This is a genomic window from Clostridium sp. AM25-23AC, from assembly GCF_003435125.1.
Classification (GTDB): Bacteria; Bacillota; Clostridia; order Lachnospirales; family Lachnospiraceae; genus Pilosibacter; species Pilosibacter fragilis.
Window position 1 is genome coordinate 1 of the sequence record NZ_QWGI01000012.1, and the last position, 57,671, is coordinate 57,671.

The following is a 57,671-nucleotide window of genomic DNA, read 5'->3' on the forward strand; positions in this document are numbered from 1 at the left end:
AGAGATAGAAAAAAGAGTCATCCGATGGATGGCTCTTTTTTGTATGTTCGAGCCCTGCCGGGCTCGAACGGTTCGAATGTCTCCGCTCCACTGCGGTCGTAGCAACAATTTCAAATGCTTGTAAATCATAGGATTGCATGGTATGATAAAATATGTTCGGAAATGCTGGCTGAATGTATCAGCAGAAATTGCCGACAGCACGCGATAGAGTTCATGCATGAGGGTCACACGCTCAAAAAAGTTTAAACATGAATCATGAGAAAGGGGACATAGCTGTTCTAAGGCAGTTGTAAGTGTATGGGAAAACATAGAGATGGCTTTAAGAGCCGGACAGGATTTGTACTGGCCTGCATTGGGTCGGCTGTTGGTATGGGGAATATCTGGAGATTCCCATATATGGTTTCAGAATGGGGTGGAATGACGTTCCTGCTTCCATATGTTCTGTTTGTTATTTTGATCGCTTCTACCGGAGTGATCGAGGAAATGGCGCTTGGCCGCGCGGCAAAGAGCGGACCGATCAAAGCATTCGGTAAATGTACGGAGATCCGCACCGGAAATAAGCGGATAGGAGAGGTGATCGGTGTGATTCCGGTTATCGGATCCCTGGCATTGGCGATCGGATATAGCGTGGTCGTAGGATGGATCTTTAAATATACATTTTTTGCACTTTCCGGTGGTCTCTTCCACTTAGGGCAGGACGTAGCCGCGATCGAAGGCTTGTTTGGAGGTACAGCCGCCGCATTTGGAAATAATGTATGGCAGGTGGTCGCAATGCTTGTAACCGCGGTGATCATGGCATATGGAATTTCCGGCGGAATTGAGAAAGCGAATAAGATCATGATGCCGATGCTTTTTATCCTGTTTGTTGGGCTCGGCATATATATTTTTACACTTCCAGGTTCGGAACATGGATATCGTTATATTTTTACACTGGATCCCAAAGGGCTTTTTGATCCAAGACTCTGGATCTACGCGTTCGGCCAGGCATTCTTTTCGCTTTCCATCGCAGGAAATGGAACAGTCATTTACGGTTCTTATTTGAGCGAGGAAGAGGATGTGGTCAGCTCAGCAAGAAATGTAGCATTTTTTGATACATTAGCGGCGCTTCTTGCGGCACTCGTCATTATACCGGGCATGGCAGTGGGAGGCGCAGAACTATCGTCAGGCGGACCGGGGCTGATGTTTATTTATCTGCTGAATGTGTTTAATGGCATGCCGGGCGGATGGTGTGTAGAGATAGTCTTTTATGTCTGTGTTTTGTTTGCTGGCTTAAGCTCTCTGGTAAATCTTTATGAGGCACCGGTAGAGATGATGCAGGAGCGGTTTGGGTTCAGGCGGAAAATTGCGGTTGCAGTGATCGCGATGCTTGGCGGTATCATTTCCCTGATGATCCAGGGAATCGTTTCCGGATGGATGGATGCGGTCTCCATTTATATCTGTCCGCTTGGCGCGATGCTTGCTGCTATCATGTTTTTCTGGGTAGCCGGAAAGGATTTTGCGCTTACAGCAGTTAACAAAGGAACGAAAAAAACGATCGGCAGCTGGTTTATGCCGCTTGGAAAATATGTATTGGTTCCGGCTGCGCTTCTCGCACTTGTGGCGGGGGCGCTGCTTGGGGGAATTGGCTGATAAGAGATACTTTCATGTTTCGTTAGGAGAAATCTGAGGACGGCATGTGGAAAACTTAATGGAGGAGATGACTAAAAATGAGCAGATTAAACGAATTGCTCCAACAGGCGGGCAATATTGGACGGAACGAAGATGGTTCGATCACAAGACTGGGATTTTCAGAAAAATATTTTCAGGCGCTTGAGTTTTTAAAAGGACGCATGCAGGAGCTGGGAATGCAGGTGGAGACTGACCCGGTCGGAAATCTTCATGGCGTATTGCAGGGGAGTGACCCGGCAGCAAAATCCATCGTGATCGGCTCCCACATGGATACAGTTATGCAGGGCGGTGTTTATGATGGAATGCTGGGTGTGACCGGTGCATTGGAAGTTGCAGCCCGCTTAAAGGATGAAGGACGTACCCTGCGCCATCCATTGGAGATCTGGGGATTTAATATGGAAGAGTCCAGTATTCTTGGCGGTACATTTGGAAGCAGATGCGTGACAGGGATGCTCGATCCGGATATTCCCGGATATGCGGAAAAATTAGCAAAGTTTGGCTGCAGTCCGGAAAAAGCAAAAGCCGCAAAGAGAGATATCAGCAAGTATGAGTGCTACCTGGAGTATCATATCGAACAGGGCGATAAACTCGATCATACGGGAATCGATGTGGGAGTTGTCAGCGGAATCGTCAGCATCATCGACTATAAGGTAACGGCAAAAGGCATGAGCAACCATGCGGGCACAACGATGATGGCTAACAGAAAAGATGCGCTTGTCGGAATGGCAAAGCTGATCGTGGCAGCAGAAGAGCGGGCAAGAGAACTGAATGACACACTTGTATTTACGGTCGGAAAGATCGCTGTATCCCCCGGACAGGAAAATGTAATTCCGGGACAGGCTGTGGCGAACTTTGAGATGCGTCATATGGACAAAGCTGTAACTGATCAGTTCTATGCAGATATTCAGGCATTTGCAAAAGAGATTCCGAACTGTGAGTTTGAATTTGTAAATACCAGTGCCAAATATTCCACACCGTGTGATCCGAGATTGATCAAACTGATCGACGATGTCTGCACGGAAAAGGGAATCAGCCATATCATCATGCCAAGTGGTGCAGGTCATGACGCGAATTCGATGGCCCACGAAGGTGTCCCGATCGGTATGATCTTTGTTCCGAGTGTCAAGGGCATCAGCCATCAGGGAGACGAATATACAAAACCGGAACATATCGATATGGGGGCGGATGTTCTGTATCAGACGGTGTTAAAACTGGATGAAAATGGATTTTAAGTTTTACAGATGCTCAAATGAAGAACTGAATTTTATCTGGCAGAACTTGAAAAACGATATAAACATAGGAGGTATTTTATCATGGCAAAGGAAGCGAATCCGATTCCACAGGGAAAGTATGTACCGGCAACGAGATTTGGCAATCTGATCTTTACAGCAGGTATGACACCGAGAAACAATGGTGTTCTGATCAAGACAGGAAAAGTAAAAGCGTCAGATGATATTGCTGATTATAAGGACGCTGTTGTACAGGCCGCGAAGAATGCGCTCACAGCTGCAAAAAATAAGCTGGAAGAGGGCGAGAAGATCGTACAGATCATGCAGATTACAGTTTATGTAAATTCTGAGCCGGATTTTACAAAGCAGCCGAAGATCGCGGATTTCGCGTCTGAGTATTTCTGCGAGGAGCTTGGGGAATCCGGAGTTGGAAGCCGCGCGGCTGTCGGTGTTGCGGTTCTTCCGGGAGAAGCTCCAGTGGAGATCGCGATCATTGCGGGGGTAGGCAAGTAAAATAAATTCATGCTATAAAAGAAGACCACTGATGGGAAAGATCCTGCTCAGTGGTCTTTTTTGTGTAACAGGAAATTCCGAGGAATTTCCTGTTACATAAAAAGGCACTGACGTGCCAATGATGCACGCTTGCGCGAAGATGTAGATTGTCGCAAGCAGCCGCGGGAGGCACGGAAATGTGCCAAGTCACATTCTTTTTTATTATTTTAAATATTAATGGCAATAAACATATGATAAACAGATGTATTATATTTGATATTGATATGTTTTATGCGGCGTTTTGAATTGACAAATAGTCTCTGGTTGAATATAATAAAAATACAAATATATGAACGCGTTCCAATATAATGAATTTAGAAGCGATTGAATCACGATTTCCGATTGACCAATTTTGGCTGTTTCTGGCCGACTCTATGTGGCCGATTCTACCCAACGCTAACAATGAGGAAGAATTATACGTAAAGAAACAAAAGAAGATTCGGAAATGAACAACAGAAGGGATGGATGGTTATGTTTGGTGTTTCTGGCAGTTGTGTATTTTTATGGTGTGTTTATTTGTTTTTAGGTATTTTTCCGCTGATTTATGTCACGGTTAATGACAAGAAGAAAGGGGGAAAATAAGATATGTCAAATAATGCTTTGTATATGATCGTTACGGTCATATTTATGGTCGGTCTGGCAGTGATCGGTATCTTAATTTCCCGCGGAATCAAGGACACGGAAGATTGGATGGTTGCCAGTAAATCATTAGGAAAACTCCCGATGGCTGGTACCTACTTTGCAACAATTATTTCTGCAACGTCAATTATGAGCTACATGGGCTATTATTACCTGAACGGTTGGTCTGGATGGTGGAATGCAGCCGGTACGCTTCTGACTTCTTTCCTCGCATGTATGTTCTTTGCAAGAAGAATGCGTCAGAGTGAATGTAATACTCTTCCGGAGCTGATTGAAAAACGTTACAGCGGAAAGTATTCCATCGTTATGAGTCTTCTGATCGTTGTAAGCTGTACTGCACTGTTAGGTGCACAGGTAACAGGTGCAACTATCATTTTACAGACTTTCTCCAATTGGAGCACATTAACATGCTGTGTTATTTTACTTGCAGTGTTTGTCGTATTCACATGTATCGGTGGTATGAAAGCGGTTGCATGGACAGATACGATCTGCTCCTTCGTAATCATCATTGGTATTTGGCTGATCGCAATCCAGTTCCTGTTAAAGGTTGGCGGATTCACAGCTATGAACGAAGGTATTGCGGCTCTGAATCCGGAATTTGTAAAAGGATTCAGTGTTAAGATCCCGCCGATCACAGCGTTAAGCTGGGTAGTTACATGGGGTATCTGTAACTTTGGTGCACCGCAGTTCGTAGCACGTTTCATGTCTGCTGAGAGCCCGGAAGTTGCTTCTAAGAGCCAGGGTATCACAGGCATCGGTTTATTACTTTTCTATGTTCCACTTGCAATCACTGGTTTATGCGGTATGCTGATCCACCCGGGTATCGAAAAGCAGGATATGGTATTTACAACATTAGTATTTAGTGAAGTAAATCCGATTATCGGAGCAATCATGCTTGCATCTGTTGTAGCAGCTATCATTTCTACAGCAGACAGCTTACTTCTTTTGATCGCTACAACATTTGCACATGACTTCTATTCCAAGGTAAAGAGCAATGTATCGGATAAAGAAGAGTTATTCGTATCTCGTGTTTCTACAATCGTATTTGGTATCGGTGCCGTTGCCCTTACATTCGTTATGAGCGACACGATCCAGATCATTCAGGCGAAAGCCGTTACTCTTATGGGTGCTGCAATGGCAGTCCCGATTATGGTCGGCGTTGCATGGAAGCGTGCAAATAAAATCAGTGCCATGATCGCAGCAGCGGCTGGTTTTGTGACAGCACTTGTTTGGTACGGCCTTGGACAGCCAGCTGGTATTATGGCAGCTCTTCCGGCGTGTCTGGTATGCTTTATCGTAATCATGGTTGGCTCTGTTATGACTCCGGAAAGTGCAAATGAATCTGCTGATAAGGAGACAATGGATCACTTATTTGGAGAGACAAAATAAAAAATAGAATTAAGAGATTTGCCTGCGCCGTCATAATGATCATTCTGACGGCGCAAGGAGATCTCAGTGAAAGAGGTGGATCATCGATATGAGCAGATTAAATGAATTGCTGCAGCAGGCTGGAAACATTGGACGGAATGAAGATGGTTCGATTACCCGGCTTGGATTCTCAGAAGGATACTTTCAGGCACTTGAGCTTTTAAAAGCACGCATGAAAGAAATAGGAATGCAGGTGGAAACTGACCCGGTTGGAAACCTTCATGGCATTTTGCCGGGCAGTGATCCGGAAGCAAAAGCAATTGTAATCGGTTCTCATCTGGATACAGTTATTAAGGGCGGTGTTTATGATGGCATGCTCGGTGTGACCGGTGCAATGGAAGTTGCAGCTCGTTTAAAGGACGAAGGCCGTACACTGCGTCATCCATTGGAAATTTGGGGATTTAATATGGAAGAGTCCAGTATCCTCGGTGGAACCTTCGGAAGCCGCTGTGTGACAGGAATGATCGATCCGGATCTTCCGGGATATCCGGAAAAATTAGCAAAGTTTGACTGTAGTCCGGAGAAAGTTAAAGCTGCAAAGAGAGATATCAGCAAGTATGAATGTTATCTGGAATATCATATCGAACAGGGCGATAAACTCGATAATGCGGATCTTGATGTCGGTGTTGTCAGCGGAATCGTCAGTGTGATCCGCTATGAAGTGACAGCTAAAGGCATGAGCAATCATGCAGGAACGACGATGATGGTAAACAGAAAAGATGCACTTGTCGGAATGGCAAAGCTGATCGTTGCAGCAGAACAGCGTGCAAGAGAACTGAGCGATACACTTGTATTTACCGTCGGAAAGATCGCCGTATCTCCGGGACAGGAAAATGTAATTCCGGGACAGGCAGTGGCAACCTTTGAGATGCGTCACATGGACAGAGCTGTTACAGATCAGTTCTATACAGATATCCAGGCACTCGCAAAAGAAATTCCGAACTGTGAATTTGAATTTGTAAATACCATCGCAAAATACTCTACACCGTGTGATCCGAGGCTGATCAAACTGATTGATGGTGTCTGCACAGAGAAAGGAATCGGTCATGTCATCATGCCGAGCGGTGCTGGCCACGACGCAAACCCGATGGCACACGAAGGAGTCCCGATCGGTATGATCTTTGTTCCGAGTGTTAAGGGCGTCAGCCATCAGGGTGATGAATATACAAAACCGGAACATGTGGACATCGGTGCTGACGTTCTGTATCAGACGGTACTGAAACTTGATGAAAACGGACTTTAAAGCCTGACAGATAAAATGGAAAAGGAGAATGAGACTATGATGGATCTTGCTGTAATCAATGGACTTGTATTTATTGAAGGCGGCTTCCGCAAAGCGGATGTCGGAATTAAAGATGGGAAATTTGCTTTGATCGCAGAGCCGGGCTGCCTGCCGGAAGCTGAGCGCACAATTGATGCAGGCGGAAAATATGTTCTTCCTGGTGGAATTGATACTCATGTACATTATCGTGATCCTGGCCACTGGGAGCGTGAGACATTTGAGGTTGGTACACGTGCAGCAGCAGCCGGTGGATGTACAACATTCTTTGAGCATCCGATTTCTATGCCGCCGCAGTGGAATGGAGAGATTTTAAAGAACCGTATCAGCATCTGTAAAGGTGAAGAAAGCGCAGCGAATGACCGTCATGAGAAAGGAAGCTGTGTAGACTTCTGCTTCTTCGGAGCAGCAGGCGGTGAGCATCCGGAAGCAATCGAGCCGCTTTCCCATGAAGGAATTATCGCATATAAGACATTCTTACATGAAGCTCCGGAAGGAAGAGATGCAGAGTTTGAAGGTCTGACAAGTGCAAACAACGATCAGTTATACCGTGTCCTTGAAGAAGTTAAGAAGACAGGTCTGGCAGTTGCGGCACATGCAGAGGATAATGAGCTTGTAACAGGTTTCATTAAACGCCTTAGAGAACAGGGACGTCAGACAGAAAATATTGCTCACTGTGAGTCACGTCCACCGATCGTAGAGATCGAAGCAATCTCCAAGATGCTGAAATTTGGTAAGGACGTTGGATGCCCGATCGAATTAGTACATGTTTCCACCTGGCAGGCAATGGAACTTGCAAAGAAAGCAAAAGCAGAGGGACAGCCGGTTATGGTCGAGACCTGTCCGCACTATCTGCTTCTCGATGAGAGCTATGTAGAAAAATACGGTGCATACGCAAAGTGCAACCCGGCGCTTAGAAAAAAAGAGGATGTAGAGCGTCTCTGGGATTATGTAAAAGACGGTACCGTTGATTTCATCGGCAGTGATCACAGCCCGTTCTTAGTTTCCGAGAAAGAAAAGAAAGATAAAGATGGAAATAAGGATATTTTCCTTTCTCCATCTGGATTCCCGGGAATCGATCTTCGTCTCCCGTTAATGATTACAGAGGGATTAAAGCGTGGCGTCAGCCTTGAAAAGATTGTAGAACTCTTAAGCGTTAATCCAGCTAAGTTATTCCATATCTTCCCACAGAAAGGAACGATCTCTGCAGGAGCAGACGGCGACCTTGTTATCGTTGATATGAATAAGAAGGTTACCTGCCATGCTGAGGACAGCTATTCTCAGGCAAAAGGTATCATGAAGGTATACGAAGGCTGGCAGCTTGACTGTGCAGTTGACAGTACAATCGTTCGTGGACGTGTTGTTTACGAGAATGGTAAAGTTGACGAGAGCGCATCTGGCTGGGGCGAATTTGTAAAACCGGTATTAAAAAAATAATTAAATCATGATTTTATGAGAAAATTCCCTGTGAATAAAAGTTTCAGCTGTTCAACAGGGAATTCTCTAACTATTATGTTTATTTCTATTTAGGGAAAAATGATCAGAACAGCCGGGGGATACAGCTGGTCTGATCTGCAAAATGTATAATGTCAAAGGGGAAATTATTATGACAAGAGAAGCAAATCCAATTCCGCAGGGAAAATATGTTCCGGCAACAAGATTCGGCAATATGATCTTTACAGCAGGTATGACACCGCGCAATAACGGAGTACTGTTAAAAACAGGAAAAATTAAAGCAACAGACGAAATTGCAGATTATAAAGAGGCTGTTGTCCAGGCAGCAAAGAATGCACTGACAGCGGCGAAAAATAAGCTGGAGAACGGTGAAAAAATTGTACAGATCATGCAGATCACCGTTTATGTAAACAGCGAGACAGATTTCACAAAACAGCCAAAGATTGCAGATTTTGCATCGGAGTATTTCTGTGAAGAACTCGGAGAATCTGGAGTCGGAAGCCGGGCTGCGGTTGGGGTTGCAGTTCTTCCGGGGGACGCACCGGTTGAAATATCTATTATTGCTGGAGTTGAAAATTAAAAATTAACAGGATGTAATAGAAAGTGACTGCTGTCAAATAGAAAATTTGTGCAGCAGTTTTTCTATTTACATATGTAGTGAATGGAAAATCAGAAAATACATGCGAGTATATATGTAGGGGGAGTATATATGTCATTATTTCCAGAAAGCGCTTATCAGTTAGAATTACCCAAAATGCATAGAGTCCTGCAAAAATTTGATACAACACAGTTAGAAAATGTAGAGGAGACTTTGCGTGCCGAAATGCATAAGAAGGAAATCAGCAGTCTTGTAAAACCGGGAATGAGGATTGCTATGGCCGTGGGAAGCCGCGGAATTCAGAATTTGGCGTTGATCGTCAAAACTATTGCGGACGAATTGCAGAACATGGGAGCAATGCCGTTTATCGTTCCGGCTATGGGATCGCATGGAGGAGGAACCGCTAAGGGACAGACAGCGGTTTTGGAAGGCTATGGAATTACGGAAGAGGCAATAGGAATCCCGGTTAAATCCAGTCTCGAGGTTGATGAAATTGGAACCGTAGAATGTGAGAGTGGAACGGTTCAGGTTGTAGTTGATCATTATGCAGCTCATGCTGATCTGATCATTCCTATTGGAAGAGTAAAACCGCATACAGATTTCAGAGGTCCTATTGAAAGCGGATTATGTAAAATGCTTACGATCGGGCTGGGAAAATTTGAGGGCTGCACGAGACTGCACCATATGGGAGCAATACATTTTCCTACGCTTCTTCCAGTTGCCGCAAAACTTGTAATTGACAAAACTCCGGTAGGTTTTGGAGTTGCAATTATTGAAAACAGCTATGATCAGACGTACCATATTGAGATGGTTCCTGCAGACAAGATCCACGACAGAGAGCCGGAATTGTTAAAAATCGCGCGTTCAAAGATGCCAAAGATCCTGGTGAAGGAAATTGATGCATTAATTGTGCAGGAAATGGGAAAAGATATTTCCGGAGCAGGTATGGATCCGAATATTATAGGACGTGCGGCCAGAGGAAGATTGAAAGACTTTGATGGTCCGGAAATACAGAGAATTTTAGTGAAGAGTCTTACAAAAGATACACATGGAAATGCAAGCGGCATTGGATTAGCGGACTATGTTTTAAAGCCGTGTGCGGAAACAATCGATTTAGGGGCAACATACACCAACTCGGTGAGCTGTGGTAATCCGGAAGGTGGCCGGATTCCAATTCAGGTGACAGATGTAAAAGAGGGAGTTTTAGCCTGTCTGCGGAGTGGTGTGGGTGTAGAGCTGAATGCTCCGAAGCTTGTGTATATAAAAAATACACTCCAATTAGGGGAGATATGGGTCTCAGATGCACTTATCGAGGAAGTGAGAAGAAATCCTCAGCTGATATTATGTGATGAAGAGCAGTCGATCGAGAAGTTACAAATGTCATAAAAGAGGAGAAAAATGATAAGTCTCCTGTTATTGCAAAATTTGTTTGTTTTTCCATGCAGAATGCATTATACTAAAAAGAGGTGAAAAAGAAATAAATGGAAATAATCCTTTTTGGGGGGTAAAATGAATGCAGGAAAAGGAACCTCAATATATAAATTCAATTATAAGGGCAACTGCGATATTAGAGTTATATGAAAAGCTGAATGTACAGTATCTTGGAATCGCCGAGATCAGCAAAGAATTGGGAATTCAGAAAACAACGGTATTTAATATTGTAAAAACACTGGTGCATCAGGGATGGCTGATTCAGGACAATCCGAACGGAAAATACCGGCTTGGGACCAGAATTCTCAGGGTATCCACGATGATCACGCGGAGTATCACGACGGAAGAACTCATAGAAAAGGAAATGAGGCGCCTGAGAGATGAGTACAATGAGGATGTTGTACTGACTGCTATGGTTGACGGGGTTCCAATCTGTGTAGAGAAAGTAAAATCTGCAAATTATCTCCAGATCCAGTCAAAAGTAGGACGTGTCGGAAGCTATGTAAAGGGTTCCACTGGAAAGACCGTGTTTGCATGGCAGCCGGAGAATTTTATTCAGGAGATACTGAGAAAGATATATCCGGAGACGGAAGCGGGATTGCGGGAGAAAGAGCAGGTTGAGGAACAGCTAAAAAAAATCCGGGAGCAGGGATATTGTATCAGTATTTCAGAGCAGGATAAGGGCGTTGCATCTGTTGCGGTTCCAATCTTAAATGATAAAGGGTATGCAGTATACTCACTGGCTGTGGTCGGAGAGGAAAATCGAATGCGGCAGAAGGGGCTGGATGTGATCCGGCAGGAGCTTGTGAGAGTTGCACGGAGTCTTGGAAGAGAACAGCATTATATGAAAGGGTAGCAGCTTTTTACAGAAAATTTATCCCACAACAAATATAGAAAAACACTGTTTTGCATGAAGGGGGTAATCAAAAATGCGAAACAGTGTTTTTTCTATTATCAGTAAATAAGGAGGTAATCAATAGTGGTGTGGATCGTATCGGGCATGTAAGAGGGAATAATCCAATTTGGGTGCATTTGGATTAGATTATGCGCGGTAGATATCGACCATCTTGCAGATTCTCTTTACAGCATCAACGGCCTTGTCGTGATCCTGAGAGAAATTCATACGGATAAAATCACCGTACTGTTTGCCGAACTCTGTACCCGGTGTTACAGTAACACTTGCCTGTGCGCGGCAGAGCTTTGTAAACTGGAAAATATCAACTTTTAATTTCGGCAACTGCATGAAGATATAGCTTCCGCCTTCTGTTGGACGAGCCCAGCATCCAGGGCAGCTGTTGATGACGGCAAGAATATCATCGCGGATCTGTCTGTGATCAGCAATACGTTTCTCCATCCATCCATCCGGCTCAGAGAACCATCTGTAGAAAGCTGCCTGATTGTAACCTGCACAGCGTAAGGAAACGACGGCCTGAAGTTTTTCCATGCGGGTGATGATTTCAGGTGTACCATAGCCGACACCGAGACGGAAACCACTTAAGGACTCTGTTTTGGACGGACCCATAATTGTGATCAGCTTGTCCGGTTTCTCCGGGAGTGCACGCATGTGTGTGTAAGTGAAATCTTTTTCAAGGATCTGGCGGCTGTAAAGCTCATCTGCAAGGATTGCAACGTCGTATTTCTTTGCGAGGCGTGCAATCTCAGAAACTTCTTCTTTGGAGAAGACTGCGCCAGTCGGGTTGTTCGGGTTTGAGTAGAGGAACAGCTTTACACCGTTTTTGAAAGCTTCTTCCAGCTCTTTTAAATCGATACCGGATGTGTGGGGAGCAGCGTCTTTCCAGTTCATGTGGATCGGAACCATCTCGCCCTCGAAGAATTCAACAAGTTTACGGTTGTCGAAGTAATCCGGTTCAACGATAGCGACCTTGTCACCTCTGCCGACTAAGGAACCCATCGCTAAGAAAAGCGCTCCCTGTGTACCAGGTGTAAGGATGATCTCTGTCTTCGGGTCTACCGGAGCGCCGCTGTACTCTGCGAGTTTTTCAGCAAGATATTCACGGATCGCGCCTTTGCCGCGGTATTCTGTGTATGCCTGATAGGTACCATCTACACAATAGTGTTTCACAAATGTCTCAAGGCTGCCTGGGATCGGCTGGTGTGCGTTTACATCACCGTGAGAGAAATCAACAGCCGGTCCTTCAAGTTTGTCACCGATCATCGGAAGCTCTTCTGCTTTCTGAAGTCCTTCCTGTCCGGGGGCGTTGTCTGTGCCAAGTCTTGCAAATTTTTCTGCTAAATAATCCATAAGTTTACCTCTCCTTTTTATCAATCAGTCTGGTGTGTGAAAATTGGAATGACTGCATTGACTGTGTGAAATGCTTTTCTCTTTGTATCTATACAATAACATGAAAAGATCACATTGTAAAACGGATAAATCAGATATATAATATATGCAAAACAGATGTTTTGGGAGGTGAAATTTATGAATGATGAGGCACTCGAAACGTATTTAAATATTGTAAAGACACACAGTCTTACAAAGACAGCGGAGAACATGTTTATCTCACAGTCAGCAGTGAGCAACCGGCTGATCAGTCTGGAAAAGGAATTGAATGTGAAACTTATTGATCGGAGTCCAGGGCAGAAAGGGGTCGTGCTGACGCAGAAAGGTGAAGAATTTGTTGAATTTGCGAAAAGACATCAGGAACTGAACCGGCAGATTCAGGATTGGAGCCGGGGAGATGTGACGGAGGTGTTACGGGTAGCGTCTGTTATCAGCCTCACGGACTATGTGAAAGGGTTTTACAGGGAACTTCTTGGGAAGGGAAAACTTTCGATCACATTAGCGACACACTGGACAGACCGCATTATTTCGATGTTGGAGAACAGGGAGACAGACATCGGAATTACCCCGCGTGTCTTTTATTCGAAGGCGGTGGAGGCTGTACCGATCTTTAGGGAACCGTTATTTCTGCTTAGCTCAAAAAGTGTTTCTGATTACCCTGAGGTTGTGCAGGCACAGCAGTTAAAGCGTTCCAATGAAATCTATTTTGATTGGGGAACGGGGTTTGTGGAGTGGCATGAAAAACAGATGAACCCGTTAGATCTGCCGCTTATGGTGACAGATACAACGGAGCTGATACCGGAACTTTTACGGATTCCTAATTCTTTCAGTATTATTCCTGCATGCATTTTTAAAAACTATCATGATACAGAGCTGAGACTTTCCAGAATTGTTCCGGAACCACCTCCAAGAATCTGCTATCTCTTAAAGCTTAGGGAACTGCACTCACAGAAAAAGGAACTGATCGAGCAGTTTGAAAAGGAATTTAAAGAATATATACGGACGGTTGAGGATGTTATCAGTATTTAGCCGGAAAACATCTCCACCGCCAGCTTCGTAAATTCCTCCATAGCCTTTGATACATATCTCTTTTTCTTCCACATAACAGCGATGTCGCGGCTCACATCATCGGAGTCCAGTTTGTAAAAGACGACGGGTTCATCGTGGTCGGACATGCGGGCAACGGTGTCAGACAGGAGTGTGACGCCGAGACCGGCACCGCAGGAGCGGTAGGCGGTGGCGAGCTGATCCAACTGCAGGCGGATATTTGGGGCAAAGCCATTTTGGGAACAGAGCTTCACGGCGCGCTCGTAGGCAATGGTCTCCGGGCGAAGCAGCAGGAAAGGGGCCTTTGCGAAGGAAGAGAGGGGGACGGAAGGCGCAGCCGGATCTAAATGAACACCGCGGCGGATCTCATCGGCGGTGAATGCCGCAGGAAGAAGGTCTTTTTTTATTCCCATAGAGGCAAAGAAATTTGGAGCATCTGGGACAGCGAGGAGAAAGTGGTCTTCAAAGAGGATAACAGAGTTGAAGGTGTCACACTGCTGGTCCACCGGATCCACAAGGATGTCGAGCGCTTCATTCGCGAGCCGCTTTTGTAATTCGAGAGATGGCGCTTCCTGAACGTCCAGAGAGATTCCGGGATAGCGGCGGCTGTACTCGGCAACGACCGGGAGAACGATGCTGGAGAGGAAAAAGCTGGAGGCGCCGATCCTCAGAGCCCCTGTTTTGAGGTTCGAGAGGTCGTTGCAGTAGACCTTCAGATCCTCTTCAATGCGGTGGAGCTTTTCCACGGCATCGATGTAGGTGCGGCCGGCGTCAGTTAAAAGAAGACGGGAGGAAGAACGCTCAAATATGGGCTGGCCTAACTCCTGTTCTTCTTTTTTTACTGCGATGCTGATAGCGGGCTGGGTGATATAGAGATTCCTTGCCGCGGCGGAGAAGCTGCCGCAGCGGTAAATTTCGTAGATATAGTCTTTTGACTGGAACATTTTGTTCTCCTACATATAAATGATGTTGGGGTCAAAAGCTTTTGACCCCTCTGATACCGGATTGCTCTGCACTGCGTGCTCCCGCATCTCCGCTCTGCTTCGGTCGGTGCTAAACATGTGCCACTGGCACATAGCCCCCTCAAAAACATTCGTAATTCGCTCATTTTGCTTTGAAAAATGGCTGCTTACTCATGTTTTTGGCGGGTCTCAAGGTCAAAAATTCTCCTGCAAGCAAGCTTGCGTCGAACTTCTGACCTTTTGACCCTAGTATCATATAAATATAGTTAATGAAAAATATCAATATTATAAATTTGATTATATATGAGATCCATGGTATATTCAAGATGATCAAGGGAGGGAATAAAAATTACTGTACACGTGTAGGAATTTTCTGAACTGAAAATTCCGTACAATACAGTGGTGGTAGTGGATTTTGCTGATTCGGAATGCGAAGCATCGGCAAAATCAGTTACTGTTTGCGCAAGGTGTGAACAGTAAAAGGATTTATGTGCCGGGAAGATAGCTTTTGACAGATCAAAATAACAGCAAATACGAACAGCAGCACAGTGGAAACAGTTTCCCGGAGATGATGAAAGAACGCGGGCTGTGCAAAAAGGGAGAAGGAAATGAGTTACTTAAAAACATTGTTTATCATCTGCCCGATCTTCTTTATTTCGGGTATCATTGATTCCATAGGCGGAGGCGGAGGATTGATCGCGCTGCCGACATACTTAATGATCGGATTGCCGGTCCGTTCGGCTTACGGCTGCAACAAGCTGCAGGCAGGTCTCGGAAACCTGGTCTCGGCGATCAAGTATTTTAAAAACAACATGGTCGATCTGAGGATCGCACTGGTCTCAGCTATCACAGCGATGACGGGGGCATGGATCGGAACAAAGATCATCTTTCTCCTTCCGGAGGAGAGCATCCAGAAGGCCATCACGGTGGCGCTTCCGGTGATCGCCCTCATCATGGTTCTCAGAAAGACTGATGCGAGAAACGTGATCATGAGAAGCGAGATCTCGAAAAAAACAGTTGTTCAGGCCCTGATCGTCGGCGTGATCATGGGATTTTACAACAGTCTTTTCGGACCGGGGATCGGTACCGTAGCGATCATCGCATTTACGATGATCATGCACTATGATGCGAGATGTGCATCCGGTAACGGTAAGGTCCTCATTGTACTTACGAATGCCATTGCCCTTGTAAGCTATGTGAAAACGGGAAATGTCGCTTACGAGATCGCTTGTCCGGCAGCAATCTGTGCCATTGCAGGAAACCTCGTCGGCGTTAATCTGGCGATCAGGAAGGGTGAGAAGATCATCAAACCGGTGATGCTAGTCGTAGTGATCCTCACTGTGATCAAATTTGCCTGGCAGAATCATCTGTGGGGTTAAATGCATAAAATTCAATAAGGTTTACCTGTTTTTGTTTACCCATATAAAAGAGGCCGGTCGATCAAAGACTGGTCTCTTTTATTTGAAAATAGAAAAGACTGATGATCAATGGATATACAGATCATCAGTCTTTTTGGGGAAAATCAGGGGAATATTAAATAATTCCTGTAAAGTAGAGAACGAGAGTCATAGCACAGCAGGCAAGACCGCCGATGAGAGTAGAACCGCCGACAGAGCGGAGTCCCTGTTTGAAGTCCAGATTACTGAGAGAGCAGGTAAGCCAGAATCCGGAACTGTTTGCGTGGCTGAATGCAATGCCGCCAGAGCACATCGCAAGGTAAGCTGCTAAGGTGGAAACGCCGAGAGTCTCAAGCATCGGCTGGCATAAAGCGGCAGAAGTAGTAACAGCTAATGTATTGGAACCGGTAACGATACGGATCAGGATACCGATGAGCATCGGGACGAAAATTCCAGGAATATGGGCACTTACTACGAGGTTTGCGAGAGTTTCTGCAACGCCGGCACTCTTGATAAATGCAGCCAGGGAACCGCCAAGGGCAGTAATAAATACAGGACCTGCACAGTCAATAACTGCTTTGCTGATCCAGTCATTGCGGACATCTTCACGTTTCCACCATTCTTTCACCTGAAGGAATACTGCGAGGAAGCAGCCGATGATCAGGGCAGAGAGAGGTGCACCGATAAAGTTCATAACACTTGCAAATATGGTGCCGGGAAGAAGAACGCCTGTAACAGTCTGACCTACGATTAAGAGGACCGGAACAACGATCGGAAGGATCGCCCTTATAAGACTCATAGTGATCTTGTCTTTAGTATCTTCCTGATTTAAAAAGTTGGCATTTAGCTCTACATGTTCATTCTTTAAAGTTGATGCATAAAGTACGGTTGCGATCAATCCGGGGATAGATACAAGGATGCCCCACGGGATCGCCTCACCGAGAGAAAGACCGAGAGTAGCAGCACCGGCAACTGGGCCAGGAGTCGGCGGAACCAGGGAACTCGTTACGATACTGACCTGAATAACAGCTGCAAATGCCATCATGGAGATTCCGGTCTGCTGCGCCAGGTTTGTACAGAGCGGGATGGTAAGTAAGCTTACGGTATCCGGGAATACAGGGATACCAAGGATGCAGGCACTGGTGCCAATGGCCCAGAGTACACGTTTTTTTCCACAAAAATCTACCAGTGAGGTTGTGAGTTTGACAATTGCGCCGGTTTCACTTAAAATAAGACCGAGCAATGAGCCGAGGAAGATGACCAGAGCAACACTGGTACAGGTACTTCCAAAGCCGGAATTCAGTGTGGACGGAATCTTTTCAAGAGGTGTTCCGACGAGAATACCGAGAGTGATGGTGGCAATTAAAAGTGCGAGTATTGCATGGAATTTTAATTTACCGACCATGAGGATCAATAATGCGACTACAATACATAAGACAATAACAACATAAGTACTAGACATAAAAATCTCCTTTTCCGTATGTAAATCTCCAATACACATATGAGAAGCATAAGCACAATCATATTATAAATAAAAGAATGGGAAAAAACCAACATTGTATGGGAATAAGCTTATTCCAAAATAGACTGTGCAAATTATATAAAAAATAACTAAATACAAAAGAAACGGCACAAAAGTTGCACAGAAAAGAGGAACATGACATGGAATATTTAGAAGTAAGAGATGCAATCTGTGTGCTAGCAGTTGCAGAGGAACAGAGCTTTTCACGAGCAGCGGAGCGGTGCTATATCTCGCAGTCGGCGCTCAGCAAAATCATAAGAAAGACAGAACGTAATCTCGGGGTAGAACTCTTTTCGAGAGGCTGTGTTCCGGTGCGCCTGACGGCAGAGGGAGAACGTTTTCTGGGACTGTTCCGAAAAATGTATGATACACATCTGGAGATGGAGCAGCTAAGTGATGAGATCCGGCGAAGAAAGAAGAGTGACTTAAGCATTGGAGCTGCTTCTTATTTTTGTACATACGTCCTTCCGGGAATTATTGGAGACTATAATCTGGAAAACCCGGAAGTGAATATCAAGGTGATTGAGAGCAATGATAAGGAAAAAGTGGAATTTTTACACTCCGGCATCTGTGATATTGGAATATCCGTCAATACGGAGATGCCGTCAGATCTTGACTATTTCGTCTTATGTCGTGAGAATATTCTGTTAGCAGTTCCAAAGGAGCTGAAGGTCAACCATGGACTTGAGAAAGCAGCGCTGTCATACAGCGATATCTGCAGCGGAAAGTATCTGGATCCGGATACACCGGCGGTTTCGTTAAAAAAGTTTGAAAAGGAGAATTTTCTGTTCCTGCGTCAGGGAAATGATCTTTGGACGAGAGGACTTGCAATCTGCCATGACGCGGGGTTTGAGCCTAAGATTCTGATGGAGCTGGATCAGCTTCAGACCGCGTATTATCTGGCGGATGCCGGAAAAGGCGTTGCATTTATCCGGGCAGGAATTCCTTATTATGTGGGAGATTCCGGAAACCTGAACTTTTACCGGATCGATCATCCCAAAATGAGCAGAGAAGTCCGTGTTTACTATAATAAAGAAGAGAAATTCCCTAAAGTGCAGAAAGATTTTATGGAGTATCTGAAAAAATACCCGGTGTTCGCATGAGCGCACCGGGTATTTCCTTTTTGGAATAGAGTCATGACAGATGCGCACTTGGATTTTGAGTGAAATATAGTTATGATGTTTTCAGAAGCAAAGCACAGGCACAATCTCATATTTGACACACGAAGACTGGAAAGGAGACATTATTATGAAAAAAATTGCATTTTTAGGCGGTGGAAAAATCGGAAGAACGATGATTGCTCATGTGACGGAGGGAAAGAAAGCGGAGGTCGCTTTTGTGTACGATCCGTTTGTAAAGGATACCGACATCTGCGGAGTGAAGGTCGTCTCTGATATTACAGAAGATATGTTTGAGGGACTCGATCTGGTCATTGAGTGCGCGACAGCGGAAGTTGTTGCAGCTAATATCGTGACTGCATTAAAACATTGTGATTTCATGCCGTTCTCCATGACAGCATTTCGCGATGACGAATTAAGAGAAAAAGCAAGGGAGACAAGCCTAACACACGGCACAAGAGTATATCTCCCGCACGGAGCAATTCTTGGTCTGGACGGAATCTTTGACGGACGTTCTGAACTTACAGAGGTTTCAGTTGTCACAACAAAGAATCCGAAAGCTCTCGGAAGAACAGATACCGAGTATACAGTTCTCTACGAGGGATCGACAAGAGAGGCTACGAAGCTTTATCCGAGAAATGTCAATGTCCATGCGGCTCTTGCGCTGGCAGGAATCGGATTTGACAAGACTCATTCAAAAATCGTTGCTGATCCGTCAGTGAACACAAATACTCATGAAATCCACATCGTTGGAAAAGGAATTGATTTCACAATTCGAGTATCCAGCTTCTCTGAAGGTGGAGTGTCCGGCAAATACGTACCGCTTTCCGCATGCGGAAGTCTGGATCGTGTTCTTGGTGGAGCAGGATTCCAGTTTGTATAGAGTCTGAAACATATGGGTTACGAATGAGCACTTATTCAAGAAAGGATATAACAAAACTATGAAAAACAGAATTGCATCAAGAATGGATAAACTTCTTCCTTCAGGAATCAGAAAAGTGAATGAAAAAGCGCTTGCAATGGAAAGAGAAGGAAAAAACGTCATTCATTTTGAGATTGGACGTCCGGATTTTGATACACCGGATTACATAAAAAAAGCAGCTGAGGACAGTTTAAAGCGCGGTGAAGTTTTCTACACATCCAACTATGGCGATATGCAGCTTCGTGAGACGATTGCCTGGAAATTGACGACCCAGAATCAGATTCCGACAAAGGCAACGGAAGTACTTGTCACGGTAGGTCTTTCTGAGGCGATTTTTGATCTCTTATGCACAATCTTAGATGCGGGAGATGAGATTTTGGTTCCGGATCCAGTATGGATGAATTATGTGAATGTTCCGCGTCTTCTTGGTGCAGTTCCGGTAAGCTACAGGCTTCGTGAGGAGAACGACTACCAGATGGATCTCGACGAAGTGAGATCCAAGATCACAGATAAGACAAAAGCGCTTGTTATCGTAACTCCGAATAACCCGACAGGAAGTGTCCTTTCTGAGGAAGTTCTCACAGAACTTGCAAAGCTTGCCGTCGAGAAAGATATTCTGATCATTGCTGACGAAGTTTACGAGCGTCTGCTCTATGATGGAACAAAGCATGTGAGCATTGCCTCCCTTCCGGGAATGAAAGAACGTACTTTCACATTAAATGGAATGTCAAAGGCATATTCCATGACCGGCTGGCGTCTCGGTTACGTATCTGCGCCGGAAGAGTATATCCTTGCGATGAATAAGATCCATCAGCACAACGTTACCTGTGCTCCGTCCTTTGTACAGAAGGCCTCCATCGCTGCGCTCCGCGATGAGACGGACGAAGTAGAGAAGATGGTAGTGGAATATCAAAGGAGAAGAGATTATGCGGTAAAGGCGATCAACGAGATTCCGGGACTCTCCTGCCGCTGCCCAAAGGGTGCATTCTATATTTTCATTAATATCAAAGACCTTGGTATTTCAAGCGCGAAGTTTGCGGATTATCTTCTTGAAGAGGCGTATATTGCACTCGTTCCGGGAGATGTATTCGGCACATCTGGTGAAGGCTATATCCGCATGTCCTTTGCAAACAGCTATGAAAACATCGTGGAAGGTGTAGATCGTATGGCAAAGGCTGTTGAGAAATTAAGAATAGAAAAGTAATCGGGGAGGATATTATGGCAAAAGTTTTAATCACAGAAAAGATCAATCCGATCGGAATTGAAGTTATTAAAAACGCAGGCCACGAGGTGATCCAGATGGAGACACTCGAAGAGTCTGAGTTAAAGGAAAAGATCAAGGATGTTGACGCGGCACTTGTCAGAATTCTGCCGATCACGCGAGAGATCCTGGGAGGTGCAAAGAATTTAAAGATCCTCAGCAAACATGGTGTCGGTGTGGACAATTTTGACATCGAGGCAGCCAAAGAACTTGGAATTGCCTTGACGACAACTCCGGATGCCAATGGAAGATCTGTTGCAGAGCATACATTCGCGCTGATGATGAGCCTTGCGAAGAATATAGTTCCAGTATCAGAAGAGTACAAGAGAATCGGATTTGCGGCGAAGAACTATAAAGAGGGCGTGGAAGTTACCGGAAAGACGCTCGGAATTATTGGATGTGGAAAGATCGGAAGAAGAATGGCAAAGATGGCCCACAATGGTTTTGATATGCGTGTCCTTGTTTATGATCCATATATCACAGAAGTTCCGGAAGGATGCGAACTTGTATCAGAGAAAGAACGTGTTCTCTCTGAGTCTGATTTTATCAGCCTTCACTGCTATCTTTCCGATGAAACTTTCCACTTCATTGGAAAGAAAGAATTTGCTCTCATGAAGCCGACCGCATATCTGATCAACTGTGCCCGTGGGCCGGTTGTGGATGAACCGGCGCTGATCGACGCACTTCTCAACGAGAAACTTGCGGGAGCAGGACTTGATGTGACAGAGGCAGAGCCGCTTGATCCGGAAAGCCCGTTATTTAAGCTTCCGAATGTTATTGTAACGCCCCATTACGCGCCGACTACGAGAGAAGCGGCGACTGCGGTATCCAGAATTGCGGGAGAAAACATTGTGAATTTCCTCCGCGATGGTTCTTGTGTCGGTCGGATCGTATAATTCCTTTCTAAAATATTCATTGAAAAGAGATCTCCATGGCAGATTGCACCAATTTGCCAAGAGATCTCTTTTTGCTGCCATGCATCCGTAAGAAGCTGCCAGCGGCAGGTCCTGCAGGTGCGGCAGACGTTTCCCGAACCTTTGGATGAAACCATTCGGGGTTGTTTTTCGAGTGGGAATGAGATAAGATAGTGTTAAAAGAATTCAGGAAAGAAGTGGAAGAACTATGTATGATGAGTTAACAAAAAATGATATAAAGAAGATGGAAGAGGAGATCGAATACCGGAAACTTGTGGTCCGGAAAGAGGCGATCGAGGCGGTAAAAGAGGCGAGAGCCCAGGGCGACTTAAGTGAAAATTTTGAATATTATGCAGCGAAGAAGGACAAGAACAAGAATGAGAGCCGGATCCGGTATCTGGAGAGAATGATCCGGACGGCGAAGGTGGTCTCTGATGAGTCAAAAGACGATGAGGTCGGTCTCTACAACACGGTGGACGTGTATTTTGAGGATGACGATGAGACGGAGACCTATAAGATCGTTACGACGATCCGCGGAAATTCCTTAAAGGGACTGATCAGTTCTGAGTCCCCGCTCGGAAGGGCACTTCTGGGGCATAAGGTCGGTGACCGGGTACATGTGCAGGTGAATGACAGAGCGGGATATGATGTGATCATCAAGCGTCTGGAGAAGACCGTGGATGACGGAAGCGATGCGATCCGGAGTTTTTAAAGAAGACAGAGAGAGGTTGAGCATGAAGGATTTTAAAGTGGCGGGGTTTCCGCTGCCATTGTATGTCCTCATTCTGGCACTGACGGCGGCATGTATGTTTACGGGATGCGTCCCGAAGAGTCTGGTCCCGGCGTTTTTAGTGTTGATGGTATTCGGTGAGGGCTTAAATGCGATTGGAAATAACGTACCGGTGGTGAAGACGTATCTCGGAGGATCTGTGATCTGTATTCTCGGTTCTGCGATCCTCACGGCAGGCGGACTGATTCCCGAGCAGACGATTGAGACGCTCGATTATTTTGTCAATGACAGTGGCTTCCTGATCTTTTATATCGCGGCGCTGATCTGCGGCAGTCTCTTTAATATCGACCGGAATCTTCTGCTCAGGGCTACCGTGAAGCTTCTGCCGGTGGCGGTGATCTCTCTTTCTATGGGAATTCTGCTTTCGGGAATTATGGGGATCATCCTTGGGGAAGGTTTCTGGGGCGGGATCCTCTATATCGGAGTGCCTATGACCAGCGGCGGAATGACAGCGGGTACAGTTCCTCTTTCTGCCATGTACTCCCAGGCGCTCGGCGTGGAAGCGGCGGATGTGCTGACAAAGATGGCACCGGCCACAGTGCTTGGAAACTGTGTAGCGATCATTTTTGGCGGTCTTATGAACAACTTCGGGAAAAAACACCCGGAGACGACCGGAAACGGTGTATTGGTGAATGATGGAAAAACGGTGAAAAAAACACCGCCATTGAAGCCGACATTTGCGTCTTTATGCACCGGGATGATCATTGCGTTTGCCTTTTATCAGCTTGGCGCGATCTTACACAGGTTTGTTCCTGTGATTCCGACGTATGCGTGGATGATCATTGCAGTCGTGCTTGTAAAGGGAACCGGCATCATGTCCGAAGAGCTGGAGGATGCGGCAAGAGAGTGGGGGCAGTTTGCTATTAAGAGCTGGACGGCGGCGGCACTTGCGGGGATCGGTTTTACGCTGATCGATCTGAATACAATTTTAAAAACTCTGACACCGTTATATCTGATCACGGTGGTACTCATCGTGGGGATCATTACGTTTACGGCGTCAGTTCTTGGAAAGCTGGTTGGCTTTTTCCCACTGGAATCCGCCATCGCAGCGGGGATGTGTACAACAAATATGGGCGGTTCCGGCAATGTGGCTGTTTTGAGCAGTGCGCATAGAATGGAGCTTCTGCCATTTGCGCAGATCGTTACAAGATCCTGCGGAGCGCTGATGCTGACGATTGGAGGAATATTAGTGCAGATGGTGGGGTAGGACCTGGATTCTGTATTGTGAGCAGCAGGCTTTTGCACCTGCTGCGCTTGTTTTAGTAGAGTATGGGATTTTTGCCCGTAACTGTGAGGCACTGAACAGTTACATCATGCATTAAAAACGGGGGAGTGGCAAAGATGGAAATATATCAGCTTCGATATTTTGCATATGCGGCGAAATATGAAAATATCACGATGGCGGCGCAGGAATTGAATGTATCCCAGCCTTCCATCAGTAAAGCGATCCAATCACTGGAGCGCGAATTAAAAACAGAACTGCTCCGGAAAAACGGAAGATCCTGTGTGCTTACCCATGATGGGTATTTATTGCAGGAAAGGGTGGTTCCTTTGCTTGAGGAAATAGAACGGCTTCCGTTAGAATTCCGTAATAGACAGAAGAAGAAAATGATCCGTTTGAATGTTCTGACCGCAGGACAGCTTGTGCCGGAATTAATTCGCGAATTTCGGGAGGAAAATCCGGATGTATTTTTTCGAGTATTAGATCGCAGAGAGGCAACCCAATGGGATGTCTGTATTCGAAGTACACTGCCGCAGTATGTGTTCAGTAATGCGGTAAAGTTGATGGAAGAGCCATTGTGTCTTGCATTTCATAAAGATTCGTGGCTGAAAAATCTGGAAAAAGTCAAGTTATCGGATATCAGGAATGAAAAATTTGTTATGCTGAGAGGCGGAGGAAGTATCCGGACGATTTCAGATGCAATATTCGAAAAAGAAGGGATCATTCCGGATATTGCATTTGAATGTGATACCGTTGATATTTTGCGACGTATGGTACAGGAGGGGTTAGGGATTACTATCTGGCCAAGGTATTCCTGGAGAGATCACCTGAGAAGCGAGAGAGATTTTGAAAATGTCTGTTATCGGCCGATCGATAACAACGAATTCAAACGATCCCTGTATCTGATCCTGCAGAAAGATCTGAAAATGACAGAAGAATTGGAGAAATTCTGCAAATACACGGAAAAATATTTTGATAGTATCAAAGAAGAATAAATAAAACTGTGACAAATTCATTCGAAATGAGAATGTAAGTCATTCGTGAATAATATTTGAACAATATATATAATTATTATATAATTGACCTATAAAAGAAAGCGCACCTTTTTAAGAATCAGCCATATGCATCTATGGTGAAGGTCTGAGAGACCTTCTTAAAAAGGAGCGCTTTTGTCGTGTTTATATCATTTTTGTTACCAGTAGTTATTGATCACAAATGGAGGATGAAGCATGTATCAGGTATCAGAGCGGGTAAAAAAACAGTTTGAATATACAATGAGTATTCCGTGTGTAAAGGAAGCTATGAAATTTATACAGGAAGATGAGAGGAATACGATTGAAGAGCAGAAAGAACTGGTTCTCATAGAGGCTCCGACGGGGGAGGAAGAAAAACGCGCAGCGGTCATGATGGAAAAATTTAAAGCTCTTGGTCTTGAAAATGTTCACATTGACCGCGGTGGAAATGTTGTTGGCCTTCGAAGAGGAAGCGGCAAAGGACCGAAGGTATTGATCGAGGGTCATCTGGATACAGTCTTTCCATTTGGAACGGTACATGGTGTAGAGGAGAGAGACGGATTCCTCTACGCACCGGGAATCGGTGATGATACAAGAGCACTGGCAATGCTGTTGGGACTTTTAAGAGCATTGAATCAGAACGAGATCAAGACATTCGGAGACATTGTATTTGTGGCAACTACCCGCGAGGAAGGTATGGGTGGCCTTGGCGGAATGAAAGATTTCCTGAATGATAATGACGACATTGATATTTCACTCACAATTGATAACAATGACATGAGCGCACTGATCTTCGAGGCGACAAGCGGAGAAACCTACGAGGTCAACTTTTATGGTATCGGCGGTCATGCGTTTGGATCGTTTGGCGAGATGGCACAGCCGATCCATGCAGCAGCCAGAGCAGTTGCGAAGATCGCAGATTTTACAGTTCCATCAGATCCGAAGACAAGCTTCTGTGTCTCAAATTTCCACGGTGGAACTGCGGCTGGAGTGCATGCGATCGCATCGCAGGCAACCATCAAATTTAATTTCAGATCAAATTCACCGGAGGAGCTTGCAAAGCTTCGCACAAAAATCTTTGATGCGATCGAAGAAGCATGCCGGGAAGAAACAGAAAAATGGGGAAAAGATGAGATCACCTGGGATAAAAACCTGATCAGTCAGGTTCCGGGCGGAACTCAGGATTCCCATACACCACTGGTAGAATCCGCGTGGCTTGGTTTGAAGTCTCTGGATATTGAACCGGTATTCCATAAAGGCGGCTGCACAAATGCGAACGTAGCGGTTTCGAAAGGAATTCCATCGATCTGTCTTGGACGCGCGTTTGCACCGGATGAAAATAGAAAAAATATAATGAATCATAGTGTTCATGAAAAGTTTCCGATCACCGACTCATATAAGGCAGTTCAGCAGGCATTTATGGTATTGATGATGGCAGCAGGAATCGACGGGGAGACTAATTCTGTTGTGGAGGGAAAATAGATTATGAAGAAAATGACACTGATCGCTACAGGAGATGCGTTTATCACAAGAAGATTTCCGGAAGGCGGTTATGAAGGATTTGAGCAGGTCAGAGACGTGATCAGTCAGTATGATGTGAAATTTTCGAATCTGGAGATGACATTCCACAATGAGGAAGGATATCCGGCAGCATTTTCCGGAGGAACCTGGGCAATGGCAGATCCAAGAACCCTTGATGATATGAGATCGTTTGGTTTTAATCTGTTTAATACGGCAAATAATCATTCCTGCGACTACAGTCATGGAGGCGTTCTTGCGACCATCCGGAATCTTGAAGAGAGGGACATGATCTTTGCCGGAACAGGAAAAAATCTTTCCGAGGCATCAAAACCATGCTATCTGGAGACGAAAAACGGACGTGTCGCAATGATTGCGGTCTCTTCAAGCTTCCATGAGTCAGGAATGGCTGGTGGACAGAGCGCGGAATTGATCGGAAGACCGGGATTAAATCCTCTTCGTTATGAAACGATTTACCATGTCACGGAAGAGAATTATAAGAAAGCAGAAGAACTGGCGGCGCTTACAAAGATCAACGCAACGATGGAGCGGTCTGTAAAAAACGGATATCAGAATCCGTCGGCTTCCGGAACACTGCCCTTTGGAACATACAAATTTGTTCTGGATGAAAAAAACTGGATCGAGAGCGTTCCGTTTCCGGCTGATATGGAACGTGTCGAGAAGGAGATCATTGAGGCAAAAAAACAGGCAGATATCGTTCTTGTAAGCTTTCATGGTCATGAGACAGATGGGGAAGACACAACGGTTCCATCCATGTTCCTTGAGACATTTTCAAGAAGATGTGTGGATGCAGGAGCTGATGCGGTAATCGGACACGGACCGCATGAACTTCGTGGAATTGAGATCTATCACGGAGCGCCTATCTTCTACAGTCTGGGAAATTTCCTCTTTGAGACAGAAACTGTGGAAAAGCAGCCTTACGATGCATACATAAATAAAAAAATGCCGCTGGATACCAAGGTTGGTGCTTATATGGATGCCCGTAGTAAAAATGGCACGGCCGGATACGGAGTGCTTCCGGAGATCTGGTTATCCGTGATGGCGGGCTGGACCATGGAAGATGGACATTTAACAGAAATCAAACTGTATCCGATTTCTCTTGGAATGACGGAAAAAAGACCCCAAAAAGGAGTTCCGGTGTTGACCGGTGATGAGAAGGTACTGGCATACCTGGCAGAGCTTTCAAAACCTTACGGAACTGAGATGGAAATTAAAGACGGTGTAGGAACGATCAGACTTTAAAGAAGATAGAAGGTGAGCGGATATGGAAGAGAGAAAGCGTAAAATTCTGAGCGAAATTGATCGGGACAGGGAAGAACTTGAATAAATCGATCAGAATCGATATAATGAATATGAAGACAGCGCGCCTGTGTGAGAATCAGATCATCAGGCGCGCGCAGCGTAAAGGAGAGGAGTACCCATGAACAAAATCACAAATGCGTCAAGATTTCTTTTTGAGGAACTTGTATCCAGAATACAGGAACGTTCCAACGCAGTGGGAATCGCGGTTGCGATCGTTGACCGAAATGGAAAGACTCAGTATGAAAAGTTTTTTGGATACCGGGATCAGGAGAGAAAACTGCCGATCGATGAGGATACGATCTTCGGATTAGCGTCCGTCACGAAATCCTTTGTGGCTTTATCGATCATGCAGCTGGTCGAAGCCGGAAAAGTAGATCTGGATGATCCGGTGAGCAAATATATTCCGGAATTTACAAACCGTAATCAGAAACCGATAAAGGTATGGCACTTTTTATGTCACACAGCGGGCTTTTATCCGATGCACCGCACGATCATCAATGAGATCGCGCAGAAGGCAGGACTGGATGAAAATGAGACAGGGGATTTTGCGTTCTATGAGAAGATCGCATTGGAAGGAACAAAGGCAGTCGCTGAGCTGCTGGATGCCCAGACAAAGGAAAACGGCGGTCTGATCGGAGATCCGGGAAACTACATGAGCTATTGCAATGATGGCTTTGGACTTTTGTCAGAGATCGTGCGTCGTGTCGGCGGGGAGAACAGCTTTGCGGAATATGTGAAAAAACATATTCTTGAGCCTCTTCATATGGAGCGGAGCAGCGGAGAGTATGTAAGACCGGCAGCGGATACGAATGCGGCAGTTCTCTACAAAATGCAAAAAGGTGTCATGACCTCCGGCAGAGATTACCATGACAATGCATTTTCCCTCGGAGGAGCCGGTTCCCTGAAATCTACACTTGCCGACATGAAAAAATACATCTGCATGTATCTGAATTACGGAAAGGGGATCGATGGAACAAGGATCCTCTCCCAGGAGGGTGTCCGGACGATGTGCCGCCCAAGAATCGATTATCGCCCGGATAGCCATTATTGCTTTGGCCTTGCGCAGAAGAAGCTGGATGACCTGACGGTTATGGAGCATGGCGGAAGCCTGCCGGGAGTTTCGTCGAATTTATCCTGGTCGTATGATGCCGGAGTGGGTGTTATAGTACTGTGCAACACGTCGGGCGTGCCGGTTAGCACGATCGCGGATGCAGCAATGCGGATGTATCATGGAAGAAATCCGATCGAGGACCGATTTGTTTATCAGGAGACGGAGTGGAATGCGGAAAAGAGAAAGGCAATGTGCGGCACCTTCCGGTCTGATGAAGATAACAATATCACGATCTTTGAGAAAGATGGAAATCTGGCAGTCAAAGAGGGAGAGACGCTTCTTCGATTTGTGCCGGTGCAGGAATTTTTAGGGATTGTGCGCAACCCGGATAAGGATGGCTACGTGAGATTCTTCGAAAATGAGAATGGTGAGATCTTTGCAATCGGATACGGTGGAAGAATGCTGCCGAGAGTGAAAGACTGATTGGAGCAAAGTTTGAGCATGAAAAAATGCCGGATGATCGGTTTTCCCGATCATCCGGCATTTCATGATTCTGGTAAGAATATGTCAGCTTCGCTGACCAGAATCATGCGTAAAGTCTCACGGACGTTTCGACTTGAATTTAACCGCCATACGGAATCCATGCAGTGCGTTTTATATGACGATCAATTAGTGGATAAAGCCTTCAGCCCACTTTTTAAAGTTTGCGAAGTCCTCTTCGTTCGGATGGGAGAGACCTTCCTGGTACGTATCGCGAAGAAGCTTTCCCTTTGCGTCCTCCGGGTCCTTTTCGAGCATTGCGGCAAATTTATCTGCGACTGCCGGCTGCATTTTCCCCTGGCAGACGAAGCCTGTAAGAACGGTGTTGTTTACGGGAATATTTGCCTCTGCCTGTTTTAAGATCGAGTGGATGTAATCAGGAGCTGCATATCCGGCTGTGCCGAAAAGAGCGATCTTTGTATTCTGAAGGTTCTTTAAGAAAACACGCGTCCTGTCATCGCAGCTTCCTTTATCGGTCCAGAAGCCGGCGAAGATAAGGTCCGCTCCAAGATCCGGGGAGTAATGGGACGTATCACCGAAATAAACACAGTGCTCATGCGGAAGGATATCATGGAGACGATCTGCAAGTGCTGCGGTATTTCCGGTCTTACTGGAATAAACGATTGCATATTTCATGGGCATTTCCTCCACTTACTGTAATGATGCGGCAATTGCGTCTGCAAGTGCGTCAAGCTCAGCCTCCTGATTGTCTTTCAGGGCAGATTTAATGGTCACATCTGACTCGAGCACATGGATATTTTTCATTGTACCGAGGATTTCCCCCATCTGCTTTGAGGTGGTTGCCGCCCAGGTTCCGTTCTGGATCAGGGCAGCGGTACGGTTTGTAAGACCGTGGGCTGCAAGCTGGTGGAGCAGTGTGTCCATATTGCAGAAGATACCGCCATTGTAGGTGATGGATGCAAAGACAATCGCGGAGGTACGGAACGCGTCTGCAATGATGTAGGACGGATGGGTCTTGGAAACGTCAAAGACGGAAATATGGCGGATGCCGCGGTCGGCAAGCTTTCCGGCAAGGATATCGGCAGCTTTTTCCGTATGACCGTAAACAGATCCGTAGGCGATCGTTACAGATTTCTCTTCCGGCGTATAGGAGCTCCATTTGAGGTATTTATCGATGAGCCATGGGAGATCTTCTCTCCAGATCACGCTGTGGAGCGGGCAGATCATCCGGATCTCGAGCCCGGCAGCCTTCTTTAAGAGACCCTGTACGGACATGCCGAATTTTCCAACGATATTTGTATAATAACGTCTCGCCTCAGAGAGCCAGGCAACCTTATCGTCGATCTCGTCAGCAAAGATATTTCCGTCGACAGCGCCGAAGGAACCGAAGGCATCAGCGGAGAACAGGATCTTTTCTGTCTTTTCATAGGTAACCATGACCTCCGGCCAGTGCACCATCGGGGCCATCACGAAGGTAAGCTCATGGGAGCCGAGAGAGATGGTATCTCCCTCTTTTACCAGAATCGCGCGGCTGTCCACATCAAAATCAAAGAACTGTTTCATCATTCCCACAGCCTTTGCGGTGCATACGATCTTTGCCTCCGGGTAAACGGCGATCACATCGGCGATGGACGCACAGTGGTCCGGCTCCATGTGGTTTACGATCAGATAGTCCAGAGTGCGGCCCTTTAAGGCAGCGGTCACATTTTCGAGAAAATCATGGGTGAAGGACGCGTCCACGGTATCGAAGAGTGCTGTCTTCTCGTCAAGAAGAACGTAAGAGTTATAGGACATTCCTGTAGGAACCGGATAAACATTTTCAAAGAGAGCGATGCGGCGGTCATTGATGCCGACCCAGAAAAGGGAATCTGTAAGCTTTCTTATGTTATTCATGTTAGAAACCTCCTGATATTAATATTGCTGTGGCGTTTTCCGAATCTGCCAGAACGAGAACGGTGAAATACCGGAAAGGTACTGGCTTCTGAAAGAGTCACAAAAGGTCAAAAAATAAAATCATCTGGACCTATATATTCCTATTGTCGGCAAATTTTAACAATATAAAAGTAAATCCAGACAAGACAGAAATATTGACGCAGATATACTATCATTTTAAATGGAAAGTCTTTGGAAAGCAAGTAAAACCATCCGGTAAAATCTTAAAAAATTATTAAATACCAGTTGACAAGTTGGGTATGAAGTCATATAATTCATTTGAAATTGATATTCGTTATCAATACAATTATTCCCATAAATGGTTTGGTGAGAGGTGATGGAAATGCTTACAGATGTAATTGTTTTGTTGCTGGTTGCCATGGCCGTGATCGGTGTGATAAAGAGCATCCGGAAACAGAAGAAGAGCGGTTCCTGCGGAGGTTGCTGCGGTTCCTGCTCCGGGTGCAGCGGATGCGGCAGTGTCCATTACGATACAGCTCCGAAAGCTCACAAGATCTGAGTGGATGGGCGTGTAAAGAGGAGGAAACATGATGCCAATGACATTTTTACGTGCCGGTGAGACCGGTATGATCCAGCGTGTCGGCGGAGCGGAGGACACAAAGAGATTCCTCGCGAATCTTGGCTTCGTGGACGGAGCGGCAGTGACAGTGATCTCTGAACTCAACGGAAACCTGATCGTAAACATCAAGGATTCCAGAGTCGCGATCAACAAGGAGATGGCAAAGCACGTTATGGTGCAGTAGCTGTGAAAAAAGACGGTAACTGTTCAGCAGTTTGCCTTATCCCGCAGGGAAGTGCAGACTGGGAAGAATGAGGCAGTTATGGATGATGAAAGTTCAAGTGGGAGATTTCCCACTTTGCTTTTTCCCCAACGGTTAGCATGCACTAATTAGCAGCGGTTAATCGAAAGCTTTTGGGAAAATTTTACAAAAGACAGGGGAATGGATCCGGACCGCAGGAGCGATCCACAGGGATAGAAAGGAGAAGACATGACATTACGTGAAGTTCCGGTACATACAACGGTTAAAGTTGTGAAGATCAACGGAGAGGGCGCATTCCGCCGCAGAATCATGGATATGGGCATTACCAAAAACAGCGAGATCTACGTTCGTAAAGTGGCACCGCTCGGTGATCCGGTCGAGATCACGGTCCGTGGATATGAACTGTCGTTGAGAAGAGACGATGCGGAAAGTGTCGAAGTCGTTACAGTCTGATGACGGATAAATGTTTTGCCTGATGTGTATGCAAAGCATTGGCAAAACCTGGTTGCTGTCCGCCCGGAATGTGGACAGCAGCAACACAAGTGCAGGAAAATAGGAGGATGAAAAATGGCTATCAAAATCGCATTAGCCGGAAACCCGAACTGTGGTAAGACGACCATGTTCAATGCCCTCACAGGCGCGAATCAGTACGTCGGAAACTGGCCGGGTGTAACTGTAGAGAAAAAAGAAGGTAAATTAAAATCTGCCAAGAGCGGTGAAGAGATCATCATCACAGACCTTCCGGGTGTTTACTCCCTTTCCCCGTACACACTGGAGGAAGTCGTAAGCCGTGATTACCTCGTTCACGAGAAACCGCAGGCGATCATCAATCTGGTAGACGCAACAAACATTGAGAGAAACTTATATTTGACGACTCAGATCCTCGAGATCGGCATTCCGGTCGTTATCGCGTTAAACATGGCTGATCTGCTTGCAAAGAGCGGGGATAAGATCGATGTGAAGAAGCTTTCCGAGATTTTCGGCTGTGAAGTTGTTGAGACTTCCGCATTAAAGGGCACAGGTCTTAAGGAGGTTGTCGAGAAGGCAATCGAGGCAGCGAAGAAGAATGAGTGGAAGAATCCGGCCGGAATCTTCTCCGGAAGCGTAGAAAACGCGATTGAGAAGGTTGAGGAGGCTGTCGGTGACGCTGTGGATGCAGACCAGAAGAGATGGTTCGCGATCAAGCTTCTTGAGAAGGACAGCAAGGTCATCGAGCAGTTACATCTTCCGGCATCCGCTATGGCAGCGGTCAACACGGAGGTGACCCGTCTTGAGAAAGAGCAGGACGACGATACAGAGAGTATCATCACAGACGAGCGTTATACATACATCGGAAGCGTGATCGACAAGGCCGTTAAGAAATCCGGCAAGAAGCTCTCCACATCCGATAAGATCGATAAGATCGTTACAAACCGTATTTTAGGTATCCCGATCTTCGCGGCAGTGATGTGGTTCGTTTACTACATCTGTGTAAGCACACTCGGAACCATGGGTACAGACTGGGCGAATGACACATTCGGCGGCGGCATTCAGGAATGGGCAGGCGCGGCACTCGCGGCAGCAGGCGCAAGCGACTTCATCCAGAGCCTTGTTGTGGATGGTATCCTCGGCGGACTCTTCGCTGTATTCGGATTCCTCCCGCAGATGGCACTCTTATTCTTAATGCTTTCCATCCTTGAGGACTGCGGATACATGGTACGTATCGCATTCGTCATGGACCGTGTGTTCCGTCACTTCGGACTTTCCGGTAAGAGCTTCATTCCGCTCCTGATCGCATCCGGCTGCGGTATCCCGGGTATCATGGCTTCCAAGACCATCGAAAATGATAACGACAGACGTCTTACCATTATGACAGCCACATTTATTCCGTGCGGCGCGAAGCTTCCTGTTATCGCTCTGTTAGGCGGCATCATGGTCGGCTGGACATCCGGAGATTATTCCGATGCAGGAAATACAGCATTCTTAATGTACGCGTTAGGTATCGTTTGCGTCCTTGTCGCAGCGATCATGTTAAAGAAGACAAAGCCGTTCTCCGGCGAGGCAGCTCCGTTCGTTATGGAGTTACCGGCATACCACATCCCGTCTGCCAAGACCGTTCTCATGCACACCTGGGAGCGTCTGTGGGGCTTCATTAAGAAAGCCGGAACAATCCTGTTCCTTGCCTGCGTGATCATGTGGATCCTCTCCACCTTCGGTTTCGAGAATGGCGCGTTCGGTATGGTAGAAGATACAGAAAACTGCTTCATGGCGATCCTCGGAAGCGCTCTTGCATGGATCTTCGCTCCTCTCGGATGGGGCAAATGGCAGTGCGTTGCAGCGGCGATCTCCGGATTCTCCGCAAAAGAGGGTATCGTTTCCACAATGGGTGTCCTTGCAAATGTCAGCGAGGATCTCTCTGAGGAGACAGATGTTGTTGCAGCTGCGATCAGAGACTGGTTCCCGACAATGGCGGCAGCCTTCTCCTTCCTTGTATTCAACCTGTTAAACTCCCCGTGTCTGGCGGCTATTTCCACAATGGCCCAGCAGATGCAGTCCAGAAAGTGGTTCTGGTTCGCGATCATTTTCCAGAACGTATTCGCTTACTGCGTAGCACTGATGTTCTATCAGTTCGGTCTTCTTATGGAAGGCGGTTCCTTCGGAATCGGCACAGCAGCAGCTGTTGTTGTTCTTCTCGGATTCCTCTATATGCTGTTCCGTCCGGATCCATATAAGAACCAGAAGAAGGCATCCCGCCGTTCTGTAGCAGCTTAATTTTGGCAGTATCACTTCATTATTCCATAGAAACTCTATAAAAGATCCAGGTCAGAGGCGGACGTTGCTTCGTGGCCTGGATCTTTTCAGTTGGAAACCGCATAGCTTATAGAAGGAAGATTGCGAGAGCCGCGCCGGGGTCCGGACGGCCTTCGCGGATCAAAGGAGACAAAAACGATGGAAAATATCGGAAATATTATTCTTGGGATCATGATCCCGTTTGCGGGGACGACACTTGGAGCTGCGTGCGTATATTTTATGAAGAAGGGAATCCGTCAGAATGTGGAAAAAGGTCTTCTGGGCTTTGCGTCCGGTGTCATGGTGGCGGCATCCGTGTGGTCACTTCTGATCCCGTCCATGAATCTTTCCGCGGATCTGGGACGTCTGGCGTTTCTGCCTGCGGTGACCGGATTCTTCTGCGGCATCCTGTTCCTGCTGTTCCTTGACGGGCATGTGCCTCATCTTCACATCGGGTGCGATGAACCGGAAGGTCCGTCCTGCACGTTAAAAAAAAATACGATGCTTGTCCTTGCGGTGACCCTTCATAATATTCCGGAAGGAATGGCGGTTGGTGTCATGTTCGCGGGCCTTCTTACGGCAAACAGCGGGATCACGTTAGCCGGTGCGTTTGCCCTGTCCGTCGGGATCGCGATCCAGAACTTCCCGGAGGGGGCGATCATTTCCCTGCCGCTCAAGGGTGAGGGGATGAGCAGCAACCGTGCATTTCTATATGGAACACTTTCAGGCGTTGTAGAGCCAGTGGCAGCAATTCTCACCGTTTTGATGTACAGGATCCTCGCTCCGGTCCTGCCGTATCTTCTCGCCTTCGCTGCAGGTGCCATGATGTATGTGGTCGTGGAGGAGCTGATCCCGGAGACCGCGGAGGGAGAGCACTCGAATATCGGAACCATCGGGTTTGCGGTCGGGTTTGCATTGATGATGATGCTTGATGTGGCACTTGGGTGATACAATATGGACGATTGAGCGTCATAGATAAATATGATAGGGAAGCGGTGATGCCCGCCTGCCCGCTGTCCGGTGGAAAAAAGACAGAAAAACAAAAAGGAAAGTGGATATCCAGAGTCCATGATGTGACTCTGGGATATCCACTTTTTATTTCCGACAATCAGATTTTTCAACACGGATCAGTCAAATTGTCAAAATTACATCTATTATCGGGAATGTTTGCTTAATTAGAATCTCTTCCAGGTACCCCGATAGAAAAGCAGCAGCAGCGGGAAGAGCTCCAGACGTCCGGCAAGCATATCAAAGGTCAGAACCAGCTTGGAGAAGTTGGAGAAGAGCCCGAAGTTCTGGGCCGGGCCTACAAGTTCCAATCCCGGTCCGATGTTGTTTAAGGTCGCCGCGACGGCGGTAAAGTTTGTCACAAGATCGAAGTTGTCGATGCCGATGAGCAGCACGGAAATAGCGAAGATCAGGATGTATGCCGCCATGAAGACATTTACGGAGCGGAGGACCACATGATCCACCGCGCGTCCCTCAAAATGGATCTTGCGGACCTGATTCGGATGGAGACTCTGGGAGAGCTCCTTTGTCAGGGACCGGAATAACAGCACGACACGGGACACCTTAATGCCGCCGCCGGTACTTCCCGCGCAGGCACCGATAAACATTAAGAGCACCAGGATCGTTTTCGGGATCGTTGGCCAGAGGTTAAAATCCACGGTGGCGAATCCGGTGGTCGTGATGATGGAAGCAACCTGAAACGCGACATGGTGGAACGCGAGGAACAGGCTGTCGAAGAAATCCCGGACAAAAAACGTGATGACGAGGATCGATGTGGCAATGATCCCGAGGTACCATCGCGCCTCCTCGCAGCGCAGTGCTTCCTTCGGCTTTTTCATATAGAAGAGGAAGTACACGTTAAAGTTGATGCCAAAGAGGATCATAAACACGGTAACTACGCCCTGAAGGTAGGTGGAATAGCTTCCGAAGCTGTCGTTCTTGATGCCGAAGCCTCCGGTTCCCGCGGTACCGAAAACGGTACACAGGGAATCAAACACCGGCATCCGTCCCACAAGCAGGAGAATAAACTCCAGAACCGTGAGGAAGAGATAGAGCCCATAGAGGATCTTTGCGGTGGACTGCACCTTCGGGACCAGCTTTGTGACAGAGGGGCCCGGGCTCTCTGCCTTCATGAGGTTCATATGATAGCCGCTTCCGGTAAGCGGAAGCAGGCAGAGAAGGAACACGAGAACTCCCATACCACCGATCCAGTGTGTAAAGCTCCTCCAGAACAGGATGCCGTGCTGAAGCGGTTCCACGGCGGGAAGAATACTGGCACCGGTCGTCGTAAATCCAGACACAGTCTCAAACAGGGCATCCACCGGATTTGTGATGGATCCGCTTAAGAGGAACGGGATGGAACCCATGATACTCATGACGATCCAGCTTAAGGCAACCGTCACGGAACCTTCCCTTGCGTAGAATACCTTGTTTTTCGGCTGCTTGCGGATAAGGATCACACCTGGGATCAGGCAGAGGACGATCGTGATGAAGAATGCCAGTGCGCAGCTTTCATGGTAAATCAGGGAGACTGCCAGGGATGGCACAAGAAGCGCCGCCTCCACGTCCAGAATCCAGCCGATAATATAAAAGATCATCGAATAATTCATGGAATCGCTCCTTTATGATTTTAAGATATCCCGGATATCACCGAGACCGCGGTTTGTGGTCACGAGAATCACGGTATCCCCGACCTTGATTATATTCTGACCACGGGGGGTGAGGATCTGACCGTTGCGGTTGATGCAGCAGATCAGAAGGTTGTCCTTTAAGTTTAAGTCCATAAGCGGCACATTCGTGACAGCGGAATCCTCTTTGATGGAGAATTCCAGTGCTTCGGCACGGCCATCCAGGATCTTATACAGCGTTTCCACGTTGCAGCCGATGGTGTTCTGGCGGGCACGGACGTACTGTAGGATATAATCTGCCGTCAGGTACTTCGGGTAGATGATGCTGTCGATACCGAAGCTGTCGATCACGTCATCGAAGGCGATCTTGTTGACCTTTGCGATGAGCTTTGCATTGGAGTGGAGCTTTCCGTAGAGGGCGAGGAAGATATTCTCCTCGTCAAGTCCGGTGAGGGCCACAAGGGAATCAGCGTAGGTCAGGCCTTCTTCCAGAAGAAGATCCCGATCACTTCCGTCCCCGTTTATGATATCAGCACCGGGAATCACCTCGCTTAAGTAATCGCAGCGCTCTTTCCGCTGCTCGATGATCCGGACGCGGAACCCGATCTTTAAGAGGTCCTGGGCCAGATAGTGGGCGATGGTGCCGCCGCCGATGATCAGGGAATTTTTTACGGATTTTGAGCGGAGACCGATCTTTTCAAAAAACTGAGCCGTATTTTCAAGAGATCCCACGATAGAGAGGATATCCGTATCCTGAAGGACAAAGCTTCCGTTCGGGATCACGACCTCGGATCCGCGCTCAACGGCACAGATCAGGACATCGCATTTTAACTGCCGCATGATATCCATGACAGTTTTTCCGCCGAACCCGATCTCCGGCTTTAAGCGGAAGCGGAGAAGCTCGACACGTCCCTTTGCGAAGGTGTCGATCTTGATGGCGGACGGGAATTTTAAGAGCTTTAAGATCTCTCTGGCCGCCGTCAGCTCCGGGTTGATGATCATGGAGAGTCCGAGCTTTTCCTGAATGAAGCGGATCTCCTTATTATAGAGCGGGTTTCTTACGCGGGCGATGGTGTCACAGTGTCCGGTCTTCTTCGCCATCAGGCAGCAGAGGAGGTTTAATTCGTCCTCGCCGGTGACAGCGATAAAGAGGTCCGCATTTTCCACTCCGGCTTCCTGCTGGATATTGAAGCTGGCGCCGTTTCCAACGATTCCCAGGGCGTCAAACTGGTTGGAAAGATGTTCCACTTTCTGCGGATTCATATCGACCATAACGAGATCGTGGCCCTCGGCGCTTAAGCGCTCTGCAAGGCTCACGCCGACCTTTCCGCAGCCGACAATGATGATCTTCATATGTTTTGTTTACCGGTCCTTTCAGTTAATTAGGCGTTACAGTACACGGGCACTCTATGCCCGCGCACTGTAACAGGATTTTGCCGATGCTTCGCATTCCGAATCGGCAAAATCCGCGGCCATAACGGTATCATACGGAATTTTCAGTTCAGAAAATTCCTACCCATGAAAAGTAACAATTAGGCTTCCCATCGTCCGGAAGCGCCGCACGGAAGTACGAGCCCGGAACCCGTAACGGGAAGTCCGATCTCCTCCGATCTCACGGTTCCGCCGAACTGCGGGACAACCGCTGTTCCGAGCATGTAAGTCAGCACGGCCGGAGCGAGACCGGTTGTGTAGGAGTTGATCAGGTAGAATAACGGCTTGTCGGAGAGGAGCTTTGCACACAGCTTTACGAGCGGGTAGATCGCGTCCTCGATCTTCCAGATCTCGCCCTTCGGGCCTCTTCCATAGGAAGGCGGATCCATGATGATCGCGTCGTAGTGGTTTCCACGGCGGATCTCACGTTCTACGAATTTTACGCAGTCATCCACGATCCAGCGGATCGGCGCGTCCTCAAGGCCGCTGGATTTCGCGTTTTCCTTTGCCCAGGCGACCATGCCCTTGGAGGCGTCAACATGGGTCACGGAAGCTCCGGCTTTCGCGGCTGCCAGTGTTGCTCCTCCGGTGTAGGCGAAGAGGTTTAAGACTTTGACCGGGCGTCCCGCGTTTTTGATCTTTTCGCCAAACCAGTCCCAGTTTGCCGCCTGTTCCGGGAAAAGACCGGTATGCTTAAAGCTGAAGGGCTTTAACTGGAAGGTCAGGCCTTTGTAGTTGATGCTCCACTGCTCCGGGAGACTGAAGAATTCCCACTCGCCGCCGCCTTTTGAGCTTCTGTGGTAGTGGCCGTTCATCTTTCTCCACTGTGGTGCCTTTTTATCGGTATCCCAGATGACCTGGGGATCCGGACGGACCAGAATATATTTTCCCCAACGTTCCAGCTTTTCACCGCCGGAACAGTCGATGACTTCATAGTCCTTCCATCCATCTGCTATCCACATAATTGTATTCCATCTCTTTCTTTAGACTTTTTTGCGTAAAAACGGATCAGGGGCATAAAATGCCTATGATATACCAGTATAATAGATTCGGGGGATACTGTCAAATAGGAGTGGGGATGGAATGCGGGATGTTGGCGGAAATATGGGGAACATGAACGGAAAATGTGTCTTTCTGTGGCGGGAATGCGGCAGAACTGTGGTGGGGACTTAAGAGAATTGACAGGTATTTTCTGTTGAATAATCAGGGAGTTACTGGTAAAATAAAATCAGATGTATTGCGAAATGAAAAATACGGCCGGAAGGCAGAAATCCCATCGGCGAAGCTGATCCGGAATGGATGTTGGCGATAGTTATGCGCCTTTTGGGGTACAGGAAGGAGACGGAGCGAGTGAAGAAAAAAGGGTTAAGAATACTGGCAGCAGCGGCGGTCCTGACTTTCGGATGTCTGACGATGAACGCCTACGCAGCGGAAGGCTGGGCGCTTTCCAATAATATATGGACGTATCTTGATAAAAACGGAAACCGCGTGACGAATGAGTGGAAAAAGGGCGCGGACAACCTCTGGAGATATTTGAACAGCAGCGGCGAGATGGCGGTCAACAGCTGGGCAGACAATGATTACTATGTGGATTCCAACGGAATCATGGTGTCAAATAAATGGATGCAGCTGGCTTCCCCGTACAGCAGGGATAATGGGACGACATACTGGTTCTATTTCAGTTCCAGCGGAAAAGTCACGAAGGACAGCTGGAAGAAGATCGACGGAAAGAGTTATCTCTTTGATTCCGACGGAATTATGCAGACCGGATGGTCCGAGGATGGGGATTACTATTTAAGCTCCAGCGGCGCTATGGTCACCGGCTGGAAGTATCTGGAGCCGAAGGATGAGGATAAGGATCTCTACGGACCGGAGAGCGACGACGGAAAATACTGGTTCTACTTCTCTGCGAGCGGAAAGAAGAACAGCCCGTCGACGAGCAGTAACGGCGGCGATTATAAGGTGATGAAGATCGATGGCAAATATTACTGCTTCGACGAGGACGGACGGATGCAGACCGGATGGGTGTATTTAGAAGGTGACCCGGAGAATGCAAGTAAGGACACGATCGAGAACTGGAGATATTTTGCGGAGAGTGGGATCCAGAACGCGACTCTCGGTGCGTCGATCACCGGATGGCTCTCCTTAAATCCGCCGGAACAGCTCCAGGACAATGTGGATGAGCCGGTTGTCTGGTACTATTTCGAGAAAGATGGAACACCGAAGACAGGTCCGGAGGACGGAAAAGCGTCCACAAGTGACTTTGTCAAGATCAACGGAAAGACATATCTCTTTGACCAGAAGGGAAATCCGGTGAAGGGATTAAAGAAGATACAGATCGGATCGACAGGAGAGTACACCTCCTATTACTTTGATGCATCCTCCAGAATTTCCGTAAAGGGAAAGATGACAGTGGAGGAAGGCGATGGAAATAAGACGACCTTCTACTTTAATGAGGGAACCTACGCGGGACGTGGTGTCAGCGGTGTGAAGAATGGCTATCTCTATTATATGGGTAAGCTTCAGGAAGCGGACAGCTCCAGCCGTTACGCATTGATCAGTATCCCGAACGGCAGCAGTGGATATCAGACTTACGTCGTAAACTCCTCCGGACGTATCTCAAAGAATACGACGGTGAAGGACCGCGACGGAAACAAGTTTAAGGTAAATTCCAGCGGAATTTTGACTCAGATCAACGATGAGACGGCGAGCACGAAGGAAGAATACGGTGAGCCGACAGAACCGGTATTTGAGAATGATTGATGTGGATTCAGGATAAAAGATAAAGGATTTTTTGAAGGATCAGGGGCAGAGATGTTCCTGGTCTTTTCCGTTAGCTGCCATGTATCCAGGAAACTTCCGGCAGCAGGATCTGCAGCAGAGAACTTTTACATATGATGGTTAAATAAAAAGAGGATTCCGACTGCAAATACAGGCAGTCAGAAATCCTCAGTTTTTTAGTGCTTTAAACTTCCTCGCCGTTGATCAGCACATGCTTGATCACGCCTGTCACATCAAACGGACAGCCGTCGACGATGACAACATCGGCGTCTTTTCCTTCTTCCAAAGAACCGACACGGTCAGCGATGCCAATGTGCTCGGCCGGATTGATGGTTACGGCGCGGAGTGCGTCATACTCGTCCATACCGGCTTTGATGGCGAGACCTGCGCAGAGCGGCAGGTAGTGGAGCGGGGTTACCGGCGCGTCTGTGATGATGGAGACATGACATCCGGCTTTCGCGAGAATGCCAGGTGTCTCCCAGGTCTTATTCTGGAGCTCAAATTTGGAGGCATGTCCGAAGGTCGGACCTACCGCGAGCGGGAGATTTTCCTTCGCGAGTTCATCCACGATCATATGGCCCTCTGTCACATGCTCCAGAGTCAGGCCGACACCGAATTCTTTCGCGATACGGATCGCAGTGAAGATATCGTTTGCCTGATGGGCATGGGCTTTTAACGGGATCTCATGGTTTAATACCGGGATCAGAGCTTCGGACTTCTGGTCGTAAGCCGGAAGCTTGGAAGCGTCATCACCGGCCGCCTCGATCTTTGCCTTGTAAACCTTCGCTTTATTTAAAGCCTCGCGGATCTTTGCGGCATTTGTCATACGGCTGGAGATTCCCTGTTTCTGGTAGCAGCGTTTCGGGTTTTCACCGAAAGCGCATTTCATAGCGATCGGGAATTTTACGATCATATTGTCAACACGGGTTCCAACCGGTTTGATAGCAGCGAAGGTTCCGCCAATGGAGTTGGAGCTGCCTGGACCGGTTGCGAAGCAGGTAACACCGGCTTTCGCGGCCATCTTCATACACGGGTCAAACGGGTTGATTCCGTCGATCGCCTGTACCTGTGGAGTTACCGGGTCATTCAGTTCGTTGTAGTCATGCCCCTCGTAGCCGATCCCGTAGCCGTCAAGACCGATATGGCAGTGGGCCTCAACAAATCCCGGATAAACATGGAGTCCGGTAGCGTCAATAACCTCAGCGCCGTCAGCAGAGAGACCTTTTCCGATCTTTACGATCTTTCCGCCGTCGATCAGGATGTCAGCGATAAAAGTTTCCTTTGATACCGCTGTGTGAAGTGTTCCGTTCTTGATACAAATCATTGGAATTCCTCCTCTTTTCAAATCATAACTCTATCATACATGAATTGCGAGAATATTTCAAGGATTCTTTCTGTACAGTAGTTAAAAATAAGTTACGATTCACGCTTTGCGCAAACAGTAATAAAAAAAAGGAACTATTTCATCTTAAAAGATGAAAAGTTCCTTATATTTGAGTTATGAAACTACATTCACCGGTGTTCCCTCAAGGAATCCCTTTACATTTCCGGCAAGGATGGAAACGAGGCGCTGTCTTGTCTCAAGTCCTTTCCAGCCCATATGCGGGGTGAGGATCACGTTGTCGAGGGTGTAGAGCGGGTTGTCGGCTTTCGGCGGCTCAGTTTCCTGGACGTCGAGGCCTGCGCCTGCGATCTGGTGCTTTTCAAGCGCTTCGATCAGAGCCGGTTCATCGATGAGAGCACCGCGGGAGGTGTTGATCAGGAAGGCGGTCGGCTTCATCAGCGCAAGAGTCTCTTTATTGATCATATGCTTTGTCTGCGGAGTTAACGGGCAGTGCAGGGAAACATAGTCACTGTTCTTTAAGACTGTCTCAAGATCCACATAGCGGATGCCGTCTTCGTCGGCTCTCGGTGTTCTTGTATACACGAGAATGTTCATATCAAGAGCTTTTGCAATCTTCATTACAGTCTTTCCGATATGTCCGGCACCGATGATTCCTAAAGTCTTTCCGTTTACCTCAACGTGCGGAACCTGGAGATTTTTCGTAAAGTTATCATGGTTTCCGTTTGCCAGCATTTTCATCTGGACCTGCATGGTGGAGCTTAAATTTAAGATCATCATGACCGCCGTGTGGGCTACGCGCTCGGAGCTGTATGCCGGGATATTGCAGACGGTGATCCCCTTCTCCCTTGCGGCATCAAGATCCAGATTGTTGTATCCGGTACCGGCCTCACAGATCAGCTTTACGGAAGCCGGAAATTTGCGGATCAGGTCACCGTTTACCGGCATCTCCTTTGTGACGATAATATCAGCTCCCTCAATGCGCTCTAAGAGCTGTTCTGGTGTGGTATCATCGTAGACGGTCACGTCGGAAGAGAGAACAGAAAAGTCGAGATTTCCGTCAAAGTTCATTTTTTTTGCGTTTAATACAACGGTCTTGTCGCTCATGGGTAAATCCTCCTGCGAAATTGATAATAAAAAATTGTACGTACCTTGGTGCTGTATTGTAACTGTTCAGCAGGTCTGCGCATTTACTGCGCTGACCGTAAAAAAACTTATATTATAATAGAAAGCAAAAATCCTATCGGCACCGCCGCTTTGGAATGGATTTTGCGCGTAACTGTGAGGTGCTGAACAGTTACGCTGTATTCATTATATAACGGTTTTTGAAATGTGACAATGAAGAGTTTGTGGTTATAGGTTATGATACATAGATGTATAAATAAAAAATGGAAAGAAATTTTCTATGCGTTTCCGTGATAGAGCAAGTTGAAGAGGTAAATGTTCAGACGAAAGGAAAGATCAACAAGGAATCGTTTGTCCTGCTCTAAATGAGTTTCCTTGAGAGATGCTTATTTTAACATAATAGTATGTTTGAACAAGTATTGGAAAAATAATAGCATATTATCGTATAATATGTACATCAAAAGACAATAAATGACATAAAAATAGTCATTTTAACGAAAACGCGTTTCGTAAGTGCTTATTAACAAAAAGACAATATGACAGATAGGAGAGTTGATTATGCAGAACGAACATGCAAAAGAATTAAGAAAAATTTTAAGTGAGACATCTTTTTTGACACTTCCGGGTGTATATGATTGCCTTTCTGCTAAGATTGCAGAGGAAGCAGGATTTCAGGCATTATTTCTTTCCGGTGGAGCACTTGCCTACAGTGTATTAGGACGCCCGGATTTTGGATTTTTGAGTCTGGCAGAATTTGGAACAGCGATCCAACATATTGTGTCTTCCGTTCATGCTCCGCTGATTGCAGATGCGGATAATGGATTTGGAAATGCAATTCAGGCTGCAAATACCGGAGCTATGTATGAGCAGCTTGGAGCGGCAGGACTTCAGATTGATGATAAAGTTCTTCCGGCCAATCATCCGGCTAAAAATGAGATCATCGATTGGGAGTTAATGGGACCCAAGATCAAAGCTGTGAGAACTGCAGTTTCTGATGACTTTGTGATCATCTACCGTACATGCGCAGAGTTGTATGATTTTGGTGTCGATGAAGCAATCAGAAGAATCAATCTTGCGAAGGAGTGCGGCGCCGATTATGCATATGTGGATGGAATCAAGTCCGTGGAGAATCTGGAAAAGATTTCCAGAGAAGCCAAAATTCCGCTTATGGTAAATCTGAATGAGAAAGGATTTGTCGGCGGACTTCCTACAGAGCAGGTCAAGGCATTAAATTACTGTATTGGTTTATTTCCAATCTCCGCCATGCTGGCAGCAGCGCAGGGAATGATTGATGTTCTTGGGGCATTGGCAGAACAGGGAACAACGCTTGCAGTGAGAGACAAAATGACAAATCCGCCAACGAAGATTCATCGCATGATGGGACAGTTTTCACTGGTAGAAAAGTATACACCATATTATAACGAATGAGGAGATATACAGGAGAAAAGCTGATTGCTCAGAAAGGAGTGTCTGAATGACATACCGAAACATCCAATACGCCCAAATGACAATCCAAAAAGATTGATGTAGTATTTGTGCATTATAGAGAAAAAATTTCCACTGTTTCACCGATGAAAAAGCGTTCGTTTCGTTTTACTGCATTTATCCACAGCATCCGATCCTCAAAAATCGAACCACACGATTTTTCGAAAAAATATACACTGGATTTGTGGATAGCAGTACAGAGCATCTGGAATTTCATGGAAATATCCCAGATGTTCTGTATTGTTATCCACCGTCATAATGACGAAAGGGAAACAGCCGCCAGGTGGCAGAAACTGTAAAAATCTGGTACAATGAACTCATGAAGAAAAGGAGTTCCTGCCATGGCGATCAAGTACACAGAAGAACAACTAAATAGCGTTGACAAGTCTATGCTGATCCAGATGTTTTTGAACCAGCAGGAGCAATTGGAAAAAGTCAGTGCCGATTCGTTCCTGATCATAAAGCAGATCCAGGCGATCTACCGGGAGGAAGGAAAACTCAAAGAACTTTCATCAAAAGAAAGACTTGTTCAGCGTCAGGTGGTTGTAAAACCACTGGTAGATGCTTTATTTGTGTACCTGAAACAACACGAAAATGAAGTCGGTACGGAAAAACTGAGGGAAGCTTTCATTTATGTATTAAATCAGGAAAAATACCTCCGGGTTTTCCTGACCGATGGGGATGTTCCAATGGACAATAATGCATCCGAGCGTGCGATCCGCGGATTCTGTGTCGGTAAGAAAAACTGGCAGATGATCGATACCATCAATGGTGCAAAATCATCCGATATCATTTACAGCATTGCAGAAACAGCAAAAGCGAATAATTTAAAGCCATATGAGTACTTTGAATATCTTCTGACAGAGATTCCGAAACATATGGATGATACAGACCGATCTTTCTTAGATGATCTGATCCCGTGGTCAAAAAATTTGCCGGAGAGTATTCGAAAACCAAAGAAGATCAATTAAGCCAAGCCGCAAAAGCGGCTTTTGACTGGTTCAGTACTTGCTATGGAGCGTTTAATTTTCGATATCATTTTGACATAAAGCAGGGCTGCCGTATTAGCAAATATTGCTAGGCGACAGCCCTCTTTTGGATGAAACTTATTTTCTATATATAATATGGAACAGGAGCAGCTTTGGGGGTGTTATTACCAAAACCAATTACACACCATAGCAAAAAAGTAAAAAATAGTAAGCAAATGATAACATATGTATACATTAGATATCGAAAGAATGATGTCCCTTTTCTTGTCATTAATAAAACACAACAAATGAAAAAGAAGAGACTTACAAGTCCAATAAAAACTGAATTAAAAAGGAGTGGTACTATTATGCTAATTAACCCTGTAATCATTTTGACTATACTCCTGTTTATTCAAAATAAATTACACCCTTATAAAGACTTCCCCCGTTAACCCACGTTGGAAAATCGTAGATTTCTTTTCCAGCCCAGTTAGAAGTTACCATTTTAGTCCCACTACCAGCGTCGTAAATACGTGTTACAGTAACCCAATGTTGTTCCAAATCAGGTATAGGCGAGTTCCATGTAAGCAACAGAACTGGCGATTCTTTATTTAAGCCCGTAGCAATATATTTTCTCACATTAACTTCTGACCATGCTGAAGAACTTCTAGTTGCCTTTAAATCCACCTTATGATTGGAAGCAAATTCCTCAGCTCTACTAATGAGCGAATCTACTGTAGGAATCCCCCAGACTGCTGGTGAAATAGTGTCATAGACCTCTTTTTGAAAAGCATTAAATTCTGATTTCGTAATACCAGATTTCGTATATAACCCTTTTGCATGTTATAAAAATTTCAAAGTAACTTCTACTTACTTTGTTACTAATAAGATAACACTCATTTTTATATTTTGACGACGGATGTAAGAAATACGAGTCTACAAGATATTTTCACTGAATCATCATCTTGCCACTTCCATTGTCATGCGAAAGGCTTTTCCAGAACGAGCCTTATTACATCATCTTCTATCTGAAAGAAAAACGGCATCCCCGGAGTCGCATTCTCATATGTTTCAATATACTTTTTGAACTCCTGCACATCTGTTGTGGTATATTCCTCCGGATACTCAGAATCGGAAAAGTCCCCGTTCCAATCAATAAAAGTATATACTGTCTGTGCATCCAGTTTCCATACAATAGTTTCCGTATCGGGATTGTATATATAATAGCCATCCGGCATATCATCTTCCGTAAGGTTCAACTCTCTTATCTTTTCCTCATTGTCATCTGTAATAAACTCTATCACATCAACCATTAAATTGTTTTCTGTCATCTCTTTCAGAAAAGCAGCAACATAGACCTTGCCATCCTCATCAGTAAATGTTGGATTGGAAACTTCGCCACTTTGCGGAACCTTTTTCCCTGTTGCAATTACTGAAATTGCAATGATGATTACAAGCAAGATAATTCCTGCCAATATGTAGATGCCTATTTTCTTATTTACATTTTTACTCATAATGTGATTTCTCCCTATTTTTTCATCAATTTCTTCTTTAATCCTATCTGGTGCATTTATATTTTCTGCCTCCTCTTTCACCGCTTTCCTTATCAACGCATCTACTTTTTCATCTTCATAATCACTAATCAACTTTTTCATGGTATCTCCTTCATATCACAAAGTGTAATTTTTTCTTCAAGATCTACACTTCCATCAATAGAAAGGATATTGGTATCTGATTCAACAACATTTTTCATCAGTACTGATGAATCGCTATCGTTTTGTGACGTCGCCATAGCTACAAATGTTGACATTACAGACAAAGAAATAATACTTAGTGCGGCAATAGAAGATTTAAAACACTTGTTTTTTATCATAGAATCACCTCATTTAGAATTTTTATTTAATATGTTACAATGATTTATGTATTCAATGGCATCATCTCCTCTTGTTAAATATAATTATCTAAAAACAATGGCGTTATTTTTAAATTATTCGTTTTATGTCTTGATATTATCATGGGGCGAGTGAATACACAATGCATTTTATCGATATGCAAGAAATCGTAAGAAAATATAAAACATATAAGCTACAAGATTTATAATTGAACTGGGTTATTTTTGATAGTCTGTTTATTTTTTTTCTTTAAAGTATAGTAATAAACGTAATCTCGATTTCTTTTGTCCAAACTGGGCTTAAATAATTTTCTAATCAATGCGGAGCAGCTTCTAGCAGACTTAGAGAAAGATGTCATTTCTACCTGTTGAATCCTCCACTGATTTTTCTGGCAAATCGGACGGAAAATAGCACCGTCATTTTGACGATAAGTCACAATGCTGAAGTTGAAGCGAAAATAGAAAAATCAGAGCTATTTGCGATTACTTATCCACATCCACGTAAACATCAAACCAGAATTACACGAATAAGTTTTTGCATCCACGAAAGCTTGTGGATAATTGCAAAAAGCCACATTTTTTCTAGTAAAAAAATTTTTTAATTTCGGCTTTTTAGACAAAAATCAGAAATCCTTCTTTTCTTTAGAAGGACGGATGACTTTTGGCTGGTCGATTGCAAGGCCTTCCATCAGCCAGCGGAATTCCTGCCTGGTTAAAAGCCTTGCTTCCGAAGCATTGCGTGGCCATTGGAAACGACCATTCTCATCCAGACGTTTCTGGTAGAGAACAAATCCATCTTTGTCATAATGGAGTGCTTTTAACTTCCGACTGTCCCTGCCGCAAAACAGATAGAGCGCGTTGGCATAAGGATCCAGCTTATAAGTATCGCGAATAATGGCCATCAATCCATCAAAGCTTTTTCGCATATCTGTCCGGCCGGTAATGATAAAAATCTTTGCTACGCCGGACAGTTCGCCTAACACAGTTGCTGCAGCGCTGCGATTGTGTTTCGAATCGTTTCGCAGGCTGCCGAATTCTGGATTTCCACAGAAAAACCAGAAAAGACCAAACGAATGGCCGGGGCGGAAACAGTGGTACGATCAGGAAGTTGCTCACCTACTGCAACCGTATCAGCACCAGAAAAATCAATTGCCACAACTTCATGCTGTTCCGGGCAGGAAGACATCGGATTATCTGGTATTTCACAAGCCATGCTTCGAAATCTCCGGATATGATAGTAAAAGTTGCTGCGTTGTATGTGATGTTGCTCACACCATGCTTTATCTGTAAGACCACTGGTGCGGCATTCCTGAATCAGCGCCATCCATTCCTGATCCGTACGTCTTGGGTGTCTTTGAACCATTCTTGCCCAACTCCATTCCTGTGTATTATGAGTGTGTTAGACAGGATGTGTCCAGATTTGAACCAAACTTGTCCACTGTCCAAACTCATTAGAATGATTGTTACACAGATCTTGGCTGATGAAAAGACGGCAGGTTATTCATCGCTTACAATCCAGGTAAAGATTTTATCCGCAAACGCAAACTTGATTTTAAGAAAATGATGCGTCTGATTATTTCCATGGAAAGCGGAAGTCTAAATCATGAACTTCTTAAATTTTTTGAGTATGATTCCTCGGTTCCTACCGGATCTGCTTTTTATCAACAACGTTCCAAACTTTCCGTTTCTGCATTCCGTCATCTTATCAAGGAATTTAACCTTAAATTCCCCTTAGAAAAATTTCGCGATAATTACTATGATATCTGGGCTGCTGTCCAGTCATGATCCTCCGACCAGATTCTGTAAACAGATCGCACGGACACGGCTGTGAGGACGATAACGGCACCGACGATAGCCATTTTTTCCGGAATTTCCAAGCACGAAGCGGATCCCAATAAGCGCGGACAGGAGAGCTGAGGCAGAAGGATCTCCGAAAGGCCGTAAGCAGGTCGGCGAAGCGGTGAATCGGAAAACTACGAAAAAATATCCTGGCGGGGAATTGAGACCACAAGAAAAAGCTGCCCGCGAGGGACAGCTTTTTCTTGTGTGATGGGTTTTCTATTTTCAGGTTTGTTAATGGGCTGTTTTACTGCGCTTTCCGCTGCAGTTTCGCAACGAGGGCGCTGGTCCTCTGACGGTAGTCGTCGAGTTCGGTGACGATTCCCATGAAAGAGGAGATAAGATCTAAGGAGGCGCGCAGAGAACTCTGCTCACCCTGTACGACTGCGCGTTTTGTGAGGCGCATAGCCTGCTGCGGCGCTGCCAGAAGCTTCTCCATATACTGCTCCACAAATGCGTCAAGCTCTGCATCCGGGACGCAGTGGGTAACGAGACCCATATCTGCGGCTTCTTTTCCCTTTAATGTGCGGGCTGTCCAGAACAGGTCTAAAGCTTTGTCCCGGCCGACGAGACGGGGCAGGAAATATGCTCCGCCGTCACCAGGTACAATTCCGGCATTAAAATAGCTTTCCGACATGGAAGCACTCTCCCCGGCGATCCGCACATCGCACATGAGAGCCATGTCAAGACCGGCACCGACTGCGGCACCATGGATCTTGGCAACCACCGGTTTATCGATTTCTTCTAAAAGAAGCGGAATTCTTTGGATTCCCTTCCAGAGTGAATTCTTTCTTGCGAGGGCTGTGGAGGAGATATCTTCATGACTTTCGAAGAATCCGTCACCGGCTGCCATTGCCTTGACGTCACCGCCTGCGCAGAACGCTTTTCCGTTTCCGGAAAGCAGAAGTGCATATACATCATCGTTGTCACGGACATCTTCCAACGCTTCTGTCCAGAGACGGATCATCTCCTCGCTGAAACAGTTGAGCTGCTTCGGACGATTCAGTGTGATGCGTGCAAGGTGGTTGTGTACTTCGTAGATCAAGTCTGCCATAGAATATCTCCTCCTCTATTTACTCTCTCAATATACCATATTGTGGAACTGATTTCATTATATGGAATTTCACACAGAATGTCAAGCCCTTGAAACTGGTTTTAACGTAAAATTTGCAAAAAAATATTGTCCAGAATCGAAAAATCCTGGACAATATCACAAAGCGAAAAAGTATTGCATTCTATATCACAATATGAAATTCTGTTACAGACGTAATGATTGAACCATCCGCACACTTGATTTACAGAGAGAGCAGCATCCACCCCGCCGCGCACATAATTATGAGAAATATGAGATTGTAAAGGGTGAATACCATCATGTACGTTCCTGACTTTGCTTCCGGAATCTCAGCGTAGGCCCGGTAGGAGATCACGCTTGCCATGGATGCGATCAGGGTTCCAAGACCGCCGACATTCACACCAAAAAGCAGAGGACGCACTGCACCGGTAAAGCCGGAGAGCAGGATCGCTGCGGGGACATTGCTGATGCACTGGCTTAAGAGAACACCTGCCGGAAATTCATGACCGGAGATCAGCTTCGTGAGGAGTCCGGAGATCGCAGGGATCCGTTCCATATTGCCGATAAAGATAAAAAAGCAGACGAATGTCAGGAGCAGAAAGTAGTCGACCCGGATAAACAACGAGCGGTCCTTTATGAGAACAGCGGCCAGGATGATGAAAAACATGATCGGCCAGGAATAGATCCGAACGACGCAGCCCAGACAGACGAGAAAAAGCGCCAGATAGAAGATCAGAGAAGTCTTCGTGGGACAGCCGTCCTGGTGAAGGGAGGTCCGGCTGAGGGTGATGGCTTTATTTTTCAGCAGAAAAACGGCAGCTACAAGCAGCAGGGCTGAGAGTACCGTTAACGGCAGCATGTATCCCACAAGCTCACCGGCAGAGAGACCAAAGGAAGAGTAGAGATACAGGTTCTGTGGATTCCCGATGGGTGTTGCCATACTGCCGAGGTTCGCGGCGATGGTCTGAAGGACGATCACAGGGATCATGAGTTCCGGAAGTCCAGCCATATTGAGGATCAGGATGGAAAACGGGACAAATGTGATCAGGGACACGTCGTTCGTGATCAGCATGCTGGAGAAAAAGCAGAGTGCTGTCAGGGTGAAGGCAAGCCGGCGTGTGGAATGCATTCCGGCGAGCAGGGATGATCCGAGATAACGGAACAGACCGATCTCCTTCAGCCCGGCGACCACCGTCATCAGGGAGAAGAGGAGTGCCAGAGTGCGGAAGTCAATGTAAGTCAGATACTCCGGTGACGGAGCGACAAAAAACATGGAGAGGACCGCCAGAACCGCTGCCGCGGAAAGGACTGGTTCTTTTTTTATGAATGACATGGATCGATTTCCTTCCTTATATAAATATCATGCATGCGGCAGAAGACAGAAAAACTGTATACAAAGTGCCGCCCTGCAATTCAAGTCGAACATCCGAAAGACCTGGCGCGTGATTCTGGTCAGCGAAGCTGACAAATCCTATCAGAGTCACTGCGTATCCTCGCGGGATAGGAACAACCGTGTTACTGTACACGGGTAGGAATTTTCTGAACTGAAAATTCCGTACAATACAGTGGTGGTAGTGGATTTTGCCGATTTGGAATGCGAAGCATCGGCAAAATCAGTTACTGTTTGCGCAAGGCGTGAACAGTAACCAACCGCAAAACTTCTGTAATTATTATAAACAGTGGCTTTACGAATGTAAAGAAGAAGAGTATACTGTACATGTTTGGTCATTGCACACAGGTAGGAATTTTCTGACCTGAAAATTCCGTACAATACAGTGGTGGCAGTGGATTTTGCCGATTTGGAATGCGAAGCATCGGCAAAATCAGTTACTGTTTGGGCTTCTTTCATGCCCGTATAGACAATGATGTCAGAATAATGGAAAGCGGCAGCTCTGGATGAAAATTCCTGGGTGCCGCTAATTTACGCGGAATGGCAGCGCATAAACAGGACAGGATGTCTGCTGTTTCTGTTTGAGGGAGGAATATTATGGGGAACAACAAGTTTTCAATCGCCAGTGTTGGAAACCGGCGGGCATTCCGGGATGGAGCCCGGGACGGGGTGCCGATCGCGCTCGGGTATTTTGCGGTATCTTTTTCACTGGGAATCGTGGCGCGGAATGTCGGGATGACACCGATTCAGGGAATGATCACAAGCGCACTCTGCAACGCGTCCGCAGGGGAATACGCGGGCTTTACGATGATCGCCGCGGGGGCAGCGTATATTGAGATGGCGATCGTGACACTGATCGCGAACGCGAGATATTTACTGATGAGCTGTGCCATGAGCCAGAGAATGGATCCGGATATGCCGTTTTTCCACAGGCTTCTCATGGCATTTGATATTACCGATGAGCTGTTCGGAATTACGATTGCAAGACCGGGCTGCTTAAATCCCTGGTATATGTACGGGGCAATCGCATTAGCACTTCCCGGCTGGGCTGTCGGAACAGCCCTCGGTGCGCTGGCAGGTAATCTGATGCCGTGGCGTCTTGTGAGCGCCTTCAGCGTGGCACTCTACGGAATGTTCCTTGCGATCATAATTCCACCGGCGAGAAAGAGCCGCATCCTTGCAGGGCTCATCGCCATCAGCTTCGCGGCAAGCTACCTTGCGGAGCATCTGCCGGGGATCTCATCGATCTCCAGCGGCACGAGAACGATCATTCTGACTGTTGTGCTCTCATCCGCAGCAGCGATTCTCTTCCCGCATCCGGCAGAGGACAGCGCGGCTGATACTTCCAAGGAAACAACGGAAGAAACTCATGTCCATTCTGCAGACGCGGCAAAACAGGGCGCTTAAAAGAAAAAGAAGTTTTTGAAAATTGTCTTGTTAAATTAAGAAGGAACACAGAAAAAACATGGAAAAGAATATTTATCTCTATATTGCGGTGATGGCGGGTGTCTCTTACATGATCCGTGTCCTGCCGCTCACATTGATCCGGAAACCGATCAAAAATCAGTTTATCCAGTCATTCTTATATTACGTCCCATATGTGACGTTAGCTGTTATGACGTTTCCGGCGATCCTCTCCGCCACAAACAGTACGGTGTCGGCGGCGCTGGCGCTGGTCATCGGAATCATCGCGGCATGGTGCGGAAGAAGTCTCCTGTCCGTTGCGGTGATCTGCTGCGCGATGGTATTCATTACGGAATTTTTCTTAGTGTAGTAAAAATACATAAAACACATATATTAAATAAAACAAAAGCAGTTTCGGTATCTGATCATCCATCAATCAAATGACCGTGCTGCTTTTTTACTTTATAGAAGACCGATTACGGCATTCTCGCAGGGCGTGAAAAACCAAGAAAAAAAAGCAGTACATGGCGCAGAAAAACGGAATGCGGCGGTATCCCAGACCAATGCTTTAACGTTGTAAAATAAATGAGATAAAATCCCATTGTCTGAAATTTCACAATACGAAATATATTCCATTTTGGCAAAAATGCTGATTTTCTACGCGGAAATTTGGCAATTATTTGGAAGAATCGTACTTGTATTTGTGCGGGAAAGTTGTTATAATCAGTAGCCGTGTTGAGCGAAAAAAAAGAGTAATGGCTCATAAAAGCTGATTACATGGAGGTTTACCCATGAAGAAATTATTTGCATTCTGCGCAGGACTTCTGGCGGTCTTAAACCAGACTGCAGTTACAGCGCTTGCGGCAGAACCAGAGGCTGCCGGGGCGGCAGCACAGACGCCGTTATGGCTTTGTATTCCATTTGCAGGACTCCTGCTCTGCATCGCGGTCCTTCCGCTTGTGAAAGCAGAGTGGTGGGAGGCGCACCAGCCGCATGCGGTCGTGTTCTGGTCCCTGCTGTTCCTGATCCCGTTCGCCGTGAAGTACGGTGTGCCGAAGGCAGCGGAGACGACACTGGAATGTATCATAAACGACTACCTGACATTCATCGTCCTTCTTTTTGGATTGTTCTGTGTGTCCGGTAATATTACCCTGTCAGGTGATCTCGCTGGTTCCCCGAGGATCAATGTGGGACTTCTGGCACTCGGAACCCTGTTATCCAGCTGGATCGGAACCACCGGTGCCAGTATGTTAATGATCCGTCCGATCATCAAGATGAACGCGTGGAGAAAGAGAAGACGCCACATCGTGATCTTCTTTATCTTTATGGTGTCCAACATGGGCGGCTGCCTGACTCCGATCGGAGATCCGCCTCTGCTCATGGGATTCATGCGGGGCGTCCCGTTCTTCTGGAGCTTAAAGCTTTTACCGATCCTGATCTTCAATATGATCATCCTGCTGTTCATCTTCTATCATTTTGATATGAAGGCATATAGAAAAGATATCGCGGCAGGCTTAAAGCCGGATATCAGCAAACCTGGTACTGAGGTGAAGATCCGCGGCAGCCACAACCTGATCTTTATCATTATGATCGTGATCGCCGTTATCTTAAGCGGTACCCTGCCGTCCATGCCGATGTTTCAGGATGCCGCAGGAAATGTCCTCGGGATTCATGTATTCGGAGAAGTTACATTATCCTATCCGGCGATCATTGAGTGTGTGATCATCCTTGTATCCGCATTTCTGTCCTTTAAGACGACGGATGGATCGATCCGCCGAGAGAACCACTTTACCTGGGGCGCGATCCACGAGGTCGCAGTTCTCTTCGTCGGTATCTTTATCACGATGCAGCCGGCGCTTATGATCTTAAAGGCAAACGGAGCGGAGCTTGGGATCACAGAACCGTTTGAGATGTTCTGGGCGACCGGTCTGTTATCCAGCTTCCTCGACAATACGCCGACCTATCTGGTATTCCTGACAACAGCAGGCGCCTTAGGATTGTCACAGGGCATGGTGACGGCCCTCGGAACCGTTCCGGTCAAGATGCTGGAAGCGATCTCCTGTGGTGCTGTATTTATGGGCGCGAATACATATATCGGTAACGCGCCGAACTTCATGGTCAAATCCATTGCGGATGAGAACGGTATCCGGATGCCTTCATTCTTCGGATATCTGATCTGGTCCTTTGGAATTCTTGTTCCGGTATTCATTGTGGATACTCTGGTATTCTTTTTATAGGAAGGGGGAGGAAATATGGCTGCAACGAAAGAAGAAATCAAAGAACTGGCAGAACATATCTACGATCTGGACGCGGAGGTCTATGTCCACCTGGGTTCCTCCCTGGGACGTGTTTTCAACCGTGACAGAGAGCGCTGTGTGAATGAGCTCACAGAGCTTCTGACCACAAGACCGCAGGGACATTTAGTCCGCAGCGAGCTTGGATTGATCGCGAACATGGCCCGTACCATCGAGGATAAAGAAGAACGCGCGATGTGTATGACCGAGTACAACCGCATCCTCAATGAGGTCATGAGCCTTCCGACAAGCTTCGCCAGCGGCGATGTGATCGACCCGATCCTCGCGAAGTTAAACAGCTTCAACGTAGCGAACCGTTTCTCCAACGACGACCATCTGATTATCTGCATCAGCTGGACATACGGAAGCGGCGGAATCGATGTCGGCTTCAAGCTTGCGGATAAGCTTCATATTAACTACTACGATGCCGATATTTTCGCGGCAGTATTAAAACGCCTCGACGCGGAGAAAGATAAGACGATCCGTGACGCGGCGGGATATGCCCACGTCTCTGAGGAACTGCAGCAGAGTCCGGCGAGCGAGTTTGAGGCAGTGACCCATATGTCCCTGAAGGATCATATCAAATATTTCAGCCGTTACCACGGCCTGAACCGTCAGGATGCCGTCTTCTTCAACCAGAGCGATCTGATCTGTGATATGGCGAAAAAGGAAGACTTTATTATCATGGGCCGCTGTGCCGATGCGATCTTAACGAACAACGGTATTCCGCATATCAGTATCTATATCACTGCACCGATCGAGCAGAGGATCCAGCGCGCGATCGAGGTAAACTCCGGATTAGACCGGAAAAAAGCGCGCCATTTCCTGAAAAAACTTGACAAAAAACATGCGCATTATTACAATTTTTATACCGGAAGAAGCTGGGGAAACGCGAATAACTATGATCTATGCATCAACAGCGCAAGCTACGGAATTGACGGTACTGTCGATTTTATTCTGAGAATGATCGGTCACGATAAGGATAAGAAAAAATCGGAATGATCCCCAAATGAAATGTGCTGCCGGCCTGTTTGCCGGACATGACAAATTATGATTTTGATGCCTGGCTGATATCAGTCAGGCATTTTTATGTAAAAAGAAAGGATCAACAGCATGCAGCTCGATATGACAAAAGGAAAACCGCTGCCGGTGATTTTGCAATTTACGATTCCATTGGTGATCGGAAATATCTTTCAGCAGCTTTATAATATGGCGGACACGATCATCGTCGGCCGCTGCGTCGGTGCCGGGGCGCTGGCGGCGGTCGGCTCCACCGGAACGATCATGTTTCTGGCGACCGGCTTTGCTCAGGGAATCACTGCCGGTTTTTCGATCCTTACCGCCCAACGGTATGGGGCAGGGGATGAAAAAGGTGTGAAACGCAGCGT

Annotated in this window: 50 protein-coding genes (1 of these 50 running past the window's edge); 34 read left to right on the forward strand and 16 right to left on the reverse strand. The window is 46.5% G+C overall.

What is annotated here, in order from left to right:
- Nucleotides 1–297 precede the first annotated feature (297 nt).
- The 9 genes from DW677_RS08695 to DW677_RS08735 all read left to right on the forward strand — a co-directional run bounded on the left by DW677_RS08695 (nt 298) and on the right by DW677_RS08735 (nt 11,135).
- Nucleotides 298–1,629, forward strand: a complete 1,332-nt coding sequence (locus DW677_RS08695; protein ID WP_117472188.1) for a sodium-dependent transporter — start codon at nt 298–300, stop codon at nt 1,627–1,629.
- Nucleotides 1,630–1,706: 77 nt separating this feature from the next.
- Nucleotides 1,707–2,900 carry a Zn-dependent hydrolase gene (locus DW677_RS08700; RefSeq protein ID WP_117472190.1) on the forward strand — a complete coding sequence of 398 codons (1,194 nt, stop codon included), beginning with the start codon at nt 1,707–1,709 and terminating at the stop codon, nt 2,898–2,900.
- An 81-nt stretch (nt 2,901–2,981) separates the two neighbouring features.
- A complete protein-coding gene (locus tag DW677_RS08705) occupies nt 2,982–3,410 on the forward strand; it encodes a RidA family protein (RefSeq protein ID WP_117472192.1) in 429 nt (142 codons plus the stop codon).
- Nucleotides 3,411–4,034: 624 nt separating this feature from the next.
- On the forward strand, nt 4,035–5,477 hold the full coding sequence (locus DW677_RS08710) for a sodium:solute symporter family protein (RefSeq protein ID WP_117470123.1): 1,443 nt from the start codon (nt 4,035–4,037) through the stop codon (nt 5,475–5,477).
- Nucleotides 5,478–5,565: 88 nt separating this feature from the next.
- Nucleotides 5,566–6,759, forward strand: a complete 1,194-nt coding sequence (locus DW677_RS08715; protein ID WP_117472194.1) for a Zn-dependent hydrolase — start codon at nt 5,566–5,568, stop codon at nt 6,757–6,759.
- Nucleotides 6,760–6,795: 36 nt separating this feature from the next.
- Nucleotides 6,796–8,232 carry an amidohydrolase family protein gene (locus tag DW677_RS08720; protein ID WP_117472196.1) on the forward strand — a complete coding sequence of 479 codons (1,437 nt, stop codon included), beginning with the start codon at nt 6,796–6,798 and terminating at the stop codon, nt 8,230–8,232.
- A 169-nt stretch (nt 8,233–8,401) separates the two neighbouring features.
- Nucleotides 8,402–8,830 (forward strand): RidA family protein, encoded by a 429-nt coding sequence (locus DW677_RS08725; protein ID WP_117472198.1) that lies wholly within the window; start codon nt 8,402–8,404, stop codon nt 8,828–8,830.
- An 81-nt stretch (nt 8,831–8,911) separates the two neighbouring features.
- The gene (locus tag DW677_RS08730) at nt 8,912–10,234 is read left to right on the forward strand and encodes a lactate racemase domain-containing protein (RefSeq protein ID WP_117472200.1); all 1,323 of its coding nucleotides are present in this window, start codon (nt 8,912–8,914) and stop codon (nt 10,232–10,234) included.
- Between the two features lie 127 nt (nt 10,235–10,361).
- Nucleotides 10,362–11,135, forward strand: coding sequence for an IclR family transcriptional regulator (locus tag DW677_RS08735; protein ID WP_015552733.1), 774 nt, complete (start codon nt 10,362–10,364; stop codon nt 11,133–11,135).
- Between the two features lie 186 nt (nt 11,136–11,321).
- Here the strand turns inward: DW677_RS08735 and DW677_RS08740 are convergent, their stop codons facing one another.
- Complete coding sequence (locus DW677_RS08740) at nt 11,322–12,542, reverse strand: pyridoxal phosphate-dependent aminotransferase (RefSeq protein ID WP_117566980.1); 1,221 nt, start codon at nt 12,540–12,542, stop codon at nt 11,322–11,324.
- A gap of 177 nt (nt 12,543–12,719) precedes the next feature.
- Between DW677_RS08740 and DW677_RS08745 the strand changes: the two genes are divergently transcribed.
- Complete coding sequence (locus DW677_RS08745) at nt 12,720–13,610, forward strand: LysR family transcriptional regulator (protein ID WP_181968332.1); 891 nt, start codon at nt 12,720–12,722, stop codon at nt 13,608–13,610.
- Here DW677_RS08745 and DW677_RS08750 read toward each other — a convergent pair.
- Nucleotides 13,607–14,572 (reverse strand): LysR family transcriptional regulator, encoded by a 966-nt coding sequence (locus DW677_RS08750; RefSeq protein ID WP_117566981.1) that lies wholly within the window; start codon nt 14,570–14,572, stop codon nt 13,607–13,609. The two genes, DW677_RS08745 and DW677_RS08750, sit on opposite strands and share 4 nt — an antisense overlap.
- A 626-nt stretch (nt 14,573–15,198) precedes the next feature.
- Here DW677_RS08750 and DW677_RS08755 point away from each other — a divergent pair.
- Nucleotides 15,199–15,969, forward strand: coding sequence for a sulfite exporter TauE/SafE family protein (locus DW677_RS08755; RefSeq protein WP_117515044.1), 771 nt, complete (start codon nt 15,199–15,201; stop codon nt 15,967–15,969).
- 154 nt (nt 15,970–16,123) lie between these two features.
- Here the strand turns inward: DW677_RS08755 and DW677_RS08760 are convergent, their stop codons facing one another.
- On the reverse strand, nt 16,124–17,449 hold the full coding sequence (locus tag DW677_RS08760; RefSeq protein ID WP_181968333.1) for a GntP family permease: 1,326 nt from the start codon (nt 17,447–17,449) through the stop codon (nt 16,124–16,126).
- A gap of 200 nt (nt 17,450–17,649) precedes the next feature.
- On the opposite strand from DW677_RS08760, the gene DW677_RS08765 reads away from it, so the two are divergent.
- From DW677_RS08765 to DW677_RS08810, 10 genes are all read left to right on the forward strand, one after another.
- Nucleotides 17,650–18,612 (forward strand): LysR family transcriptional regulator, encoded by a 963-nt coding sequence (locus DW677_RS08765; RefSeq protein ID WP_117470114.1) that lies wholly within the window; start codon nt 17,650–17,652, stop codon nt 18,610–18,612.
- Nucleotides 18,613–18,757: 145 nt separating this feature from the next.
- Entirely contained in the window at nt 18,758–19,510 is a 753-nt protein-coding gene (locus DW677_RS08770) for an aspartate dehydrogenase domain-containing protein (protein ID WP_117470113.1), read from the forward strand.
- Nucleotides 19,511–19,568: 58 nt separating this feature from the next.
- The gene (locus DW677_RS08775; protein WP_117470112.1) at nt 19,569–20,753 is read left to right on the forward strand and encodes a pyridoxal phosphate-dependent aminotransferase; all 1,185 of its coding nucleotides are present in this window, start codon (nt 19,569–19,571) and stop codon (nt 20,751–20,753) included.
- A gap of 14 nt (nt 20,754–20,767) precedes the next feature.
- Nucleotides 20,768–21,706, forward strand: coding sequence for a hydroxyacid dehydrogenase (locus DW677_RS08780; RefSeq protein ID WP_117470111.1), 939 nt, complete (start codon nt 20,768–20,770; stop codon nt 21,704–21,706).
- 226 nt (nt 21,707–21,932) lie between these two features.
- Complete coding sequence (gene greA / locus DW677_RS08785; protein WP_015552730.1) at nt 21,933–22,436, forward strand: transcription elongation factor GreA; 504 nt, start codon at nt 21,933–21,935, stop codon at nt 22,434–22,436.
- A 22-nt stretch (nt 22,437–22,458) separates the two neighbouring features.
- Nucleotides 22,459–23,721 (forward strand): 2-hydroxycarboxylate transporter family protein, encoded by a 1,263-nt coding sequence (locus tag DW677_RS08790; RefSeq protein ID WP_117472248.1) that lies wholly within the window; start codon nt 22,459–22,461, stop codon nt 23,719–23,721.
- A gap of 134 nt (nt 23,722–23,855) precedes the next feature.
- Entirely contained in the window at nt 23,856–24,731 is an 876-nt protein-coding gene (locus tag DW677_RS08795) for a LysR family transcriptional regulator (RefSeq protein WP_117472206.1), read from the forward strand.
- A 234-nt stretch (nt 24,732–24,965) separates the two neighbouring features.
- The gene (locus DW677_RS08800) at nt 24,966–26,231 is read left to right on the forward strand and encodes a M20/M25/M40 family metallo-hydrolase (RefSeq protein ID WP_117472207.1); all 1,266 of its coding nucleotides are present in this window, start codon (nt 24,966–24,968) and stop codon (nt 26,229–26,231) included.
- A 3-nt stretch (nt 26,232–26,234) separates the two neighbouring features.
- Complete coding sequence (locus DW677_RS08805) at nt 26,235–27,530, forward strand: CapA family protein (RefSeq protein WP_117472209.1); 1,296 nt, start codon at nt 26,235–26,237, stop codon at nt 27,528–27,530.
- 178 nt (nt 27,531–27,708) lie between these two features.
- On the forward strand, nt 27,709–29,124 hold the full coding sequence (locus tag DW677_RS08810) for a serine hydrolase domain-containing protein (RefSeq protein ID WP_117566983.1): 1,416 nt from the start codon (nt 27,709–27,711) through the stop codon (nt 29,122–29,124).
- Between the two features lie 186 nt (nt 29,125–29,310).
- Here DW677_RS08810 and bilS read toward each other — a convergent pair whose 3' ends face one another.
- Nucleotides 29,311–29,817, reverse strand: coding sequence for a flavodoxin family protein BilS (gene bilS / locus DW677_RS08815; protein ID WP_158553017.1), 507 nt, complete (start codon nt 29,815–29,817; stop codon nt 29,311–29,313).
- A 15-nt stretch (nt 29,818–29,832) separates the two neighbouring features.
- Nucleotides 29,833–31,035, reverse strand: a complete 1,203-nt coding sequence (locus DW677_RS08820; RefSeq protein ID WP_117470099.1) for an FprA family A-type flavoprotein — start codon at nt 31,033–31,035, stop codon at nt 29,833–29,835.
- 382 nt (nt 31,036–31,417) lie between these two features.
- Here DW677_RS08820 and DW677_RS08825 point away from each other — a divergent pair, with 382 nt between their 5' ends.
- The 5 genes from DW677_RS08825 to DW677_RS08845 all read left to right on the forward strand — a co-directional run bounded on the left by DW677_RS08825 (nt 31,418) and on the right by DW677_RS08845 (nt 35,573).
- A complete protein-coding gene (locus DW677_RS08825) occupies nt 31,418–31,594 on the forward strand; it encodes a FeoB-associated Cys-rich membrane protein (protein WP_242990569.1) in 177 nt (58 codons plus the stop codon).
- A 28-nt stretch (nt 31,595–31,622) separates the two neighbouring features.
- Nucleotides 31,623–31,838, forward strand: a complete 216-nt coding sequence (locus DW677_RS08830; protein ID WP_117470097.1) for a FeoA family protein — start codon at nt 31,623–31,625, stop codon at nt 31,836–31,838.
- 246 nt (nt 31,839–32,084) lie between these two features.
- Nucleotides 32,085–32,309: a ferrous iron transport protein A gene (locus DW677_RS08835; protein ID WP_015552719.1), complete on the forward strand. Its 225-nt coding sequence runs from the start codon at nt 32,085–32,087 to the stop codon at nt 32,307–32,309.
- 114 nt (nt 32,310–32,423) lie between these two features.
- A complete protein-coding gene (gene feoB / locus DW677_RS08840; protein WP_117472213.1) occupies nt 32,424–34,607 on the forward strand; it encodes a ferrous iron transport protein B in 2,184 nt (727 codons plus the stop codon).
- A 177-nt stretch (nt 34,608–34,784) separates the two neighbouring features.
- Complete coding sequence (locus DW677_RS08845; RefSeq protein ID WP_117470095.1) at nt 34,785–35,573, forward strand: ZIP family metal transporter; 789 nt, start codon at nt 34,785–34,787, stop codon at nt 35,571–35,573.
- Nucleotides 35,574–35,800: 227 nt separating this feature from the next.
- Here DW677_RS08845 and DW677_RS08850 read toward each other — a convergent pair whose 3' ends face one another.
- The 3 genes from DW677_RS08850 to DW677_RS08860 form a co-directional block, all read right to left on the reverse strand.
- Nucleotides 35,801–37,243, reverse strand: coding sequence for a TrkH family potassium uptake protein (locus tag DW677_RS08850; protein WP_117472215.1), 1,443 nt, complete (start codon nt 37,241–37,243; stop codon nt 35,801–35,803).
- Between the two features lie 12 nt (nt 37,244–37,255).
- Entirely contained in the window at nt 37,256–38,614 is a 1,359-nt protein-coding gene (trkA, locus tag DW677_RS08855) for a Trk system potassium transporter TrkA (RefSeq protein ID WP_117472217.1), read from the reverse strand.
- 179 nt (nt 38,615–38,793) lie between these two features.
- Nucleotides 38,794–39,654: a class I SAM-dependent methyltransferase gene (locus DW677_RS08860; RefSeq protein ID WP_117472219.1), complete on the reverse strand. Its 861-nt coding sequence runs from the start codon at nt 39,652–39,654 to the stop codon at nt 38,794–38,796.
- Nucleotides 39,655–40,042: 388 nt separating this feature from the next.
- Here DW677_RS08860 and DW677_RS08865 point away from each other — a divergent pair, with 388 nt between their 5' ends.
- On the forward strand, nt 40,043–41,455 hold the full coding sequence (locus tag DW677_RS08865) for a cell wall-binding protein (RefSeq protein ID WP_117472221.1): 1,413 nt from the start codon (nt 40,043–40,045) through the stop codon (nt 41,453–41,455).
- Nucleotides 41,456–41,657: 202 nt separating this feature from the next.
- Here the strand turns inward: DW677_RS08865 and DW677_RS08870 are convergent, their stop codons facing one another.
- Together DW677_RS08870 and DW677_RS08875 are read right to left on the reverse strand one after the other, a co-directional pair.
- The gene (locus DW677_RS08870; protein WP_117472224.1) at nt 41,658–42,797 is read right to left on the reverse strand and encodes an amidohydrolase; all 1,140 of its coding nucleotides are present in this window, start codon (nt 42,795–42,797) and stop codon (nt 41,658–41,660) included.
- A gap of 174 nt (nt 42,798–42,971) precedes the next feature.
- On the reverse strand, nt 42,972–43,922 hold the full coding sequence (locus DW677_RS08875) for an NAD(P)-dependent oxidoreductase (protein WP_015552710.1): 951 nt from the start codon (nt 43,920–43,922) through the stop codon (nt 42,972–42,974).
- Nucleotides 43,923–44,498: 576 nt separating this feature from the next.
- Between DW677_RS08875 and DW677_RS08880 the strand changes: the two genes are divergently transcribed.
- Both DW677_RS08880 and DW677_RS08885 read left to right on the forward strand, forming a co-directional pair.
- Nucleotides 44,499–45,368: an isocitrate lyase/phosphoenolpyruvate mutase family protein gene (locus DW677_RS08880; protein WP_117472226.1), complete on the forward strand. Its 870-nt coding sequence runs from the start codon at nt 44,499–44,501 to the stop codon at nt 45,366–45,368.
- Between the two features lie 398 nt (nt 45,369–45,766).
- The gene (locus DW677_RS08885) at nt 45,767–46,396 is read left to right on the forward strand and encodes a transposase (RefSeq protein ID WP_015552708.1); all 630 of its coding nucleotides are present in this window, start codon (nt 45,767–45,769) and stop codon (nt 46,394–46,396) included.
- A gap of 977 nt (nt 46,397–47,373) precedes the next feature.
- On the opposite strand, the gene DW677_RS08895 is transcribed toward DW677_RS08885, so the two are convergent.
- The 6 genes from DW677_RS08895 to DW677_RS08925 form a co-directional block, all read right to left on the reverse strand.
- Nucleotides 47,374–48,048 carry a hypothetical protein gene (locus DW677_RS08895; RefSeq protein ID WP_117470088.1) on the reverse strand — a complete coding sequence of 225 codons (675 nt, stop codon included), beginning with the start codon at nt 48,046–48,048 and terminating at the stop codon, nt 47,374–47,376.
- Nucleotides 48,045–48,266 carry a hypothetical protein gene (locus DW677_RS08900; RefSeq protein WP_117470087.1) on the reverse strand — a complete coding sequence of 74 codons (222 nt, stop codon included), beginning with the start codon at nt 48,264–48,266 and terminating at the stop codon, nt 48,045–48,047. The genes DW677_RS08895 and DW677_RS08900 overlap by 4 nt, the downstream gene beginning before the upstream one ends.
- Nucleotides 48,267–48,907: 641 nt before the next feature.
- Nucleotides 48,908–49,267, reverse strand: a complete 360-nt coding sequence (gene tnpB, locus DW677_RS08905; protein WP_147324196.1) for an IS66 family insertion sequence element accessory protein TnpB — start codon at nt 49,265–49,267, stop codon at nt 48,908–48,910.
- Nucleotides 49,261–49,497 (reverse strand): hypothetical protein, encoded by a 237-nt coding sequence (locus tag DW677_RS08910; protein ID WP_015552662.1) that lies wholly within the window; start codon nt 49,495–49,497, stop codon nt 49,261–49,263. The genes tnpB and DW677_RS08910 overlap by 7 nt, the downstream gene beginning before the upstream one ends.
- Before the next feature lie 873 nt (nt 49,498–50,370).
- Nucleotides 50,371–51,177, reverse strand: a complete 807-nt coding sequence (locus tag DW677_RS08920; protein ID WP_117472230.1) for an enoyl-CoA hydratase-related protein — start codon at nt 51,175–51,177, stop codon at nt 50,371–50,373.
- A 241-nt stretch (nt 51,178–51,418) separates the two neighbouring features.
- Nucleotides 51,419–52,528: an SLC13 family permease gene (locus DW677_RS08925; RefSeq protein WP_117472232.1), complete on the reverse strand. Its 1,110-nt coding sequence runs from the start codon at nt 52,526–52,528 to the stop codon at nt 51,419–51,421.
- A gap of 654 nt (nt 52,529–53,182) precedes the next feature.
- On the opposite strand from DW677_RS08925, the gene DW677_RS08930 reads away from it, so the two are divergent.
- From DW677_RS08930 to DW677_RS08950, 5 genes are all read left to right on the forward strand, one after another.
- Complete coding sequence (locus DW677_RS08930; protein ID WP_117470084.1) at nt 53,183–53,992, forward strand: AzlC family ABC transporter permease; 810 nt, start codon at nt 53,183–53,185, stop codon at nt 53,990–53,992.
- A gap of 58 nt (nt 53,993–54,050) precedes the next feature.
- Entirely contained in the window at nt 54,051–54,359 is a 309-nt protein-coding gene (locus DW677_RS08935) for an AzlD domain-containing protein (protein ID WP_117470083.1), read from the forward strand.
- Nucleotides 54,360–54,780: 421 nt separating this feature from the next.
- Complete coding sequence (locus DW677_RS08940; protein ID WP_117470082.1) at nt 54,781–56,226, forward strand: sodium:proton antiporter; 1,446 nt, start codon at nt 54,781–54,783, stop codon at nt 56,224–56,226.
- A 15-nt stretch (nt 56,227–56,241) separates the two neighbouring features.
- Nucleotides 56,242–57,285, forward strand: a complete 1,044-nt coding sequence (locus DW677_RS08945; protein WP_117472234.1) for a cytidylate kinase-like family protein — start codon at nt 56,242–56,244, stop codon at nt 57,283–57,285.
- 123 nt (nt 57,286–57,408) lie between these two features.
- Nucleotides 57,409–57,671 carry the beginning of an MATE family efflux transporter gene (locus tag DW677_RS08950; protein WP_347473110.1) on the forward strand. Its footprint extends 1,081 nt past the window's final position, so the window shows 263 of its 1,344 coding nt (coding positions 1–263); it begins with the start codon at nt 57,409–57,411; the stop codon falls past the right edge of the window.

What these genes read in the sequence shown, in the direction of transcription:
- DW677_RS08695 (WP_117472188.1), top strand. Translation starts at nt 298, where the DNA reads ATGGGAAAACATAGAGATGGCTTTAAGAGCCGGACAGGATTTGTACTG.
- DW677_RS08700 (WP_117472190.1), top strand. Translation starts at nt 1,707, where the DNA reads ATGAGCAGATTAAACGAATTGCTCCAACAGGCGGGCAATATTGGACGG.
- DW677_RS08705 (WP_117472192.1), top strand. Translation starts at nt 2,982, where the DNA reads ATGGCAAAGGAAGCGAATCCGATTCCACAGGGAAAGTATGTACCGGCA.
- DW677_RS08710 (WP_117470123.1), top strand. Translation starts at nt 4,035, where the DNA reads ATGTCAAATAATGCTTTGTATATGATCGTTACGGTCATATTTATGGTC.
- DW677_RS08715 (WP_117472194.1), top strand. Translation starts at nt 5,566, where the DNA reads ATGAGCAGATTAAATGAATTGCTGCAGCAGGCTGGAAACATTGGACGG.
- DW677_RS08720 (WP_117472196.1), top strand. Translation starts at nt 6,796, where the DNA reads ATGATGGATCTTGCTGTAATCAATGGACTTGTATTTATTGAAGGCGGC.
- DW677_RS08725 (WP_117472198.1), top strand. Translation starts at nt 8,402, where the DNA reads ATGACAAGAGAAGCAAATCCAATTCCGCAGGGAAAATATGTTCCGGCA.
- DW677_RS08730 (WP_117472200.1), top strand. Translation starts at nt 8,912, where the DNA reads ATGGAAAATCAGAAAATACATGCGAGTATATATGTAGGGGGAGTATAT.
- DW677_RS08735 (WP_015552733.1), top strand. Translation starts at nt 10,362, where the DNA reads ATGCAGGAAAAGGAACCTCAATATATAAATTCAATTATAAGGGCAACT.
- DW677_RS08740 (WP_117566980.1), bottom strand. Translation starts at nt 12,542, where the DNA reads ATGGATTATTTAGCAGAAAAATTTGCAAGACTTGGCACAGACAACGCC.
- DW677_RS08745 (WP_181968332.1), top strand. Translation starts at nt 12,720, where the DNA reads ATGAATGATGAGGCACTCGAAACGTATTTAAATATTGTAAAGACACAC.
- DW677_RS08750 (WP_117566981.1), bottom strand. Translation starts at nt 14,572, where the DNA reads ATGTTCCAGTCAAAAGACTATATCTACGAAATTTACCGCTGCGGCAGC.
- DW677_RS08755 (WP_117515044.1), top strand. Translation starts at nt 15,199, where the DNA reads ATGAGTTACTTAAAAACATTGTTTATCATCTGCCCGATCTTCTTTATT.
- DW677_RS08760 (WP_181968333.1), bottom strand. Translation starts at nt 17,449, where the DNA reads ATGTCTAGTACTTATGTTGTTATTGTCTTATGTATTGTAGTCGCATTA.
- DW677_RS08765 (WP_117470114.1), top strand. Translation starts at nt 17,650, where the DNA reads ATGGAATATTTAGAAGTAAGAGATGCAATCTGTGTGCTAGCAGTTGCA.
- DW677_RS08770 (WP_117470113.1), top strand. Translation starts at nt 18,758, where the DNA reads ATGAAAAAAATTGCATTTTTAGGCGGTGGAAAAATCGGAAGAACGATG.
- DW677_RS08775 (WP_117470112.1), top strand. Translation starts at nt 19,569, where the DNA reads ATGAAAAACAGAATTGCATCAAGAATGGATAAACTTCTTCCTTCAGGA.
- DW677_RS08780 (WP_117470111.1), top strand. Translation starts at nt 20,768, where the DNA reads ATGGCAAAAGTTTTAATCACAGAAAAGATCAATCCGATCGGAATTGAA.
- greA (WP_015552730.1), top strand. Translation starts at nt 21,933, where the DNA reads ATGTATGATGAGTTAACAAAAAATGATATAAAGAAGATGGAAGAGGAG.
- DW677_RS08790 (WP_117472248.1), top strand. Translation starts at nt 22,459, where the DNA reads ATGAAGGATTTTAAAGTGGCGGGGTTTCCGCTGCCATTGTATGTCCTC.
- DW677_RS08795 (WP_117472206.1), top strand. Translation starts at nt 23,856, where the DNA reads ATGGAAATATATCAGCTTCGATATTTTGCATATGCGGCGAAATATGAA.
- DW677_RS08800 (WP_117472207.1), top strand. Translation starts at nt 24,966, where the DNA reads ATGTATCAGGTATCAGAGCGGGTAAAAAAACAGTTTGAATATACAATG.
- DW677_RS08805 (WP_117472209.1), top strand. Translation starts at nt 26,235, where the DNA reads ATGAAGAAAATGACACTGATCGCTACAGGAGATGCGTTTATCACAAGA.
- DW677_RS08810 (WP_117566983.1), top strand. Translation starts at nt 27,709, where the DNA reads ATGAACAAAATCACAAATGCGTCAAGATTTCTTTTTGAGGAACTTGTA.
- bilS (WP_158553017.1), bottom strand. Translation starts at nt 29,817, where the DNA reads ATGAAATATGCAATCGTTTATTCCAGTAAGACCGGAAATACCGCAGCA.
- DW677_RS08820 (WP_117470099.1), bottom strand. Translation starts at nt 31,035, where the DNA reads ATGAATAACATAAGAAAGCTTACAGATTCCCTTTTCTGGGTCGGCATC.
- DW677_RS08825 (WP_242990569.1), top strand. Translation starts at nt 31,418, where the DNA reads ATGCTTACAGATGTAATTGTTTTGTTGCTGGTTGCCATGGCCGTGATC.
- DW677_RS08830 (WP_117470097.1), top strand. Translation starts at nt 31,623, where the DNA reads ATGATGCCAATGACATTTTTACGTGCCGGTGAGACCGGTATGATCCAG.
- DW677_RS08835 (WP_015552719.1), top strand. Translation starts at nt 32,085, where the DNA reads ATGACATTACGTGAAGTTCCGGTACATACAACGGTTAAAGTTGTGAAG.
- feoB (WP_117472213.1), top strand. Translation starts at nt 32,424, where the DNA reads ATGGCTATCAAAATCGCATTAGCCGGAAACCCGAACTGTGGTAAGACG.
- DW677_RS08845 (WP_117470095.1), top strand. Translation starts at nt 34,785, where the DNA reads ATGGAAAATATCGGAAATATTATTCTTGGGATCATGATCCCGTTTGCG.
- DW677_RS08850 (WP_117472215.1), bottom strand. Translation starts at nt 37,243, where the DNA reads ATGAATTATTCGATGATCTTTTATATTATCGGCTGGATTCTGGACGTG.
- trkA (WP_117472217.1), bottom strand. Translation starts at nt 38,614, where the DNA reads ATGAAGATCATCATTGTCGGCTGCGGAAAGGTCGGCGTGAGCCTTGCA.
- DW677_RS08860 (WP_117472219.1), bottom strand. Translation starts at nt 39,654, where the DNA reads ATGTGGATAGCAGATGGATGGAAGGACTATGAAGTCATCGACTGTTCC.
- DW677_RS08870 (WP_117472224.1), bottom strand. Translation starts at nt 42,797, where the DNA reads ATGATTTGTATCAAGAACGGAACACTTCACACAGCGGTATCAAAGGAA.
- DW677_RS08875 (WP_015552710.1), bottom strand. Translation starts at nt 43,922, where the DNA reads ATGAGCGACAAGACCGTTGTATTAAACGCAAAAAAAATGAACTTTGAC.
- DW677_RS08880 (WP_117472226.1), top strand. Translation starts at nt 44,499, where the DNA reads ATGCAGAACGAACATGCAAAAGAATTAAGAAAAATTTTAAGTGAGACA.
- DW677_RS08885 (WP_015552708.1), top strand. Translation starts at nt 45,767, where the DNA reads ATGGCGATCAAGTACACAGAAGAACAACTAAATAGCGTTGACAAGTCT.
- DW677_RS08895 (WP_117470088.1), bottom strand. Translation starts at nt 48,048, where the DNA reads ATGAAAAAGTTGATTAGTGATTATGAAGATGAAAAAGTAGATGCGTTG.
- DW677_RS08900 (WP_117470087.1), bottom strand. Translation starts at nt 48,266, where the DNA reads ATGATAAAAAACAAGTGTTTTAAATCTTCTATTGCCGCACTAAGTATT.
- DW677_RS08910 (WP_015552662.1), bottom strand. Translation starts at nt 49,497, where the DNA reads ATGGCTTGTGAAATACCAGATAATCCGATGTCTTCCTGCCCGGAACAG.
- DW677_RS08920 (WP_117472230.1), bottom strand. Translation starts at nt 51,177, where the DNA reads ATGGCAGACTTGATCTACGAAGTACACAACCACCTTGCACGCATCACA.
- DW677_RS08925 (WP_117472232.1), bottom strand. Translation starts at nt 52,528, where the DNA reads ATGTCATTCATAAAAAAAGAACCAGTCCTTTCCGCGGCAGCGGTTCTG.
- DW677_RS08930 (WP_117470084.1), top strand. Translation starts at nt 53,183, where the DNA reads ATGGGGAACAACAAGTTTTCAATCGCCAGTGTTGGAAACCGGCGGGCA.
- DW677_RS08935 (WP_117470083.1), top strand. Translation starts at nt 54,051, where the DNA reads ATGGAAAAGAATATTTATCTCTATATTGCGGTGATGGCGGGTGTCTCT.
- DW677_RS08940 (WP_117470082.1), top strand. Translation starts at nt 54,781, where the DNA reads ATGAAGAAATTATTTGCATTCTGCGCAGGACTTCTGGCGGTCTTAAAC.
- DW677_RS08945 (WP_117472234.1), top strand. Translation starts at nt 56,242, where the DNA reads ATGGCTGCAACGAAAGAAGAAATCAAAGAACTGGCAGAACATATCTAC.